Annotated in this window: 32 protein-coding genes; 11 read left to right on the plus strand and 21 right to left on the minus strand. The window is 63.4% G+C overall.

What is annotated here, in order from left to right; all coding sequences use genetic code 11:
• Positions 1 to 78: 78 nt before the first annotated feature.
• On the minus strand, positions 79 to 867 hold the full coding sequence (locus FFS21_RS23110) for an enoyl-CoA hydratase/isomerase family protein (protein WP_137927066.1): 789 nt from the start codon (positions 865 to 867) through the stop codon (positions 79 to 81).
• A 173-nt stretch (positions 868 to 1,040) separates the two neighbouring features.
• On the opposite strand from FFS21_RS23110, the gene FFS21_RS23115 reads away from it, so the two are divergent.
• Positions 1,041 to 1,940 carry a LysR family transcriptional regulator gene (locus FFS21_RS23115; protein ID WP_137927067.1) on the plus strand — a complete coding sequence of 300 codons (900 nt, stop codon included), beginning with the start codon at positions 1,041 to 1,043 and terminating at the stop codon, positions 1,938 to 1,940.
• Position 1,941: 1 nt separating this feature from the next.
• Here the strand turns inward: FFS21_RS23115 and FFS21_RS23120 are convergent, their stop codons facing one another.
• The 4 genes from FFS21_RS23120 to FFS21_RS23135 form a co-directional block, all read right to left on the minus strand.
• Positions 1,942 to 3,480, minus strand: coding sequence for a class I adenylate-forming enzyme family protein (locus FFS21_RS23120; protein ID WP_137927068.1), 1,539 nt, complete (start codon positions 3,478 to 3,480; stop codon positions 1,942 to 1,944).
• Between the two features lie 151 nt (positions 3,481 to 3,631).
• The gene (locus FFS21_RS23125) at positions 3,632 to 4,594 is read right to left on the minus strand and encodes a Bug family tripartite tricarboxylate transporter substrate binding protein (RefSeq protein ID WP_137927069.1); all 963 of its coding nucleotides are present in this window, start codon (positions 4,592 to 4,594) and stop codon (positions 3,632 to 3,634) included.
• Between the two features lie 141 nt (positions 4,595 to 4,735).
• Positions 4,736 to 5,722, minus strand: a complete 987-nt coding sequence (locus FFS21_RS23130; protein ID WP_137927070.1) for a Bug family tripartite tricarboxylate transporter substrate binding protein — start codon at positions 5,720 to 5,722, stop codon at positions 4,736 to 4,738.
• A 22-nt stretch (positions 5,723 to 5,744) separates the two neighbouring features.
• On the minus strand, positions 5,745 to 6,923 hold the full coding sequence (locus FFS21_RS23135) for a CaiB/BaiF CoA transferase family protein (RefSeq protein WP_137927071.1): 1,179 nt from the start codon (positions 6,921 to 6,923) through the stop codon (positions 5,745 to 5,747).
• A gap of 217 nt (positions 6,924 to 7,140) precedes the next feature.
• Between FFS21_RS23135 and FFS21_RS23140 the strand changes: the two genes are divergently transcribed.
• Genes FFS21_RS23140 through FFS21_RS23165 form a run of 6 tightly spaced genes read left to right on the plus strand, consistent with a single transcriptional unit; the run spans position 7,141 to position 12,825 of the window.
• Complete coding sequence (locus FFS21_RS23140; protein WP_137927072.1) at positions 7,141 to 8,700, plus strand: long-chain-fatty-acid--CoA ligase; 1,560 nt, start codon at positions 7,141 to 7,143, stop codon at positions 8,698 to 8,700.
• A 28-nt stretch (positions 8,701 to 8,728) separates the two neighbouring features.
• Positions 8,729 to 9,913, plus strand: a complete 1,185-nt coding sequence (locus FFS21_RS23145; RefSeq protein ID WP_137927073.1) for a lipid-transfer protein — start codon at positions 8,729 to 8,731, stop codon at positions 9,911 to 9,913.
• A gap of 12 nt (positions 9,914 to 9,925) precedes the next feature.
• Positions 9,926 to 10,384: a MaoC family dehydratase N-terminal domain-containing protein gene (locus tag FFS21_RS23150; protein WP_137927074.1), complete on the plus strand. Its 459-nt coding sequence runs from the start codon at positions 9,926 to 9,928 to the stop codon at positions 10,382 to 10,384.
• Positions 10,381 to 10,797, plus strand: coding sequence for a MaoC family dehydratase (locus tag FFS21_RS23155; RefSeq protein WP_137927075.1), 417 nt, complete (start codon positions 10,381 to 10,383; stop codon positions 10,795 to 10,797). The genes FFS21_RS23150 and FFS21_RS23155 overlap by 4 nt, the downstream gene beginning before the upstream one ends.
• A 35-nt stretch (positions 10,798 to 10,832) precedes the next feature.
• Positions 10,833 to 11,657 carry an SDR family NAD(P)-dependent oxidoreductase gene (locus FFS21_RS23160; RefSeq protein WP_137927076.1) on the plus strand — a complete coding sequence of 275 codons (825 nt, stop codon included), beginning with the start codon at positions 10,833 to 10,835 and terminating at the stop codon, positions 11,655 to 11,657.
• 22 nt (positions 11,658 to 11,679) lie between these two features.
• On the plus strand, positions 11,680 to 12,825 hold the full coding sequence (locus tag FFS21_RS23165) for an acyl-CoA dehydrogenase family protein (RefSeq protein ID WP_137927077.1): 1,146 nt from the start codon (positions 11,680 to 11,682) through the stop codon (positions 12,823 to 12,825).
• Between the two features lie 24 nt (positions 12,826 to 12,849).
• Here FFS21_RS23165 and FFS21_RS23170 read toward each other — a convergent pair whose 3' ends face one another.
• From FFS21_RS23170 to FFS21_RS23200, 7 genes are all read right to left on the minus strand, one after another.
• On the minus strand, positions 12,850 to 15,603 hold the full coding sequence (locus FFS21_RS23170; protein WP_137927078.1) for a helix-turn-helix transcriptional regulator: 2,754 nt from the start codon (positions 15,601 to 15,603) through the stop codon (positions 12,850 to 12,852).
• 124 nt (positions 15,604 to 15,727) lie between these two features.
• On the minus strand, positions 15,728 to 18,667 hold the full coding sequence (locus FFS21_RS23175) for an HD domain-containing phosphohydrolase (protein ID WP_137927079.1): 2,940 nt from the start codon (positions 18,665 to 18,667) through the stop codon (positions 15,728 to 15,730).
• Between the two features lie 151 nt (positions 18,668 to 18,818).
• Entirely contained in the window at positions 18,819 to 19,748 is a 930-nt protein-coding gene (locus tag FFS21_RS23180) for an SMP-30/gluconolactonase/LRE family protein (RefSeq protein ID WP_137927080.1), read from the minus strand.
• Positions 19,749 to 19,791: 43 nt separating this feature from the next.
• Positions 19,792 to 20,784 (minus strand): Bug family tripartite tricarboxylate transporter substrate binding protein, encoded by a 993-nt coding sequence (locus FFS21_RS23185; RefSeq protein ID WP_137927081.1) that lies wholly within the window; start codon positions 20,782 to 20,784, stop codon positions 19,792 to 19,794.
• Between the two features lie 79 nt (positions 20,785 to 20,863).
• On the minus strand, positions 20,864 to 21,805 hold the full coding sequence (locus FFS21_RS23190) for an NAD(P)-dependent oxidoreductase (RefSeq protein ID WP_137927082.1): 942 nt from the start codon (positions 21,803 to 21,805) through the stop codon (positions 20,864 to 20,866).
• Positions 21,802 to 22,485: an RraA family protein gene (locus FFS21_RS23195; protein ID WP_137927083.1), complete on the minus strand. Its 684-nt coding sequence runs from the start codon at positions 22,483 to 22,485 to the stop codon at positions 21,802 to 21,804. The genes FFS21_RS23190 and FFS21_RS23195 overlap by 4 nt, the downstream gene beginning before the upstream one ends.
• Positions 22,486 to 22,566: 81 nt before the next feature.
• Positions 22,567 to 23,577 carry a Bug family tripartite tricarboxylate transporter substrate binding protein gene (locus FFS21_RS23200; RefSeq protein ID WP_137927084.1) on the minus strand — a complete coding sequence of 337 codons (1,011 nt, stop codon included), beginning with the start codon at positions 23,575 to 23,577 and terminating at the stop codon, positions 22,567 to 22,569.
• A 109-nt stretch (positions 23,578 to 23,686) separates the two neighbouring features.
• Here FFS21_RS23200 and FFS21_RS23205 point away from each other — a divergent pair, with 109 nt between their 5' ends.
• A complete protein-coding gene (locus FFS21_RS23205; RefSeq protein ID WP_137927085.1) occupies positions 23,687 to 24,454 on the plus strand; it encodes an IclR family transcriptional regulator in 768 nt (255 codons plus the stop codon).
• Between the two features lie 16 nt (positions 24,455 to 24,470).
• On the opposite strand, the gene FFS21_RS23210 is transcribed toward FFS21_RS23205, so the two are convergent.
• The gene (locus FFS21_RS23210) at positions 24,471 to 29,441 is read right to left on the minus strand and encodes a trifunctional serine/threonine-protein kinase/ATP-binding protein/sensor histidine kinase (protein ID WP_137927086.1); all 4,971 of its coding nucleotides are present in this window, start codon (positions 29,439 to 29,441) and stop codon (positions 24,471 to 24,473) included.
• 149 nt (positions 29,442 to 29,590) lie between these two features.
• Here FFS21_RS23210 and FFS21_RS23215 point away from each other — a divergent pair, with 149 nt between their 5' ends.
• The gene (locus FFS21_RS23215; RefSeq protein ID WP_160473682.1) at positions 29,591 to 30,496 is read left to right on the plus strand and encodes a helix-turn-helix transcriptional regulator; all 906 of its coding nucleotides are present in this window, start codon (positions 29,591 to 29,593) and stop codon (positions 30,494 to 30,496) included.
• Positions 30,497 to 30,735: 239 nt separating this feature from the next.
• Entirely contained in the window at positions 30,736 to 31,635 is a 900-nt protein-coding gene (locus tag FFS21_RS23220) for a LysR family transcriptional regulator (RefSeq protein WP_249359587.1), read from the plus strand.
• Between the two features lie 101 nt (positions 31,636 to 31,736).
• Here the strand turns inward: FFS21_RS23220 and FFS21_RS23225 are convergent, their stop codons facing one another.
• The 4 genes from FFS21_RS23225 to FFS21_RS23240 form a co-directional block, all read right to left on the minus strand.
• The gene (locus tag FFS21_RS23225) at positions 31,737 to 32,474 is read right to left on the minus strand and encodes a DUF4198 domain-containing protein (RefSeq protein WP_137927089.1); all 738 of its coding nucleotides are present in this window, start codon (positions 32,472 to 32,474) and stop codon (positions 31,737 to 31,739) included.
• A gap of 22 nt (positions 32,475 to 32,496) precedes the next feature.
• Entirely contained in the window at positions 32,497 to 34,923 is a 2,427-nt protein-coding gene (locus tag FFS21_RS23230) for a TonB-dependent receptor (RefSeq protein WP_137927090.1), read from the minus strand.
• A 105-nt stretch (positions 34,924 to 35,028) separates the two neighbouring features.
• Complete coding sequence (locus FFS21_RS23235) at positions 35,029 to 36,084, minus strand: FecR domain-containing protein (RefSeq protein ID WP_137927091.1); 1,056 nt, start codon at positions 36,082 to 36,084, stop codon at positions 35,029 to 35,031.
• 6 nt (positions 36,085 to 36,090) lie between these two features.
• Positions 36,091 to 36,621, minus strand: a complete 531-nt coding sequence (locus FFS21_RS23240; RefSeq protein ID WP_137927097.1) for a sigma-70 family RNA polymerase sigma factor — start codon at positions 36,619 to 36,621, stop codon at positions 36,091 to 36,093.
• A 922-nt stretch (positions 36,622 to 37,543) separates the two neighbouring features.
• Between FFS21_RS23240 and oxlT the strand changes: the two genes are divergently transcribed.
• Positions 37,544 to 38,863: an oxalate/formate MFS antiporter gene (gene oxlT, locus FFS21_RS23245; RefSeq protein WP_137927092.1), complete on the plus strand. Its 1,320-nt coding sequence runs from the start codon at positions 37,544 to 37,546 to the stop codon at positions 38,861 to 38,863.
• Between the two features lie 73 nt (positions 38,864 to 38,936).
• Here oxlT and shc read toward each other — a convergent pair whose 3' ends face one another.
• The 4 genes from shc to FFS21_RS23265 form a co-directional block, all read right to left on the minus strand.
• Complete coding sequence (gene shc / locus FFS21_RS23250; RefSeq protein ID WP_137927093.1) at positions 38,937 to 40,961, minus strand: squalene--hopene cyclase; 2,025 nt, start codon at positions 40,959 to 40,961, stop codon at positions 38,937 to 38,939.
• 153 nt (positions 40,962 to 41,114) lie between these two features.
• On the minus strand, positions 41,115 to 42,170 hold the full coding sequence (gene mnmH, locus FFS21_RS23255) for a tRNA 2-selenouridine(34) synthase MnmH (RefSeq protein ID WP_137927094.1): 1,056 nt from the start codon (positions 42,168 to 42,170) through the stop codon (positions 41,115 to 41,117).
• Positions 42,167 to 43,240: a selenide, water dikinase SelD gene (gene selD / locus FFS21_RS23260; RefSeq protein WP_137927095.1), complete on the minus strand. Its 1,074-nt coding sequence runs from the start codon at positions 43,238 to 43,240 to the stop codon at positions 42,167 to 42,169. The genes mnmH and selD overlap by 4 nt, the downstream gene beginning before the upstream one ends.
• 40 nt (positions 43,241 to 43,280) lie before the next feature.
• Complete coding sequence (locus tag FFS21_RS23265) at positions 43,281 to 43,505, minus strand: DUF1653 domain-containing protein (RefSeq protein WP_237380761.1); 225 nt, start codon at positions 43,503 to 43,505, stop codon at positions 43,281 to 43,283.
• Between the last annotated feature and the right edge of the window lie 343 nt (positions 43,506 to 43,848).

The raw sequence follows: 43,848 nt of genomic DNA on the forward strand, positions 1-43,848 counted from the left end.
TCTGCAAGCAGAACCTCCAGCCCTCTCCCCCAACCCCTCTCCCGCTCGCGGGAGAGGGGAGCAACACAATCGGAGAGATTACTCCGTCGCCCACTGAAACAACGGCGCTTCCTTCTCCTTGAACCGCCTCACCGCTTCCTTGTGATACGCGGTGGTAAACGCCACCCCTTGTCCCAGTGATTCCAGCTCCAGCATGGCGCGGAGGTCGCTGTCGAACGACTGGTTCAATGCGCGTTTGGTCAGCGCATACGCCGCAGGCGAAGCACTCGCCAGGCTGCGCGCCATCTGATCTGCACGAGCAAATAACCGCTCCTGTTCCACGATCTCGAATACCACGCCCATCTGTTTGGCTTCTTCCGCGCGAATTTCGCGGGCGCTGAAGACCAGCTCTCGCGCACGCGCCATGCCCACCACGCGCGGCAGCGTATACAACGCGCCGCAATCCGGCACCAGTCCCACCTTCATGAACGGCATGCAAAAGCGCGCACGCGGCGAGGCCACGATGAAATCCGCCAGCAGCGCCAGGCTGAAGCCCGCACCATAGGCCACGCCATCCACAGCGGCCACCACGGGGCGATCCAGGTCGGAAAGCATGGCGATCCAGCCGTGCAGGTCGTCCATGCGGTCGCGGCCTGCGTCGGCGTCGGTGACGTTCATGGCGCGGATATCGCCGCCCGAGCAGAAGTCGGTGCCGGCGCCGCGCAGTACCACCGCACGAATCGAACGGTCGGCGCGGATGGTCTGCACGGCTTCGCGCAGCCCGTCGCGCATCGATGTGTTCAGGGCGTTCTTCTGTTCGGGACGATTCAGCGTCAGCGTTGCCACGCCGTCCGCAATGTCCACGCGCAACGTCTCCTGCTCTGCCATGTCGGGTCTCCGGAGTTATGGGAATGGCACAGCTTGGCGCATGCACGGCGGTTCGCCTATTCGCGTGTCTGAAAGCCGGTATTCGCCCGCCATGAAGGCCCTCGGTGATTGCGAGGATGGCAAGAATGCGTGCAATCGGGGGATAATCGCCGACTATTCTGGAGACAACGACAATGCGCTTCGATCTGGTCGATCTGAACCTCTTCACGCATATCGCGGAAGCCAGCAGCCTGACCCGCGGTGCAGAACGTTGCCATCTGTCGCTACCCGCTGCCAGCACGCGCATCAAGAACCTGGAAGAACAGGTGGGCGTGAAGTTGCTGAGCCGCAGCAGCCAGGGCGTCAAGGTGACGCCGGCGGGGGAAACGCTTCTGGCGCATGCGCGCCGGGTACTTCGCCAGATCGAGCAGTTAAGTGGCGATCTTCAGGAATACGCTTCAGGCATCAAGGGGCACGTGCGTGTGTTCGCCAATACCACGGCGATGAGCGAGTTCCTGCCCGGCGTGCTGCGCACTTACCTTGTCAACCATCCCGATGTGACGGTCGATATCCGCGAACGGTTGAGTCCCGATATCGTCCGGGCCGTGCAGGAAGGCATGGTGGATATCGGCATTGCGGCCAGCGGCGTGAACATGGATGGGCTGGAGGTGATGCCCTACCGGCTGGACCGCCTGGTGCTGGCCACGGCTCTGAGCCATCCGCTGGCGCAGCGCAAGCGGGTGCGCTTTGTGGAGACGCTCGACTACGACTTCATCGGCCTGCCCGAGGAAAGCGCGATCCACAATTTCCTGAAACGCGCCGCCGCCGATCTGCAGCGCACGCTGCACTGGCGTATCCAGGTCAGCAACTTCGAGACGGCAGGGCGGATGATCGAGGCGAATGTGGGGATCGGCGTGCTGCCCGAGAGCACAGCCCGGCGTCACGCCAAGACCATGGCGCTCAACATCGTGCAGATCGAAGATGACTGGGCCGAGCGCAAGCTGCAGATCTGCGTGGCGGATCGCGAGGCGTTGCCCGTCTTCGCGCGCAAGCTGGTAGATCTGCTTGTGGAAGACGGCAACACGGGTACTTGAATCAGACCAGTTCCGCCATCATCCCGCGCAACTGGTGCTTGTGCAGCTTGCCGCTGGCCGTAGTCGGTATCGCCGCCACGCGCACGATGCGCGCCGGCCGCTTGTAGGGAGAAAGACGCTCGGCCAGGTAGCTGTGCAGTGTGTCCGCATCGAATGTCTCGCCTTCGCGAATCTCCACGAACGCCACGATTTCCTCGTTGCCGTCCTCTGCGGGATGCCCCACCACGGCGGAAATCCTCACCGTCGGATGGGTATTGATCACGGATTCGACTTCGATCGGATACACGCTGAAACCCGAGCGGATGATCAGGTCGCGCGTACGACCCACGATGAACAGCGCACCGTCGGGGCCGAGTCGTCCGATATCGCCGGTATTGAGCCAGCCATCGGGACGCAATGCCTCGGCAGTCTGCTCCGGCGCGCGGTAGTAACCACGCATCACGCCGGGGCCCTTTACCCATAGCTCGCCGGGCGTGCCGGGAGGAACGGGATTGCCGTCGGATGTCACCACGCGCAGTGCGGCGCCTTCGACAATCTCGCCTGCTGCACAGTCATCGCGCGGACGGTCGGGGCGTGTGATGAACAGCGATCCCGCGTATTCGGTCATGCCATAGCCATGATGCAGCGGTTGCCCGAACACGGCTTCCACGTTGCGCTTCAACGCAGGTTCCAGGGGACCGCCCCCCGTGTACAGGTAACGCAGGCGCGGCGCACGCAGCGTTGGCGTCCCTTGTCTGGCGAGATGTGCCAGGATGCGGCTGAACATCGCCGGCACGCCCTGCAGGATCGAGATGGCACCGCGCTGCAGTGCGGCACAGGCATCGTTGACGTTGAAGCGTGCAACCAGATACAGGCTGCCGCCGCCTTGCAACGTGGCGAGCAGCAGCGTGGCGAGGCCGAAGATATGGGACATCGGCATCACGGCATAGGCGCAGTCGCCGGGCCCGATGCCACGGCTTTCGACCGTCACACGGGCGTAGTGCAGCAGGCCGCGATGCGTGACCATGACGCCCTTGGGCTGTCCGGTGGTGCCGGAGGTATAGATCAGCGCGGCCACGTCGCGCGCGAGGGCTTCCGGCTCCGGTTCACTATGCTGGTCCACATCGGCCGCCATCAACGGGCCCAGGCCGGGCGGCGTGATCTCGCGGGCACGGTACAGCAGGCCGTGCCGCAGCGCGTCAGGTGATGCGGCCAGTGTGAACAGCATCAGCCGGGGCCGGCAATGTGTGCGGATTTCCTCGATCTCGCGCGGCGTGAGGCGTGCATTGGTGACCACGGGCCAGGCGCCGAGTTCGGATAGTGCAAAGACCAGCGTGATCAGCGCGAGGCAGTTTTCGCCGATGATCATCACGCGGTCGCCCGTGCCCACGCCTTGTGCAGCCAGGTATTCGCGAGCCAGGCCAATGCTTTCCCAGAGCTGTCCGAACGTGACGGTGCGCTCGCCCTCCTGCACGGCAATGGCGTCCGGCGCGCGGCTGGCCCAGTGACGGGGAATGTCGCTGATCCGGGTGTTGATGTCGGCGGCGGGTTCCTGCGGCATGTCGCTGAATTCCTTCATGGAAAAGGGGGCCGGACACTATCCGGCACGTCCGCAGTGTAGAGGCGGTGCTGGGGTGCGGCAATTCGTCATCGGGAAAGCACGCCTTCACCGCCGCCGAACTGCCAGGCAACGCCAGCCGCTCGTTTATCGCTTATTCCACTTCGATATTGGCCGTCTTGACCACGTTGCCCCAGAGCGCCAGTTCCTTCTTGATGCGGTTCTGTAGCGGCGCCGGGCCGGTCACGTTCAGGTCGTAGCCCACCTCGGTCATGCGGCTGCGGAAGGCGGGGTCTTCGCCCACGGTCTGCTGCGCCTTGACGAGCTGGTTGGTGATATCGGCAGGCATTCCCGGCGGCCCGACCAGGCCATACCAGCCGGTCAGGTCGTATTGCTTGAGGCCGGATTCCACAAGCGTGGGCACGCTGGGCAAGGCGGGGTTGCGTGTCTTCGACGTGACTGCCAGTGCACGGACCTTGCCGCCCTGGATGTGGCCAATGGCCGTGCCGGTAATGTCGAACATGAACGTCACCTTGCCGCTCATGACATCGGCCATGGCCGGCGAATTGCCCTTGTACGGCACGTGCAGCATCTTCACGCCCGTCATCTGTGCGAGCAATTCTGCGGACAGATGGTTGGAGGCCCCCACGCCTGCCGAGCCGAAGCTCACGTCGCCGGGATGCTTGCGCGCGTACGACACCAGTTCCTCGACGTTCTTTGCGGGGAAATCCTTGTTGATCAGCAGGACGTTGGTGTAGTCGGTGATGAGCCCGACGTAGGTGAAGTCCTTCTCGGGCTTGAAGCTGACCGATTTCTGGATCAGCGGCGTCATCGTCATCGTGGGGCTGGCCACGAAGTAGAGCGTGTATCCGTCAGGCTTGGCGCCGACCGTCATGCCTGCGGCAATCGCACCGCTAGCGCCCGCGCGGTTGTCCACAACCACCGGCTGCTTCAGCACGCGGCCCATTTCGGCGGCGTAGATGCGCGCGGCGGTGTCCACCGGGCCGCCCGGCGCGTAGCCCACCAGCAGCCGGATGGGCCGCGAGGGATAGGTTTCGGCTACGGCTGCACCGTGAGCCAGCGCCAGCAGCACGCCGGCGAGCATGATTCGCACCATGATTGTCTCCTCCTGTTCTTGTCAGGTTTTTGTCGGAGACCACTGTGCGTCACGTCCGCCAGTCAGGCAATTTGCATTTGTTTAAGGTGGGCTTCGAGGATGCAATACCTGCTGCATCCTCCCCCCCTTCAATCCAGCTGCTCAGTCCAGTTGAATACGCGCCGTGCGGACGATTTTCGCCCATTTCGGCGTGTCGTTGCTGACCACGCTGGCCAGTTCGGTTGGCGTCGATGCCACAGGCTGCAGTCCCATGGCGCTCAGGCGCTGCGAGATTTCCGGACGTTTGGCAATGCGTGCCACTTCGGCGGCCAGGCGGTCCGCAACGTCGCGCGGCGTGCCAGCGGGCAGGAAAAACCCGAACCAGCCGTTGGGCTCGAAACCAGTCAATCCGGCTTCCGCAAAGGTCGGCACGGCTGGCAACGCGGTATGGCGCTGCGTACCCGTGATGCCGAGCACGCGGAACTTTCCGCTTTGGAGGTACGCATTGGCCGAGGTGACGTCGACAAATGCGGAATCGACCTGTCCGCCCAATACATCGCTGACCAGTGGCGCGGCGCCCTTGTACGGCACATGGACGAGATCGATCCCCGCGCGAATCTTGAACTGCTCGCCATGCAGGTGCGACGAGGTGCCATTGCCATACGAGCCGTAGCTCAACTTGCCGGGGCTGGCCTTGGCCAGTGCGATGAATTCCGCGAGCGTGCGCGCCGGCACACGATTCGGCACGACGAAAAGATCCGACGACCGCGCGACCAGCGAGACCGGCATGAAGTCGCGTTCCACGTTGTACGGCATCTTTCGGTAGAGGCTGGGCGACTGGATCATTGCGGTGATGGCCAGCAGCATCGTGTACCCATCGGGCGTGGCCTTCGCCACGATGTCGTTGCCGAGAATGCCACTGGCGCCGGGCTTGTTGTCCACTACGACCGGTTGCTGCCACGCCTGCGACAACTGCTGGCCGATCAACCGCGCGATGGTGTCTGCGCCGCCGCCTGCCGGATAGGGCACGACGAGCCGCAGTGGCTTGTTCGGATAGGCAGTGTCGGCGCTTGCATGCCAACTTGCGAACGCCATGCCGCCGCCGATGGCTGCTGCCTGGCCGAGCCAGCGTCTCCGTTCATGATCCATGTCTGTCTCCTTGTGATAGGTGTCAGGCTTCCGTCAGCGTTGTGACGCCTGCGTCGGCAAGTTTCTGCACCTGCGTATCGTCGTAGCCAAGCGAAGCGAGGATGTCGCGGCTCTGCTGGCCGAGTGCTTCCCCTGTGTGCCGGTACTGGGGTGGTGTGGCGGAATAGCGCACCGGATGGGCGATCTGCGGCAACGAGCCCGCCATGCCAGCCACCGGTACATCAACCACCAGTCCGCGCGCGCGCATGTGCGGATGCGTGGCCGCTTCTTCCAGCGTCAGCACGGGTTCCACGCAGCAATCCACCTTGGCGAAGACGTCGCACCACTCCGCGAATGTGCGCGTCACAAAGGCCGCGCCGATCTGCTGCTTCAGTGCGGTCATATCCGTGACGGCCAGCGTTACCCACTCGGGATGGCCCATCGCGCTGCAGAACGCTTGCAGGAACTGCGGCTCCAGGCTGCCGACCGAAAAGTGCCTGCCGTCGGATGTCGCGTAGTAGTCATAGAAGCTGCCGCCATTGAGCCGCTCCGATTCCGGACGTGGCGCGCGCGCACCAGCGAGATAGGCCGCACCGGACAGCGCATTCAGGCTGAATGCGGCATCGGTCATGCTGACGTCGATGGACTGGCCTGCGCCAGTGCGATAGCGATGTGCGACGGCCGCAAGAATGGCCAGCGCGGCATGCAGGCTGCCACCCGCGATATCGGCCACCTGGATGCTCGACGGTGCCGGCGCGCCACGTCCGCAGTAGCTGGCTGTGCCGGCAATCGACAGATAGTTGATGTCGTGCCCGGCGCGGTCGCGATAGGGGCCGTCCTGACCGTAGCCCGTGATCGAGCAATAGATCAGGGCGGGGTGGATCTCGCGAAGCTGTTCATAGCCAAGGCCGAGCCGTGCCATGACGCCGGGGCGGAACTGTTCCACCACGATGTCGTGCGTCGCAATCAGCTTCCTGACGATGTCGATCGATTCGGGTTGCTTGAGGTCCAGCGCCAGCGACCGCTTGTTGCGGTTGATCCACGCATGCGCCGCCGAGACCCCATGGCGTTGCGGTGACAGGCGCCTGACCGGATCTGGCCGGTTCGGCGCTTCGATGCGAATTACGTCCGCGCCCAGGTCGGCCAGCGCCAGGGTGGCGAAGGGCCCTGGCAGCAACGTGGAAAAGTCGAGGATCTTCAGTCCAGCCAGCGGTCCGCTCATGCTCGTAGGGGAAGAGTGGGGATGCCGCCGATTCTTCCATCGCGTCCGGGCACTGTCGTGGTCCGTTCGGACCAATCGCACTGCAACATGCAAATTGGTTCCTTTGGCGCACGACACGGCGCGCGCGGCTCCGTAGAGTCTGGTTCCAGAAGGCGGCCCAACATGGCGGCCCCCATATGCAAGGGCTGACGCTTGCATCACATGAAGGAGACGAGGAATGTATCTGACGCAAGGGCTGCATCGTTGCATGCAGCAGACGCCGGACAGCCGCGCCACCGTGTTTCGCGGCCGGACCCGCACGTTCCGGGAACTGCATGGACGCGTGGCGCGACTCGCTGGCGCGCTGCAGGCAATCGGTATGGCGCCGGGCGACCGGGTCAGCATGCTGGCGCTGAATTCGGATCGCTATATCGAATACATGCTAGGGGTCTGGTGGGGCGGCGGCGTGCTGAATCCGGTGAACATTCGCTGGAGCGTGCCCGAAATCGTCTATTCGCTCGACGACTGCGACACCGGCATCCTGATCGTGGACGATCAGTTCCTGCCGATGGTGCCCGGCATCCTTGCGGCCGCAAAGCGGTTGCCGCATGTGATCTATGCGGGTGAAGGGCGTGCACCCGATGGCATGCTCGATTACGAGGCCATGATCGATGCGGCCACGCCAGTGGCGGACATGTTCCGTGGCGGTCAGGATCTGGCATCGATCATGTACACGGGTGGCACCACGGGCAAGCCCAAGGGCGTGATGCAGACGCATCTGAACCTGTGGGCATCGGCGGTCTCGCGCATGGCCGAGTATCGCGAAGGACAGCGCACGTTCGTATCGCTGCATGTGGCGCCGCTATTCCATACCGCTGCGATGGCGCGCGCCGTCGGCCATATCGTGGCAGGCGACACGCAGGTGATCGAACCGGGCTTCGTGCCCGCCGATGTGCTCAAGACCGTGGCGCGCGAGCAGATCGAAGAACTGCTGCTGGTGCCGACGATGCTGCAGGCACTGCTGGCGGACCCCACGTTTGGCCAGCATGACCTGTCGAGCCTGCAGCGCATCTACTACGGCGCGTCACCCATTTCCGCGGGCCTGCTGGATCGCGCGCTGGCAGCGCTGCCCGACATCGACTTCTTCCATGCGTATGGCATGACGGAAGCCTCGCCGCTTATCACGGTCAATCCGCCGGCGAATCACAGCCACGAGGCACGTGCCAGCGGTCTGTACCGCTCGGCAGGCCGCGCGAGCCTGGGCGTGACCATGCGCATCGTCGATCCGGATGGCAATGAAGTGCCGCGCAACACTGTGGGCGAGATCGTGGTGCTAGGCGCCAATATCACCAGCGGCTACTGGAACCGGCCCAAGGAAACCGCCGAAGCCTTGCGCAACGGCTGGCTGCATACCGGCGATGGTGGCTACATGGACGACGACGGCTATCTGTTCATCGTCGACCGGCTCAAGGACATGATTGTCACGGGAGGCGAGAACGTCTACTCGGCCGAAGTCGAGAGCGTGCTGTCGCTGCATCCCGAGGTGGCGACGTGCGCGGTCATCGGTATCCCCGATACCAACTGGGGCGAGGCGGTGCATGCCGTGGTGGTGCCGCATGCAGGCAAGACGCCATCCGAGACTTCGCTGCGCGAGCACTGCCGTGCGGCACTCGCCAACTACAAGTGCCCCAAGAGCTTTGAATTCCGCACGGAAATGCCGCTGTCGGCGGCGGGCAAGATCCTGAAACGCGACCTGCGCGACCAACACTGGCAGGGCCAGGCGCGCCAGGTGAGCTGATTCCCTTCCATTGATCGAGGACACGAACATGAGCAGAAGCGTATTGGTTGCCGGTGTCGGCATGATTCCGTTCACCAAGGCCGGAGCCAGCGAGGATTATCCGGTCATGGGCGCCAACGCCGCGCGGGCTGCACTGGCCGACGCCGGTGTGGACTACGCGCTGGTGGAGCAGGCGTATGTGGGTTACGTCTACGGCGACTCCACGGCAGGGCAAGCGGCCATCTATGGCGTGGGCCTGACCGGCATTCCCGTCATCAACGTCAACAACAACTGCGCCACGGGATCGACGGCGTTGTTCCTGGCACGACAGGCGGTAGCCAGCGGCGCGGTGGAGTGTGCCATTGCAGTGGGCTTCGAACAGATGGTGCCCGGCGCGCTGAAAGGTGCGTACACGGATCGCCCTGCACCGATGGCGCGTTTTGTCGACGTGATGCGCGACATCCAGGGCATCGACGAAGCCGCGCCGCGTGCCGCGCAATTCTTCGGCGGAGCCGCACGCGATTATCTGAAGGAATACGACATCCGTCCGGATACGTTTGGCCGCATCTCGGTCAAGGCACGACAACACGCGGCGCGCAATCCGTTTGCGGTGTTCCGCAATACGGTGTCGCTGGAGGAAGTCATGGCATCGCCCACGGTGTTCGATCCGCTGACGCGCTTGCAGTGCTGCCCGCCCACCTGCGGTGCGGCGGCTGCGATCCTGTGCTCCGAAGCGTTCGCGAAGAAATATGGACTCGATACGCGCGTTGCCATCCGTGCGCAATCGATGACCACGGACCGCAACAGCACGTTCGACGAAGGCGATATGCGCAAGGTGGTGGGCTATGACATGAGCCATGCCGCCGCGCAGGCCGTGTACGAAGCCGCAGGCGTGGGCCCGGAGGATATCGGCGTGGTGGAGCTGCACGACTGCTTCACCGCCAACGAGTTGATTACGTACGAAGCATTGGGTCTCACGCCGGAAGGCACTGCCGAGAAGTTCATCATCGACGGCGACAACACCTACGGCGGACGCGTGGTGACGAATCCGTCTGGCGGCCTGCTGTCGAAGGGCCATCCGTTGGGTGCCACCGGGCTCGCGCAATGTGCGGAGCTGGTGTGGCAACTGCGCGGACAGGCACAGGACCGTCAGGTGCCGGGTGTGCGCATGGCGCTGCAACACAACCTCGGACTCGGCGGCGCCTGCGTGGTGACGCTGTACGAGCGCCAGTAAGCGGAGGTGCCCATGCTCGATACCCGACACATCGGCACGGTGCTGTCCCGGCATAGCGCGGAAGTGGAGGCAGGCCGCCTGCGCTTCTTCGCCAAGGCCACGGGACAGACCGATGCGCGCTATACCGACAAGGCTGCCGCCACGGCTGCGGGTTATCCCGCGCTGCCCGTGCCGCCGACTTTCCTGTTCTGCCTGGAGATGGAAGCGCCGAACCCGCGCGCCACGATCGACCTGCTGGGCATCGATATCGGCAGCATCCTGCACGGCGAGCAGAGCTTTCAATATCACCGCATGGCGTTCGCTGGGGAGCGCCTGCATTTCGAGGTGCGCATTGCGGACATCTACGAGAAGAAGGGCGGCGCGCTGGGCTTTGTGGTGCGCGAGACCAGGGTGACCGATGGCGACGGCGGTGCAGTAGCCGATCTGCGCAGCGTAATCGTGGTACGTGGCAAGGCCAGGGAGAGCAAATGAGCGCAGTTCGATTCGATCAATTGGAAGTTGGCAGCAAGCTGCCCGCCTTCGATGCCGAGCCGTTGAGCCGGCTCACGCTGGCGCTCTATGCGGGTGCCTCCGGTGACCACAATCCGATTCACGTCGATCTGGATTTTGCGAAACGTGCGGGCATGCCCGACGTGTTCGCGCACGGCATGTTGTCGATGGCCTACCTGGGGCGCTTGCTGACCAACTGGGTGCCGCAGGAAGCGATTCGCGAGTTCTCGGTGCGCTTTGCAGCCATCACGCATGTGGGCGATGTGGTGTCGTGCAGCGGCGTGGTGACGGAGAAAGATGCAGCGGCGGGGACGGTGCGCATTGCGCTGTCCACGTGCAATCAGCAGGGCGAAATCAAACTGGCTGGCGAGGCGCTGATCGCGCCCGCCGCCTGAACCACACACTCGAACAAGACAGAGGGAGACACGCAATGAGCAAGCTGAATGGCAAGGTAGCGATCGTATCGGGTTCGGGCCGCGGCATTGGCCGTGAAATCGCACTGAAGCTGGCGAGCGAGGGCGCCGCCGTGGTGGTCAACGACCTCGACGCGGAACCGGCGAATGCCGTGGTCAAGGAGATTCAGGCAGCGGGTGGCCGTGCCGTAGCCTGTACGGGTAGCGTGACCGATGCCGATTTCGGCCAGCGCTTTGTGCACACCGCGCTGCAGGAGTTCGGCGGACTCGACATCATCATCAACAACGCGGGCTACACCTGGGACAACGTGATCCAGAAGATGTCCGATGAACAATGGTCGACGATCATGGACGTGCACGTGACCGCGCCGTTCCGCATCCTGCGTGCCGCTGCCGATCATTTCCGTGAAACCGCCAAGGCAGATGCCGCTGCGGGACAGGAAATTTTCCGCAAGGTGGTCAATATCTCGTCGGTATCGGGTGTGATGGGCAATGCGGGCCAAGCCAACTACTCGGCCGCCAAGGCGGCGATCAACGGCCTGACGCGTGCGCTGGCCAAGGAGTGGGGTCGCTACAAGGTCAACGTCAACAGCGTGGCATTCGGGCTGATCAAGACGCGCCTGACCGAAGCCGTAGCTGGGGACAGTGCCACCATCGACATCGCGGGCCGCGAGATCAAGGTGGGGGTCAACGCGCAGTTGATGAAGAACGTGGAAGCCATGATTCCGGTGGGTCGTGGTGGTACGCCGACAGAAGCGGCTGGCGCGGTGTACCTGATGTGCATTCCCGAGTCGAACTACATCAGCGGGCAAGTGCTGGTGGTAGGCGGCGGCCGTCCCTGATTGACCACTTCACAGGACAGCCATGTCGAACCAGAGCCCATGGATTACCGAGGATCTTTCGATCTTCCAGGACGCCATCCGCAAGTTCATCGAGCGCGAGCTCGTGCCGAACGAGGAGCGGTGGTGGAAGCAGCAGCATGTGGATCGCGAAACGTGGCGCAAGGCCGGCGAGATGGGTATGCTCTGCGCGAGCATCCCCGAAGCGTACGGCGGCGGCGGTGGCAGCTTCGCGCATGAAGCGATCATCGCCTACGAGCAGGCGCGTGCGATGGCGACGAGCCTCGGCACCGGCGTTCACAGTGCCATCGTGGCGCACTACATCCTGCGCTACGGCACCGAGGCACAGAAGCGGCACTGGCTGCCGAAGATGGCATCCGGCGAAATGGTCGCAGCTATCGCGATGTCGGAGCCGGGTGCAGGCTCCGATCTCAAGAGCGTGAAGACGCGTGCGGTGCGTGACGGTGACCACTACGTGATCAACGGCTCCAAGACGTTCATCTCGAATGGACTGCTGGCCGATCTGATCTGCGTAGTGGTCAAGACGGACCCGGACAAGGGCGTGAAGGGTGTCTCGATTGTCGTCGTGGAAACGGCGGGCCTGGAGGGCTTCCGCCGGGGCCGCGTGCTGGAGAAGATCGGCCAGAAGGGGCAGGACACGGCCGAACTGTTCTTCGACAACGTGCGCGTGCCGTGCAGCAATCTGCTGGGCGACGAGGAAGGGCGCGGCTTCTACCAGTTGATGCAGCAGTTGCCGCAGGAACGTATGACGATTGCGGTAGGCGCGCTCGGCTCGATGGAGCGCGCGATGGCCGAAACCGTTGCCTACGTGCGTGACCGGCAGGTCTTCGGCACGTCGCTGCTGGAACTGCAGAACACGCGCTTCAAGCTGGCCGAGTGCAAGACCAACGTCACCATCGCCCGCGCCTTTGTGGACGATTGCATGGCAAAGGTGCTGCGTGGCGAACTGGACGGCGAGACGGCAGCGATGGCCAAATGGTGGTGCACGCAGAAGAGCTGCGAGATCATCGACGAATGCCTGCAACTGCACGGCGGCTACGGCTATATGGCCGAGTATCCGATTGCGCGGCTGTACGTCAACGCACGGGTTGGCAAGATCTACGGCGGATCGAACGAGATCATGAAGGAACTGATCGCGCGCACGCTGTAGGAGAACGAGGACAGCGGGGCCTTCTCAGTCGAGCAGGCCCCGCTGTCTTGCGATGGCCACCACCTCCGTGCGGCTCTGCGCGCCGAGCTTGGCGCTGATGCGGCGCAGATGGGATTTCACGGTCAGCTCGGAGACAAACAGCTTCTCCGCGATGGCGCGATTGCGGTGGCCGTGCGAGAGCATGTGCAGCACATCGAGTTCTCGCGTGGTCAGGGCATCGAGGCCCATGTCGCGCGTGGGTGTCGAGATGTCTGGCGCAGCGGTAGCTTCGGCAGGTTCCGCATCGGATACGCCCATGCGCGCGAGCAAATCAGGCACGAACCCAGCGGCTACGCCAGGCATCGTGCCTTGCATACGATGAGCAGCGTTCCAGCGCTGCAGCAATGCCACCAGTGGCGCGCCTTCATCGATAAAGCTGCGGCGCAAGCCTTCATGGCTGGCTATCCGCAGCGCTTCGGTCAGCGCATCGAACGCATGTTCGTGTTCTCCTGCGCTTTCCAGTGCCATCGCGTGCAGCAGGCGGAGTTTCAGGAGTCGCCAGTGGCGCTGCTGTGCGGCGGCCGTGGCAACGGCGTGAGCCAGCGCATCGCATAGCGACGCATCCGCCCCGCGCGCAATCTGCAGGCGCCAACGCGCTACGGCGGGCACATCGACTTCATTGGCATACCCTGCGTCATCGAGTGTCTCCCACGCACCGTGTTGTCCCGCGGCATGCAAGGCCTGCGCGGCGGCATCGAGTGCACCGTCGAGTGTGGCCACGCGTGTGCGCTCCAGCCACGTGGAGCAGATTGCGCGCTCCGACGGCACCCGGCCACCGAGTTCTTCCAGTTCCAGCAGCCTGCGCTGCCACAGGTCACGGTCGCCGCGCGCCAACGCGATGCGCGCACTCAGGATATGGCAGGTGATCATCGAATCTACCGGGCCAGTCATCTTGGCGAAGGGCAGCGTGTCATTGACGAGCCGCGCGGCTTCGTCGATCTGGTCCGCTTCATAGCAGAGCAGGGCGAGGATCACGCCGGCTGCGGCGCGGCCTCCCGTGACTTCATCGGTGCGGTCATGCCACGTTTGCTGGGCACCGCGCAGGCGCGCCATCGAACGCCCCAGCCTGCCGTGGAACAGATCGATGATGCTCTCCAGGCAATCCGCCACGCTGCGCAGTAACGGCATCTGCTGGTGCCGTCCGCCTGCGCAGGCATTGGCCAGCACTTGCCGCGCCTCGTCGTGGCGTCGCACGGAAACCAGCCCATATGCCACGGAATTCGCAAGCAGCCAGTACTGGAAGGAATCGTCCGGCGGCACATGCTGGAGCAGCGGCAGGCCGATCTCGCGGCAGGCTTCGGTGCGGTCGGTCATCGCGAACAACACGCAGCGCAACGTCTCGGCCTGGCGTTGCACGGATTCGTGTGCGGCGCTAGTGCGGGTATCGTCAACGATGCATTGCACGGCCTGCAACGCTTCCGCAAAGCGGCGATTGAGCAGCAGCACCCATGCCGCAGTAATGCGCACCCGTGGATCGGCTTCGGAAAGGCGGTCGCGCACGAGATCGAACCAGCGCGACAGCAGCCTGACGCGGCCGTTGTTGAGCAGCGTGTCGGCGTGAAGCGCCATCTCGGCGGTGGCGGCTTCAAGCAGGCCGGCGCGCAGCAGATGGTCGATGGCAGGAATCGGTCGCCGCGCCTGCAGATACCATCGCGCGGCGGCAGCATGCAATGCGGTCTCCCGTTCGGGATTCAGGCTGCGCAGCCGATGCTGCAGGAAACTGGCGAACAGGCTGTGGTAGCGATACTCGTCCTGTTCGCCATTGAGCGGAAAGAGAAAGAGATTGTCATGCTCCAGCGCGGCCAGCATCGCGTGACTGTCGTTGCGATCGAGGATGGCATCGCAAAGCGGTGCGGAAAGATGGCTCAGTACACTGGTTTCGAGCAGGAAGCGGCGCACGGGCTCGGACTGCCGCCCGAGGATGTCCTGCGCGAGATACTCGGCCAGATCCGTATTCGTGCCCGAGAAGGACGCGACAAAGCGGCTGTGGTCGGGATGCTGCCGCAGTGAGAGCGTGGCCAGGTAGATGGCCGTGGCCCAGCCTTCGGTACAGCGATGGAGCCGGGCGACATCCACATCGGACAGGGTTATCCCGCACTTCTCGCGAATAAACGCGGCGGCTTCAGGCAGCGTGAACCGCAAGGCGCCAGGCTGGAGTTCCAGCAGATGACCACGTGCCCTGACGCGGCCCAGCCCGAGCGATGGCGTGGTGCGCGATGCCACCACGAGCGTACCGTTGGGGGGGAGAGATTCCAGCAGCAACTGCACGAAGTTCAGCACCGCCTCGCTCTGGATGACTTCGAAATCGTCGAGCAGGATGGCGAACGGCTGGCTGACGGCCGCAACGGTAGCGATGACGCCCGCGCCCATGCGCTCTGCGGAGGCGGGCAGCGTTTGCCGCGAGGGGTGCAATACCTGCAATCCTGCGGCGAGGTGGCCCAGGAAACGCGGCAAGTCGTTATCGGCCGCATCGAGCCGCACCCACGCGATGGCGTCGCCTTTTGCCTGACACGCCGCTGCGTACTGCTGCATCAGCGTGGTCTTGCCGAATCCGGCTGGCGCGCGTATCAGCAGCAGCCGTGCGCTGTGCGCCGCCAGCATGGCCGCGACCAGATGCGACCGTGCCAGATGCGACGCGGCACAGGCCGGCGGCACAAGCTTGGACGCAATGATCGTCGGCATGTCCTCCGAAACGCCGGGAATCGGCGTTCCGTTCGGACCGTGCGGGCTGGGCTGCATGGGCCGATGTCTCCTGGTTGGAATGTTTTGTGAAGACGATTGTTACACGGCTTGCGCGTTCGGGGAAACCGGATTCTACGGCTTCGGCGGGGCCAAAGGCGGGGTTCGGGAATCGCAAATGCCGCTATGCCACGGCACTGCCTGCGCGCATTTGCTTTCGGTATCGCTCCACGTCTATCTTGTCGATCTGGGCGGGCTGCATATATTGCTGGGCATAGGCCAGGTAGGCGCCCGATGTCAGGAACAGTTCGAAGATCTCGGGGTCGATATGCCCATCCGTAGCGGCCCGGTACATGATGTCGATGGATTCGGACAGGGTCTTGGCGTTCTTGTAGGGGCGGTCCGCCGCAGTCAGCGCCTCGAAGATATCGGCAACCGCCATCATCCGGGAGAGTGTGCTCATGTCCTCGCGCCGCAGGCGTCGCGGATAGCCTGTGCCGTCCATCTTCTCGTGATGGTTGCCAGCCACTTCGGGCACTTGCCGAAGATGACGGGGGAACGGTAGCCGCGAGAGCATGATTTGCGTCTGCACGATGTGATCTTCGATCTTGTAGCGCTCTTCCGCGGTCAGTGTGCCCCGGCCAATCAGCAGGTTGTGCAGTTCGCCGCGATCATGGAGATACGGCGGGGCGTCGCGCCGGAAGCCCCACGGATTGTCGGAGGCGATGGTGTCATGCGGGCCACGCGGCACCCGGTGTTCCGGCTTGTCCGCGAGCAACGGCTCGCGCACGGGCAATGACGGTGCGGGGCTTGCGGACAGATGCGCCGTGGCTTCGCGGGACAGGCCGATGCGGTCGTCGAGCGTCCGGGTCCACGGGCGCGAAGCAATCTGCAGCAGCCGTGCCTTGCGGTGCGCGTCCATGGCTTCGGCCCCCTGGTTGCATGCGGCGACGAATGCGAAATCGTCGTCCAGTTCTCGCAAGGTCTGCTGGAGCCGCGTCCGCGCGTCAGCAGGATCGTCGCCCGCAGCGATGCCTTCGAGGCAGCCGATCTCGGCCTCGCGCTTCATGACCTCGAATCGCATGCGAACCTCGTGCAGGCGATCGTGGAGAGTTTCGAGCTTGGTCGCCTTGTCGATGATGTATTCAGGCGTGGTGATCTTGCCGCAGTCGTGCAGCCATGCGGCCACATGTAGCGTTTCCCACTCGGTGCCTGTCATCTGGAATGACCGGAAGGGGCCATCGGTGGCATCGCACGCGGCTTGTGCCAGCAGCTTGGCCAGCGCCGGCACGCGAGAGCAATGGCCGCCGGTGTGCGGGCTCTTGGCGTCGATTGCATCGGCCAGCAGACGGATGAATGCGTCGAACAGCTTGCGCTGGGCGTCGGCCAACTCGCGGACTTCAATGGAGCCGGCATACAGCGCGGATAGCGTTTCCACATAGGCGAGCTGTGCCGCGTTCATCGGCGTGTCGCGGATCACAAGGATCACGCCACGTGCCTCCGACTTTCGATTCACCACCGGGATGGCTACCGCGCACATGGCACCGCCATGCGTCATATCGCCCGCTGTGATCGCGGCGAGAGCCGTGCGGTCCAGGCCAGCGCTTTGCGAACGATGTTGCCGGACGGCGTCGCGCACCAGTGATGGCGCTTCATCGAGCGCATAGGATGGCTTCGTCGCTGCGGCATCGTTGCCATGACGGTCCAGGATCGCAGCGGCGCGGATGTCGTTCTCGTCGACCAGAAAGAAAATGCCGGCCGTGCCGCCAGCTTCGGCAAGTGTTTTCTCCAGCAGCACTGGCAACAAGCGCTCCAGACGATCTTCGGCGGCAACCGCCTGCACGATGGCAAGAAAACGCCGTATGGTCTGGCGCATCTGTTCGGCGGCGGCGCCGAGCGCGCCCACTTCGCGGATGGTCGATTGCACGGGCAGTGCCTTGTCGAAATCGAAGCTGCGGATGGCTTGCATGCCATCGGCCAACTGGCTGAGCGGCTTGGCGAGGCGATGGGCCACCAGCCATGTCAGCGGAATGGACAGCAGCACGATGGCGAGCGTGAACAGGATGCCCGTCCATGCCTGTTGTTTGGCGTTCGCCAACAGTTCGTATTGAGGCACGGCCATCAGCAGGTAGAGCGGCTTGCCGGTGGTGGCAGGAATCACGTCGGTGGTGGTGTACCACGTCATGCCGTCTACCGTTATCGACTTGCGCCCCGTCTGCCGGGCGCCGCCCTGGAATGCGGTGGCCATGGCCGTGAGCACCGGAATGTTGTAGTCGGCGGGCGCGGCGAGCAAGTCCGCCTGGATAGCGTCTGGCGCGGCGGACGATTCGGGCAGGCGGCTGTCGATGCCAAGCACCTTGCCGTTGCTGTCGAGCAGCGCCAGCATGGTGCCGGGCGTCGCCTTCTTCTTCGCGAGCATCGTGCCCAGCCAGTCGAGACGAAAGTCGCCGCCTACCACGGCATTGCGATGCGGTGTGCGGAATGCAAACGTGGTGCCGACTTCCTGGTCGGAGAAAAACAGATAGGGGTCCGTGCGCACGGGCGCATCGGAGCCAATTGCGGCCTGATACCAGACCCGTTTGCGCGGATCGAAGCGCTCCGCGTATTCCTGATCCCGGAGGGTGGCCACCGTGCGCAGGTCGCGATCGAGGAAATCGACTTGTCCGATCAGCGCGGGCGCCGTGCCGAGGACACTGCGCAGCACGAAGTACGCCGTGTCGGGCGCCTTGAAGATCGCGCGGTCCGCATCGGACCTCAGCGGCCTGAGATAGAGGAAGGTTCCGTCTGCGTAGCCGATGTAGACCGCCTGCAGCACTGGCGCGCTCTCCAGCGCTTCGCGCGCCAGCGATAGCCACGCATCGCGCTGGTGCGGCGTGCCATCGTTGGCGATGGCGCTGTATCGAATCAGCGTGATGGCCGTCTGTGCCGGTGCCAGCAAGTCCTCCACCTCGTCGCGCATCGTGCCGGCCATTTGCTGGCTGGCATCCGCAGTGGCGGCCTGCAGCGCGGCGCGGGTCACCCAGTAGTTGAGGCCGCTCGCCAGCAGGCCAACGAGCAGGATGATCGCGCCGAACAGCATCCACAGATGCGCGTGCAGCGGCATTCCCTTGCGTGACGACGGCATATGACCTCTCCCTTGTTCTTCTTCGACGATGCTTGCGATGGATGGCAGCGTGCAGCCTTCCAAGCTTCGGTGGGAGTGCGGGATCGGTCAAGCAAAGTATTGGGTACACGCGGGTACCCGCCGGACCGTCCGTGCGGCACGGCGTGCACTTTCAGCGGCGGGCGTCGTGCTTCCCGCTCAGGGTGGCACCGGGCTCATCCATCTGCACAGTCAGAATCTCACCTGTCGTGGAGTTGGTGATGTAGAGCGTCTTGCGATCGGAGCCGCCGAAAGCGAGGTTGGTCAGCGAGTGCCCCGGCGTGCCGCGAATCACCTCCACGGGTTCGGCGCGATGGTTGAGCACCCAGACGTAGGCCAGCCCGGGGTTGGCGACGAGCAGGCGGCCGGTCTGATCCATCGCCAATCCATCGGGACCGCTGGGCCCGTAGGACGTGAAGAATTGCCCCGTCTTGGAGACGCTGCCATCGGCCTGCAATGGCATCCGCCATACGCAATTGCCCCGCGTGACGGCCACGAACAGGAAGCGTTCGTCCGGCGAGAGCACGACGCCGTTGGGACTCGGCACATTCGATAGCAGCAGGTCGAGCCGGCCCTCCGGCGAGAGTCGATACACGCGCCCCGTCGGATCGTGCAGGCCAGTCTGGCCCTGATCCGTGAAATACACATTGCCGCGCGCATCGAGCGTCAGGTCGTTCACGCCCTTGAAGCTCTCGGTGTTGCGCCGGCCCAGGTGCGGACGCACGTTGCCTGTCTTGATATCGACGAGAACCAGTCCGTTGCGATAGTCCGTGACCAGCAGTTCATCGGCAGTGAAGAACTTCATGCCGTTGGGCTCGCCGTCCCATTCGGCGATTGTCTCCCAAGCCCCATGGGTATCGATCCGGAAGATGCGACCGTTAGGGATATCCGTCACATAGAGGTTGCCTGCATCGTCCACGGCCGGGCCTTCGAGGAAGGAGTCGATGGCGCGTCCGCCCTGATTGGCATCGGACCATGCGGTGTGGCGCTGTTGGCGATAGCGCTCCGGCAGGCTGCTGAACAGCGTGGCTTCGCGGACGACTGGCGGATTCAAGAGAAACATGTGGTGTCCTGACGGAGCGTGACAGATAGGGGTTGGCTACGAATTACTGCTTTTCAAAGCCAGTGCCACTGGCGACCTTACCCCAGAATGCCGTGCGCTCGCCCATTTCCTTGCGGAATGCGTTGGTGTCCCAGTAGCCGGCATCGGCGCCGATACCCTGCGCGTAGGTGCGCATATCGGGCGTGGCCATGGCTGCGGACACTTCCTTCTGCAGGCGGGCCAGCACGTCCGGCGGCGTGCCCTTGGGTGCCCAGAGACCGGTGAAGTTCGTGACGCCGAAACCGCGCACGCCCGCTTCTGCAAAAGTCGGTACGCCCGGCAACGCGGGCAGGCGCTTGTCGCCACTCACGGCCAGCACGCGCAGCTTGTTGCCTTGCACCTGGCCGATCACGCCCGAGATGGACGCCATCTGGAAATCCACGGTGCCGCCGAGCAGCGCGACGGTTGCCTCGCCCGCGCCCTTGAAGGGCACATGCATGAAGTGCGCACCGGCCGCCATCCCCAGCGCTTCGCTGGCGAAGTGGGGTGTCGATCCCGGACCGCCCGAGCCATACGAGACCTTGTTGTCTCCGGCCTTGGCGGCGGTGAGCAGTTCGGCCAGCGTCTTGTACTTGCCGTCGGCCTTGACGACCAGTCCCATCGGCGCGAACACATACGCGCAAACCGGCTGCAAATCCTGCGCATAGTCGAACGGCAGTTTGCGGAAGATATGCGGCAGCAACGCGTAGGTGGTGTCGTTGGCCAGCAGCGTGTAGCCATCTGGCGCCGAGCGGGCAACCTGTACGGCGCCGATGGTGCCCGTGGCACCGGGCTTGTTCTCGACGAAGAAACTCTGGCCGGTCTGCTCGGTCAGGCGCTGCGCCATCTTGCGTGTGACCGCATCGACGGCGCCGCCCGGCGGATAGGGCACCACGATCTTGACGGGACGGGCGGGCCAGGTCTCCGCGTGAACGCCGATCGAGAGGAACGAGAGGGCGGCCAGGGCCCCCAATGCGAATCGCGGAAGCCACGGGGCGCTGTGTTTTGTTGCGTGCATGTCTGTCTCCAACTTATTGCTTCTTGTCGGGTCCGGCTCTTTCTTTTTCCGGACGCCGTGTTGCCTGATCTCGTATCGCTCAGTCTTTCGTGAGTGCGGGTTCGCGGCTCACGACGCCGAGTACATTGCGCGCTGCGGCAACGCCCATGTTCACGTAGGCCGCGCTGGTCACGCCGCCAATATGCGGACTCAGGATAATCCCGGGCTGGCCGTGAAAGATATGGGGCACAGCCATCGGTTCGACGGCAAAGCTGTCGAGGCCCGCACCGGCAACGTGTCCGGAGCGGATCGCGTTCAACAGCGCGGGTTCGTCGATCAGGCCGCCGCGCGCCGTGTTGACGAGGATGACGCCCGGTTTGCAGCGTGCCAGCACATCGGCATCGAGCATGTTGCGGTTGTCGTCGGTGAGCGGGCAATGCAGCGAGATCACATCGGCCTCGGACCAGATCGTTTCCAGCGGCACGGCTTGCACGTAGTCGGGCAGGTTGCGGGCGTAGGGATCGAAGCCGATCACGAGCATGTCCATGGCGTGGCACATGCGGGCGAGGCGCAGGCCAATCGTGCCGAGGCCCACCAGCCCCACGGTACGGCCGCTCAGTTCGATGCTCTTGTGCGTGGCCTTGTCCCAGTGGCCGGCGTGCATGCGCGCATCGAGCGGCACGATGGATTTCGCGCAAGCCAGCATCAGTGCCAACGCGTGCTCGGCAACGGCTGCGGCATTGGCGCCCACTGCGGCCAGTACTTCGATGCCTCGCGCCGCTGCGGCGGTCTTGTCGATGGTGTCGGTGCCACTGCCATGCTTGGCGATGACGCGCAGCGATGGCGCGGCATCCATGACTTCGGCGCCTACGCTGCCATAGCGGACGATGATGCCGACCGGGTCGTGTTGTCTGGCGAGCGACACGAGGTCTGCGGTTTGCGGGGTCTTTCCCGCGAATACGATGGAGAAATCAGCGAGGACCGCGAGGGCTTCTGGCGCGAGGTCCGCACCGGTCACGATGATGGCAGGGCGCGTCGTCACAGCGTTTCTCCCTGCTTCAGCACGCCAGCGGTGACCAGCGAGGCCAGCAGCCACGGGGCAGCGGTGTTGCCTTCCTTGATCTGTGCGATGCGTTTGGCTTCGGCGGCTTCCTTGTGTTCGGCGGCAGCAAGCAGCGATTCGATCTTCTCGCGTTCCACCACCACGACGCCATCGGCATCACCGCAGACGTAGTCGCCGGGGTAGACCGTCACGCCGCCGACGCAGACCGGATGGCCGATGCGGCCGGCCACTTCCTTGGTGGGTCCGTTTGGATTGGTGCCGACGGAGAAGACAGGGAACTTCATCTCTTCCAATTCGAGGCTGTCGCGCACGGCGCCGTCGATGACGACACCGGCCAGCCCGCGCTGGCGCGCTGCACTCATCATGATCGTTCCCATCAGCGCGGAGGTCTGGTCACCCTTGCCGTCGATGACGAGCACGTCGCCGGGTTGCGCCAGTGCCAGTGCGGCATGGATCATCAGGTTGTCGCCGGGGCGGACTTCCACGGTGAAGGCCGGGCCAGCCAGCTTCATGCTGGGGCGCAGTGCCTTGATACGGCCATGCAGCGCACCGCGACGACCTGCCACATCGGCAAGGATGGCCGGCTGGAACTTTGCGGCCTGGGCGACCACGGTGGCCGATACACGTTCGAAGGTTTGATTGAGGTTGGGCAGCGACATGACTTGACTCCGGAAAGGACGGATACAGGCGGAAATAGCGGGAAGGTTCGGGGAATTCGGGAAACGTTCAGGAACAGGCGGTCAATCCAGCCGGGTGCCGGATGCCTTGATGATCGAAGCCCAGCGCGTGATGTCCTGGCGGATCTGCGTGCCAAATGCCTCGGGCGTGCCGCCCAGGACCAGCGCACCCTGATCGCTCAGCGTCTTCACCAGATCGGGCGATTGCAGCGCCTTGTTGAATGCGGCGTTGAGCTTGACGACGATGTCCTTCGGCGTGGCCGCCGGGGCGGCGAAGCCGAACCATGTGGAGGCTTCGAAGTTCGGATAGCCCGACTCGGCAATGGTGGGAACCTGCGGCAGGTCGGTCACGCGCTTGAGCGATGTCACGGCCAGCGGACGCAGCTTGCCGTTACGGATATGGGACAGCAGCGTGGGAACCGACGAGAGATAGAGATCGACTTGTCCGCCGATCAGGTCGTTGACTGCCTGCGCCACGCCTTTGTACGGCACGTGGGTCAGCTTGATGCCTGCGGTCTTCTGCAGCAGTTCGCCCGAGAGATGGGCGACAGTGCCATTGCCGGGCGAGGCGATGTTCAACGTGCCGGGCTTGGCCTTGCTGGCCTGGATGACATCGTTCAGTGTCTTGTAGGGCGAGCCGACCGGCGTCACCAGTACCAGCGGTGCGCTGGCCACGAGGCTGATCGGCGCCAGATCCTTGAGCGGGTCATAGGGCAGGTGGCTGAACAGCGTGGGGTTGATCGCGAGGTTGCTGGTCTGGCCGAGAACGATCGTATAGCCATCGGCGGGCGCCTTCGCGGCGGCGTCCACCCCCAGGTTGCCGCCCGAGCCCGGCTTGTTGTCCACGACGAAGGTCCAACCGGTTGACTTCGCCACGTTGCTGGTGACTTCGCGCGCAATGATGTCGGTGCCGCCGCCTGCCGGGAAGGGCACGATCACGCGGATCGGCTTGGAAGGATAGGCCGGGGCCGCGTTGGCGGATGGGGTGAACTGGGCGAGGCCAGCGGCGGCAAGGCCGAGGCCAAGGGTAACGGCAGTGACTGCGGTGATGGTGAGCGTGCGTGTGACGCGCATTGTCTGTCTCCGGATCTCGTTTTATATGTGGCGGTGCTGTGAGATGGATTGTTGTCGACCGTTTCATTGCCTACAATGCCGTTTCGCACGACGAAACATGTTGCACGCCATGAACCAGAAAAGTAGCGAATCAGGCGCCCCCGAGGATCACGGGGCGAGCGGCGTGACTGCCGTGACGCGGGCGCTGCGGGTGCTGGAGGCATTTGGCGTCAACGATCCGCAGCTTTCGCTGGCGGAGTTGAGCCGTCGCACAGGCATCCACAAGACCACGGTGCTGCGTCTGGCGCGCACGCTGGCGGCGGACAACTACCTCGTGCAGAAAGAGGATGGAACCTGGCGGCTGGGCCGCGCCGCTGGCTGGCTGGGCGCGTGCTATCAGGCGACGTTCAACGTGCAGGAGGTGGTGGAGCCGGTGCTGCGCGAGTTGACGATCAAGACCGGGGAGAGCGCGTCGTTCTATATCCGCGAAGGGCAGCAGCGGACCTGCGTGGTGCGCGTGGAAGGGCCGCAGGCGATTCGGCACCACGTGCGGATCGGCGCGGCCCTGCCGCTCGACAGCGGTTCTCCGGGACGCGTGATCCTCGCGTTCTCAGGGGAATCGGGCGAACTCTATGAAACGATCCGGCGGCGCGGGTTTCACCTGTCACTGGGCGAGCGCGAAGCGGAGGTGTCCAGCGTGTCAGCGCCCGTGTTCGGCCTGCACTGGCGATTGCTGGGCTCGATGTGCATTTCGGGGCCGACCGCGCGTCTCGGGGAAGAACGCCTCCTGGAACTGGCGCAGACGGTGGTGGATGCCGCGAACAAACTCTCTTACGCGATGGCGGGCAGCCAGCGGCCCGCGATGCAGGTGGAAAGGCCCTCGACGTGGCACCCGTGAGGCGTGTGGACGATGGTCAGCGGGCAGTGTCCGCCGGAGGACGGCTGGGGATGGAAAAGCAGAATACGGCGCCGGTGGACGTGTCATTGCACACCTCGATTTCGCCGCCGTGGGCTTCCAGGATCGATTTGCAGATGGATAGCCCCATGCCCATGCCGTAGCCCTTGGTGGTGGCAAGCGAGTCGAAAAGCTGCCCCGCGATGTCCGCGGCGATACCGGGTCCGGTATCGCTGACCGACACCCAGACCATGCCGTGCTCGTCGATTTGTGTCTGGACCGAAATGGATTTTTCGCGGACCTCCACGTCGTTCATTGCTTCGAGCGCATTGGTGACAAGGTTCATGATCACCTGTTGCAGCAGCACGCGATCACCGAACACGATCTCGACGTCCGGCGCAAAGCTTGTGGAGATCCCCACGTTTCCGGCGGCGATGCGTTCCTCCAGCACGCTGAATACTTCGAGAATCGCTTCGTGGATGTCCACGGGCAGTACTTTCGGGCGAGACTCGCGCACCATGGCCCGCAGGCTTTCCATGATCTGTCTCGCCCGCTCGCCGCTGGCCGAGATTTTCTCGATGGCTGCCACGGCTTCCTTGATGTTCGGCGTATCCCGATTCAGCCACCGCACGGCGGCACGGGCGCTTGTACCCAGCGCGGTAATGGGCTGGCCGATCTCATGCACGATGAATCCCGCGAATTCCCCCAGTTCGGTCAGCCGCGCCGCGCGGGCCAGCTTGCCCTGCGTTTCCCGGACGCGGCGTTCGGCGTCCGCGCGGCGCTGGTGTTCGGCTTCCACGCTCTCGTAGAGCTTGGCGTTTTCCAGCGACACGGCCGCCTGCGACGCTAGCACCTCCAGCGTTCTCACCCGTGTGGGATTGAACACCCCGGCGATCAGCGCGTTCTCCAGGTACAGCAACCCGGTGAGTGCACCCTGCTTGACCAATGGCACGCACATGATGGACCGCGAACGGTGGGCGCGGATATAGCTGTCGAGCCCATGCTGGGGATCGTCGCGTGCATCCTCGATGACGACGGACTGCTTGCTGCGCAGCGTCAGGTAGGCAATCGATGTGGAAACCAGCTCCGGCGAAATGGGCTTGCGATCCAGGTTGATGTCCAGTTGCCCCTGTACCAGCCGTGCGTGCGCGGCGCCATGCAGCGCGCCATCCTCCAGCAGGCAAAGCACGGCGCGCTCCGCGCCCGCATATTGCAGGGCATTCTGGAGGATGACCGTCATGACTTGCTGCAGCGATATTTCGCCGGACAAGGCACGGACTGCCCGCAGTACCACTTCGGTTTCAAAGCCTTGCTCGTTCCACGACAGGGGATCTTCGAGTGCGGAAAACCCAGCCTGTTTTGCCATCCGCAACGCAGGGAATGCGGTCTCCAGATGCCGCACCTTGGCGTCGGCACCCCAGTTCGCATAGGCGGTCCTGGCCTGCTCCAGATAGCCACGCTGCGCGGATCGCAATCCGCACCGGCCAGCAAACTGCGCGGCCAGTTCCGTGGCGACGCCCAGCACATGCATGTCACAGGCACGCTCGGCCAGGGAGATGGCCGTTTCGTAGAGGGGGAGGCACTGCGCGTCGTCGCCCGTCAGCGATGCATATTCCGCGCAGAGCAATCGTTCGCGGGACAGGAAATTTTCGGGGTTCGCCTGCGCCCAGCGCTGCATCTGGAGAATCCGGTCTGCGGCGTGACGAGTGTGGGTGTCGCGCGCTTCGTCCGTTGCGGATTTGGCCAGCGCGATACGCAGCAGCCCACTGTAGAAGACGAAATCGGCATTCTCCAGAAACGCGGTAGACGCCCACTCGGTATCGATGGCCCGTGCCTCGGCCTGCAACCCTTCGCGCATGTTTCCCCACAGGAATGCGGCCTGCAGGCGGTAGGCCCAGAACGCGAACGCTGCAATGTCGCGGTCGAAGTTGCCGCTGATGCAGTCAGCGAGCAATTCGACGTAATCCACGGCGCCGAGGTTGGGGTCGCGTAGCCCGATATCGAGCGGCACGCCCCTGAGTTCACGGATGAGCCACGCCTGCGCCATGAACGCATCGACCACCAGCGCGAACTCGGCGTCCCGCGCCAGCCTGAGCCCGTCCTCGGCAATGCGTTGCGCGTCGGACAGTGGCCCGCCGGTAAAAATCAGGTTGGTGACAATATGCCGGCGTGAATACACCGCGAACGTCGCGTCGCCCTGACGGTCGGTCAGTACCGTCGCTTCCTCAAGGTGCCGCCGTGCCTCGGATGCCGGCCCTGTCCACGGCAGACTGAGCGCGCCGTAGCACATCTGCACGCGGCCCGCGTACAACCTGAGCCCGCGCTCGTGCGGCAGCCGCATCGCGAGTTCGCTGAAGACGGCGGTGGTTGCATAGTCTCCGTATCGTGCGCCCGCAATAAAGCTCAGACAGACGTATGCATAGCACGAGGCATCGCAATGCCCATATTCGAGACCGAAATTGATCATCCGCAGCATGAGCACTTCCACCAGATCGGGGCTGGTGAACTGCACGGCCGGAATCAGGTCCGTCATGACATCCATCGCGTTGCGGATGCGCGCGTCAACCATCAGATCCAGCTGGATGAGTTCGTCGACGCTACGGTTGCCGTAGAGCGTCAGCAGCCGTCGATACTCCAGTTCGATGTCCCGGATGGGGTTATCCCTGGGGATTTCGATACCGGTTTCTTCCGCGAGGTAGCGGAAGCCGATTTCCACGCCTTTGTCCGGTTGATCCAGTGCCACGTACATGGCCAGGCGCAGCCGGATCCATTCCGCGCGGTCCCGGGCATCGAGGCGGTGCGCCGGCATGGCGGCCAGTCGTTCCGAAGCCGCCGCGATTCGCATCGAGGCGAATTCACACTCCCCGATTCTCAATTCGATCAGCGAGAGCAGGTCTGCGTTTTCCCCGCCATGCCTGTCGGCACCGTTTCGCAACAGCTTCCCGGCGTTGACGAGATACGATATCGCCGACTCGTAAGCCGTGGCATCCCTGGCCTTGATGGCGGCCTCCAGCATGATGAGAGCAAACTGACGCCGGCGATTTTCCTCGCCAGGATGTTTTAGTGTCTCTTCACAGTAAAGCAGCCCCTTGTCCAGATGGTTGGCCACGACGAAGACGCTGACCTTGAGCGCGTCTCGTGGCCCATCGTTCCACAGGTTGCAGCCCACTTCCAGATGTTTTTCGTGCTGTTCGGATTCACTCAACGTCTGATAAACCGCTTCCCTGAACCGGTCGTGCGCGAAGGCATATTGCTCGTCTTTCCATTCCACCAGTTGCTCTGCAACGGCTACCCGCAGTGAACGCTCCACGAGGTCTGCGGGCTGCTGCATGGCCGCCGCCAGCATCCCGATCGAAGATGGCTCTGCCAGGACCGCCAGATACTGCAACGCCAGGCGCGCGTCGTCGGACAGTAGTGCCAATCGCGTTGACAGGAGTTCCACCACGCTGGAGGTGTTCGACCGTGCCTCGATTTCCGGCAGCGAGGCGGCCCATTCTCCATCGGCCTCGTTGAACACCATGAGGTTGTCGTCGATCAGCGACCGGACAAACTGAATGGTGTGAAGCGGATTGCCGCCCGCACCGCGAAACACCGCGCGCTCCACCACATCGATATTGCCGACCTGATACGCGAGCACCGCGCGGAGCAGTCCGCCCACTTCCGTTTCGGAAAGCGGGCCGATCGACATGCGTTGCACCCGGTTGGCCAGGATAAACGGACGCACGTGAACGCCCTGGTTTTCGGATTGGCCGTCGCGCATGGCGGCAACGAACAGCACTCGCGCGCAGAGCGGATGCCGCATGACATGGGCAACCACCTCCAGCGTCGCTTCGTCCACCCAATGCAAGTCGTCCAGACATAGCATGAGCCGCCGGTCTTGCGCGGTGAATGCACTCAAGAGTCGGGCAACGGCTTCAAGGAACCGCCGCCTTTCGGCATGCGCCGAGACCGCCGGTGTATGCGTGTGTTCGCCCAGCAGCAAGCTGAACTCCGGGAAAATCGTCGTGATCATCGACGACTCCTCGGCAAGCGCTTCCAGAAGGATTGTCTGCAAGCCGTCGAACCGCTTCGGAGAATATCCGAGTACCGTTCTCAGCAAGGCATACAGGGCGCGGGAGAGGCTGGCATAGGGGGTGGCACCATCGCCCTGTTCGCATTTGCCTTGGGCGAACTCGCAGGATTCCGGATCGATGCCCAGTCGGAAATGATCGATCAACGCAGTTTTGCCAATGCCCGCCGGACCTTCGACCAGCCACAACCTGTGTGCGTCGTCTTCGCCCTGCATTGCGCGACGAAGGCTGGCCAGTTCCACATGACGGCCAATCAGTCTGTTGGTGCGAAATGATGCCAGCGCGGATCGCGGTGCCTGCCGCAGATTCGATGATTGCGGAGCACTGGCGAATTGCCATGCCAGCAGATCGTCAACAACATCGGCCGCCCGTTGGTAACGCTCATCGGGCTCCTTTGCAAGCAGACGGTTGAGAATGCCGACCAGATGCCCACCGACATCGCGTCCGAGATTGGCGATGACGGCTTCATCGGGCGGGCGGGCGATATGGGCATGGATCTGTTCCGAGGTGGAGAGTCCGGGGAACAGCACGTGGCCGGTCAGCATGTGAAAAAACACGCAGCCCAGCGAATACAGGTCGGAGCGTGCATCGAATGCGCGATTGACCCGGCCGGTGGCTTCCGGCGCCATGTAATGCAGGAATTCCCGGTCGATCTCCCATTCCGTTCCGCTGGAAAAATCCGAGAGCGCGACGTTGGGATGTTGTCCCCGGAATCCTTTCAGCCGTGCGCTGGGATCGTCGCGGTAGATCAGAATATTCGAAGGCGTCAGCCCGCCATGGATGAGGCCAGCGTCGTGTACCAGTGCCAATGCCCGTGCCACGCGTAGCGCGTTGGGCACGAAAATTTCGGGTGGCATGCCGCCGTCGATGAGCGCCATCAGCGCTTCACTGCCACCGGACAGGTCTTTTGTTTCATCCATGGAATTCTTCGGCGCGCTTATTCGAAACGAATGCCCGCGATTATTGCGGATAATCCGGAAAACACCTAGAAATGTGCTTCCGAAGGAACGCTGTCGGAAGCCACGGGGTAATCAGGTTAAACTTCCGGAGCCCTCCCGATACGCGTCCGATGCACAATCCATCCCCGTTCCAGTTCCGCGAAAAATATAACGAAGCGACGCTCGTACTGTCATCGGCGGAGCGCGCCTGGTCCGGACTCCTGGCCGAAGTCCGCGACCATAGCGGGGGCATCATCACACGCAATGCCGGATTGCCGATCAACGAACTGGTGATCGATCCGCACGGCAGTACATCGGCGGTGGTAACGCGCACCGGCTACGGCATCGTGGATCGTACGCTCGCCAAGCGAGGCACGGTGTGGCTTTGCCCGGAAGGCGTGCAGGAAGACGAGGTGTCGATTTCTACGTTGTTGCCCGGCATGCTCCATCTGTACCTCGACCCTGCCTTGTTTACGGCGGAAGCCCTGGGGGACAGCGTTGCCGGCGGCGAAGCCAATACGTTCTATTTCGATCGGGGATTCGAAGACCCGCTGATTGCGCAGATCGGACTGGTCATCCTGGCCGAACTGCGCGAGGCAACACCCGGCGGCGACTTGTTGATCGAAAGCCTGGCGGGCAGTCTGGCCGTGCGGATGCTGCACCGGCGCGCGAATGTCGCCGCATTGCGCATGCGGGGACTGGAGATGGGCGTCGATCTGGCGCAACACCGCATGCGGCGTGTCGTGGACTATATCCGGGCAAATCTGGAAGGCGATATTCGACTGGAGGATCTGGCGGGTATTGCCTGCCTGAGCCGTTTCCATTTTGTCCGCGCTTTCAAGGCGGCTACGGGTAAATCGCCTTACCGGTATGTCACCGATCTTCGCATCGAACGCGCCAAGGCGCTGCTGCGGCTGGGCCAGTTATCGCTGCTGGAAATTGCGGTGGAGCTGAATTTCTCCTCGCAGGCCACGTTCACGCGCGCCTTCCGCAAGGCCACGGGCTACACGCCCGGCCAATATCCCGGCCGGGAGTAGCGTGAGCGTTCGGCTGCCACATCGACAGCAAGATCGGCATACGGATGCGCAAGGATGGCACATCCCGCCCATTTCCATCGTGGAAGAATGTCACGCGCAGAGCGTACTGGCGCGTGGAGAAGAAAACGATGGGTATGGCAACGGAATCCTCGCTGATATTGGCGCATAGCAATAGCAGGGTGCCTTTGCGTCGCGCCGACGCACTGTCCGCGAGCTTTGGCGCGAGCTACACCGGCATCATGGCGTTCATGGCCGTGGCGACGGAAGGTAGTTTTGCCAAGGCAGGCGAACGACTCGGCATCAGCCGCTCGGCCATCAGCCGCAACGTGCAGAAGCTGGAAACCCAACTGTGTACCCGGCTGCTGATTCGCACCACGCGCAACACGCATCTGACCCACGAGGGACGCCGCTTCTTCGATAACTGCCATCAAGGCATTGCACAAATGGCGGAGGCGATGAACGAAATGCTGGAACTGCGCCAGGGGCCGCCCACCGGCCTGATCAAGATCGGGACACCGGCATGTTTTGGGCGAAAGGTATTGGCACCGTTGCTGGAAAAGTTCTCGCACGAATATCCCGATATCTCCATTCATCTGGTGCTGGACGACGGACCCATGGACCACTCGGTGGACGATATCGATGTGGGCTTCCGCAGCGGACGCATCGAGGATTCCAGCATCATCGCCAGACGGCTCGGGCCGATGCGCAGGGCAGTCTGCGCGGCACCATCCTACGTAGACAGGCATGGTTTGCCACGGACGCTGGAGGAGCTGGCCCGGCATCAGTGCATCAGCCATCGCGTGAACAATGGCCGTCCCGCCGAATGGGAATTCCAGATCGATGGCCGCATCCGCAAACATGCACCGAAATCCCGATTCACCGTCAACAACTCGGATATGGTGCTGCACACGGTGCTGCAGGGATGGGGCGTTGCCCAACTCGCCGATTTCCAGATTGCCGACCATCTTGCGGCCAACGAACTGGTGGTGACGCTGGCTGACGGACTACCCAACGACCTCGGTCATTACATCTGCTACCAGAGCCGCCGCCATCTTCCAGTTCGCACGCGGGTCTTCGTCGACTTCATGGTCGCGGAGTTTCCGCGATTCTCGTTTGGTGGGGTGGGGCTGGATGCTTGAGAGAACGAAGCAATAAAAAAGGCCGCTCAACAACGAGCGGCCCCAGTTCTACCAATTCCCTACTATGCCCGACGACGCATCCGCGCCGTCGTCCGTCCCGATTACTTGTTCGGCGTAGCGGCCGGACCTGCCGGCAGGGCTTCGATGCCATCGCGCTTTACGTACGTGGCCGAGGTCACGTAGCTGACGGTCGTGAATGTCTCCACACCGTTGGCACCCTGGCGTTCGCCGGGCGTGGCGTCGGTGTGGCCGACTTCCGCCACGTAGACGCCTTTCCACGGCATGTCGAAAGTGACCAGGCCCTGTTCGTCGGCGTGCGCTTCCTTGGCCCAGCCGGATTGCGTCACCAGTGCCACCTTGGCCTTGTGCAGCGGCTTGCCCTGGTAGAACACCTTGAACTGGCCGGGCTGGCCGGCGGGCACGATGTCGAGCGCCAGTTTCGGCTGCTGCGGCGCGAAGTCCGAGATCCAGCGCGCGGCGGGGTAGTAGCGGCTGGTGACGTCCTGGTCGCCGCGCTTGAAGGTGCGCAGCGGGTAGCGAGCGTCTTCGGCCAACAGTACATCGCGTTGACCGGCCGTGAACGGCAGCGTGAAGCCCGTGGGGGTCTTCACGCCATTCCCCGTCTTCTCGCCACTGGAGGCGATCAGCGTGGCCGTGGGCGCACCGAACTTGTCGAGCAGGCCCGGCGACACTTCGCGCAGGTTCTCGCCAAACTCGCCGAAGCGGAGCACGGCGCCCTGGCCGGCAGGCTGTTCGATCCAGACTTGGTGGGCTTGCGCAGCGGAGGCCAGGCAGAGCAGGGCGCCGGTGAGCGCGGCGAACTTGACGGAAGTTTTCATGACGGTCTCAGGTTGAGTGGAATCAGAAGTCGAACTGCGCGGACAGCAGCACCGTGCGCGGTGCCGCAACGGTAGCGTACGTTCCGCTCACGAGCCAGTAGTTCGAGTTGAAAAGATTCTCGATATTCGCACGGAATACGACCGATTTCCCCATAACCTTGGTGCGATAACGGGCACCGATGTCGTAGCGCGTCCAGCTCGGCATGCTCAGCGTGTTCGCGGCATTGAAGAACAGTGACGACGTATGAATGATCCGGCCGTTCAGGCTCAGGCCCGGCACCCACGGCATATCCCAGTCCGCGCCCAGGTTGAACGTATAGTCGGGCACGCCGTTGGCATCCTTGCCATCGTTCACGCCACCGGCCGTCTTCTTGAGCTTGGCGTCGTAGAACGTGGCGCTGGCCATCAGGCGCAGGCCGCGCACGGCTTCGCCATAAGCGGACAGTTCCACGCCGCGATTGCGCTGCTCGCCGTCGAAGCTGTAGTAGTTGTTCAGCGGATTCGTCACGGCGCTCGGGCGGTCGATCTGGAACACCGACACCGTGGTGGTCATCTTGCCCCAGTCGGCCTTGACGCCGGCCTCGTACTGGTTCGATTTGTACGGCGGGAACACTTGGCCGGCATTGGACGCCGTGACCGGCGCCACGCCGCCGCGCGACAGGCCTGACGTAAAGTTGCCATACACCGACACGTTCTGCAGCGGCTTGACGACGATGCCGGCAACCGGCGACACGGCGCTCTGGTCGTAGCTGGCCGTCTGCGCGCCCGTGGTGGTGCTGTAGTTGTCCAGCACCACGCGCTGGTGGCGGAAGCCGCCGGTCAGCAGCAGGCGATCGTCGAGCATCGACAGCGTATCGGTCAGCGTGAAGCTGGTCAGCGCCGTCTCCGATGCCTTGGTCGCGTCGATACGCGTGCCGACGACCGGCGGCAGTGGCACCGGATTGTAGATGCTGGACGTGATGGCGCCGGTGGATGACGGCACGTAGGCGTTGCCCAGTTCCTGATCCAGGCGCGCGAAGCTGGCCGTCACCAGGTGGCGAACACCGAACGTGTTGAATTTCGCACGGGCGCCCACGTCCACGGTCGACGTCTTGCTGTACGAGTCGTAGTACGAATTGGTCGCGTTGAACACGCCCTGCGCATTGGCCGGGCCAGACGGGAACGTCTGGTAGGCGGTGCCGTCGCGATAGCCGCCAGCGGCGTAGACCGTCAGGTTGTCCGAAATGTCGTACTCGAGGCGCGACATCACGGCGGTGTCATGCAGCCAGAGTTCGGTGCCGGGATAGAAGTTGCGGTGCGCGGAAGGTGCCTTGGGCAGCGAGGTCACGCTGGGCAGGAAGCCGATCTGCGAGCGGAAATTGTCGGTGCCTTCGTGCTGGGTGTACGTGTCCAGCGTCCAGCGCAGCTTCTTGCCGCGATAGTCGAGCGCCAGCGCGCCCACGCCCAGCTTCTGGCGGCCATCGTCGAGGGTGGTATCGCCGCCCTTGAACACGCCATTCACGCGCACGCCCCATTCCTTGTTCTCGCCAAAGCGGCGGCCTACGTCGGCCTGCACGCCGAACAGGGACTTGCTTTCGTAGGTGGTGGTCAGTCGCGTCAGTGGTTCGTCCTCGGCGCGCTTGGTGACCACGTTGATTGCGCCGCCGATGCTGCCGCTCGGGCCGATGCCGTACATCAGCGTGCCCGGTCCCTTGAGCACTTCCACGCGCTCCATGATCGCGGCGGGCATGCGGCTCGACGATGCCATGCCGTACAGGCCGTTGAGGCCCACGTCGCCACTGGCCACCGTATAGCCACGGATCTGGAAATCCTCGCCAAAGCCGCCGCGCGAGGTCAGCACCCGTACCGATGAATCGTTGATGACTACATCGGCCAGCGTCTTGGCCTGCGTGTTGTCGAGGAACTCGGCCGTGTAGTTGGTGGTGCTGAACGGCTGGTCCAGCACATTGGCCGAACCCAGCACACCCAGGCCGCCGCCGCGCGCCACCTGGCCGCCGGCGTAGGCGGACGGCAGGCCGTCGGCTGCGGCAACGACGGTCACTGCCGGCAGCATGGTGCCGTCCGCAGACCCGCTGCTGACCGGGCCATTGATCAGATAGCTGCCATTCGATTGCTGGGATAACTCCAGGCCGGTGCCGGCCAGCAGCGTATCGAGTCCGCTGCGCGGCGTGTAGGTGCCGCTCAGGCCGGCGCTCTGCTTGCCGGTGGTGATTTCGGGCTTGAAGGACAGCATGATGCCGGCATCGCGGCCAAAGCGGCTCAGCGTGTCTTCGAGCGTGCCGGCGGGAATGCTGTAGTTACGCGCTGCCTGGGCATGCGCGGGCAGCGGCATCGCCACCATTGGAGCGCCAACCATGGCGCCCAGCGCAATGCGGCCCACCAGGGAGGTCAGCAGTTTGCGACGAAAAACAGGAATTGACTCACGCTTGCGCGCCTGGACCGGACCCATGGACAGACCTTTTGAATGGAAGGGATAGAAGTGCTTACCCTCCATGACCCGCGAGATCTGAAAACGGATCAGCTTTCCCGGAATTATTTTTGCAGTATCGGATTGTCAGCTTCGGCGTCCCGGCATCAGGCGGATTTCGTCCTGGCCCCAGAGCCGGGTCACGGTTTCCTTCTGCAGGAACAACGTGGAACTCAGCGTCTGCAATACCTTGTCGAGGTTGTCCAGCGGGAACGAGCCGGATACGCGTACGCCCGCAATGGACGGGTCGCACGACAGGTTCGCGCGGCTGTAGCGCCGCAGCTCGGCAATGAAATCGTCCAGTCGCATGCTGCGGGCCACGATGAACCCTTCGGCCCAGGCGATGCGCGCGGTATCGGCCGGCCCAGCCTGCTCCACGGCTTCGCGGTTGAAGACCGAGCACAGGCCGGCCTGCATGACATGCGGATGCGCGGTGTTATCGCGCGGGCGAATTTCCACGGCGCCCTGGAAGACGCAGACCTCGGTGTCGTTCTCGCGCTGGCGCACCGAGTAGCGTGTGCCGAGCGCGCGGGCCGTGCCCTGCGCGGTTTCGATGAGGAAGGGGCGCGGCGTCGGGAGCGGGTCCTTGGCCGTGGTGACGAGGATTTCCCCGGACACGAGGCGTACGCGACGTTCGACGTCAGTGAAAGCAAGATCGACCGCGGTATCGGTATTCAGCATCAACTGCGTACCGTCGGTCAGCATCACGGTGCGCCGCTCGCCTACGCCGGTGCGATAGTCGGCGGACCATTGGCGCCACGGCGTGTATTCGCGCGCCGCGGCCGTCAACCCCGTGGCGAAGGCCAGCGTGGCGAGTGTCTTCAATGCATGCCGGCGTGCCGTGCGACGCTGGGCTTCCGAACGCGGTGACGGCACGGTCGGCCCGTGCGTTAGCGCACTGCGGGCGATATCCGCTGTGCCGGGCGATGCCAGGGGCTGCAGCCGGCTACGGACGGATTCGATACGCTGCCAGGCCCGCTCATGGTCAGGATGTTCGGCACGCCAGCGACGCCATGCGTCGGTGACGTGCGATGCGCCATCCGCATCCTGCAACGCCACCACCCATTCGACCGCACGCTCGGCCACGCTTGCGGGAATCGTGGCCGCATCGGCCGTGGCGCGATACCAGGAAGATGTAGGCATGGCGCGTCAGCCTACGAAGGACAGGTCGGCGAAGTAGCACTGCTGCAGTCCCTTGACCACATAGCGCTTGACCGTGGGAATCGAAATGCCAAGGGTCTCCGCTACCTGCGCGTGCGTTTGTCCGTCGAGTTGCGTCAGCAGGAAGGCCTCTCGCACGGCGGGGGCCAGACCATCGAGCAACTGGTCCAGTTCGAACAGCGTTTCCAGCAGGATCGCGCGATCTTCCGGAGAGAGTTCGACTTGATAGGGCGCCTGCGCCAGTGCATCGAGGTAAGCCCGTTCGAGTTGCTCGCGCCGCCATTGATTCGACATCAGGTTCCTGGCCACGGTGGTCAGGTAGGCGCGCGGTTCGTCGAGCTGGGCTGGCACCCGCTCGCTATTGAGCAGGCGCACGAACGTGTCCTGTGCGAGATCCGCAGCTTGATCGGCGCTGCCCACGCGGCGGTGCAGCCAACCCTTGAGCCATGCGTGGTGGTCGCAATACAGGGATTCGATCGTGGAAGGCAAGGAAGGCAGCGTAGCGCCCGGCGTACTCATGGTCTGACCCGTCATCGGTTACTACATGCTGTCCCGTGAGCGGATGCCCGGCTAGCCTTGCAGTGACACGCAATACAAATGCGAATGGTTATTAATAACAGGGCAGGTGCCGACTGTCAATTTCTCGAAATCCGACTAAAGGCAGGACGTTGTAGCGGGAACACAGTTTTTCCTTCGTTTTCAATGTGATCCATTGCGCATTCCATGATGAGTATCGAATAGTTATCTTCCTTAATTCGTGGTTTTCCCGTATCTCCATTTTGATTCTGACAAACTTGTAATCAAATTAATCTAGAGAAAACCCTGAAGGGGGTTATTTTCGACAAAACTTCCGCTATAAATACGGCACGTGTTGCGAACTGGTGTCACGCTCCACGCCTCTGCCCGCTTGTGCTAGCCTGCGGGCTTTTTTTTGTCCTGGATTTGTGAATTCATAATCCATTATTTCAAAATGGAATCGACGTGCTGTCATTGATTCATCTTCCGAATCAATCCTAATGGGGTGGATGGTGAAAACCCTGCTGTGCATTTATCTTGACTCTTCTGGTATATCACATACCTTATATCCATCCCGGCGCAGCATTACGCGAACATTACGGGACGTGACACGTTGAAGATTACAAATCTGTCATTCATTCAGCGGATTTAATAATAGGAGGATTTTCAGATGGATTCAGAATAAGACAAGTTCCCCCCGTTTGACGGCAGGTCCCATGCCTGCTTGTTCCTGGCCAGGTCGTCCGCATGCCATCATGGCTGCGGCGCATGGATATCACGTGAAGTCAGAATCCACAAAACATAATAAGAAAGACACAGGAGACACGAGAATGCTTGCGACCATTTTCAGGAGTGGATGCCGGTTACCAATGCGTCGACGCACACCCCACCAAAATCCCCATCAATCGAACAAAGGGAGCGTGCAATGACGTACGCATCGACGGGGGCTGCGAGCCCCAAGCCGCAAATTTCCGAGAGCACCCGCTGGAAACAGCTGCTGGTTGGCGTGATCTGCATGATCGCCACGGCGAATATCCAGTACGCGTGGACGCTCTTCGTACCGGAAATCCAGGACGAATTTGGATGGTCGCGAGCCAATATCCAGATTGCCTTTACAATTTTCGTGCTGGTGCAAACCTGGCTGGCGCCTATCGAGGGCTACTTCATCGATAAATTCGGGCCACGGCTGATGGTGGCGTTCGGCGCGTTGTTCATCGGTGCCGCCTGGGTCATCAATTCGCAGGCGACGACGCTGATGGGCTTCTACTTCGGCGCAGTTGTCGGCGGGCTGGGCGTAGGGTCGATTTATGCCACCTGTATCAACAATGCGATCAAGTGGTTCCCGGACCGGCGCGGCCTGGCAGTGGGCCTGACGGCTGGCGGCTACGGCGCGGGTTCGGCGGCCACCATCCTGCCGATCGCGGCGATGATCGAGTCGCAAGGCTTCCAGCACACGTTCCTGTTCTTCGGCCTGCTGCAAGGTTCGCTGGCATTCGTGGCAGCCTGGTTCCTGCGCGCACCGCAGAATGTGGAGGTCAAGCTGTCGACCAAGATCTATCAGTCGACGCGCGACTTCACGCTCAAGGAAGCGCTTTGCACCCGCCTGTTCTGGCTGATGCTGGTGATGTTCGTGCTGGTGGTGACCGGCGGCATGATGGCCGTGGCACAGCTGGGCGTGATCGCCAAGGACCTCGGCGTCAAGGACTTCAAGGTTGACCTGCACTTCTTCGTGATGGCTGCGCTGCCGCTGGCGCTGATGCTCGACCGCGTCATGAACGGCATCTCGCGACCGCTGTTCGGCTGGATCTCGGACCACATCGGCCGCGAGAAGACCATGGTGATCGCGTTCTCGCTGGAAGGGATCGGGATTATCGCGCTCGGCTACTTCGGCAGTAACCCCTACGCGTTCCTGCTGCTGTCCGGGCTGGTGTTCCTGGCATGGGGCGAGGTCTACTCGCTGTTCTCCGCACTGGCCGGCGACGCGTTCGGTACCAAGCACATCGGCAAGATCTACGGCGTGCTGTACACGGCAAAGGGGATTGGCGCGCTGTTCGTACCGATCGGCAACCTGATCATGGAAGCGACCGGCACGTGGTCCACGGTGCTCTACACGGTGGCCACCATGGACCTGATTGCGGCCTTCCTGGCATTCACGGTGCTCAGGCCAGTATTTGCCGGACACGTGGCGGCGTCCAAACGGCAGTTCGTGGAAGAGCAGGGAGGGCGAACGCAGGTGCCGGCTTAACCTCGAATCCGCTTGAAGCAGGCCCCCCTCTCCCGCTGCGCGGGAGAGGGGGAAGGGGGAGAGGGTTGGCGGTTCAAACAGCCGCTGTCACATCTTGAGCGGCTTGCCCTCTCCCCCGCCCCTCTCCCGCTTGCGGGAGAGGGGAGCAAACCGGCTGGGAGACAACAGATTTCCCTACCACCAGCCTTCGATATCGCCCCAGCGCCCACAGCGGAAAATACGCTGTATAACCGTGATACTTCAAATGGAAGATTCGCGGGAAACCCGGCGCATTATGGAAGGGGTGCATCCAGAACCCGTCGGCCTGCTGCGTGCGAATCAGATATTCGACGCCACGGCGTACCGAATCCGATTTTTGCTCGCCCAGCGCCAGTTGCCCCAGTAATCCCCACGCGGTCTGGTCGGCCATGCTGCCGAAGACATGCGTGCCGGCGAGCGCGGGATCGATATAGCTGTCGTTGGTTTCGCCCCAGCCGCCATCATGATGCTGCTTGGCGCGCAGCCACTCCACGGCGCGGCGCACCATCGGTTGCTGGCGGTCCACGCCGGACAGCGCCAGGCCGGCCAACACGCTCCACGTCCCATAGATATAGTTGGTACCCCAGCGGCCCCACCAGCTGCCGTCGCGTTGTTGCGTCTGGCGCAGATAGTCGATGCAGCGTTCGCGCACCGATTTGTCTTGCGGACGATTGGTGACGCCCAGCGCCAGCAGCACGCGGCCCGAGACATCCTCGGTCGGCGGATCGAGCAGCGCGCCATGATCGGCAAACGGAATCGCATTGAGATAGCTGCGGTCGCAATTGGCGTCGAACGCGCCGAAGCCGCCGTTTTTCGACTGCAACCCAATCGACCAATCCATCGCGCGGTCCACGTGCGGCTTGAAGCGGGCTTCCTGATTCGTGCGCCGTGCGTGGGCGTGGATCATGGCGAGCACTACGGCAGTGTCGTCCACGTCGGGGTAGTACGGATTGGCGTACTGGAATGCCCAGCCACCCGGCCTGGTGCCCGGCGTGGCGTTCTGGTCCCAGTCGCCGGACTGGTCGAGCACCTGACGTTCCGTGAGCCAGTCGTAGGCCCGGGTAATGGCCGCGGCACTTCGCTCGCTGGCGGGTGCCTGTTCCAGCGCCATCAGGCTCCATGCCGTATCCCACACGGGCGAGAGGCAAGGCTGGCAGTAGGCGCTGCCATCGTCGCGATGCACGATCAGCTTCTTCAAGGCGTCGCGGCAATCGCGGCGCATCGGATGGTCTTCGGGATAGTCCATCAGCACCATCATCTCGTAGCTGTAGACCATCGGCGGGAAGATGCCGCCGAAGCCGTCCTCGCCGTTCATCCGCTCCTCGCTCCACTTCACCGCGCGGGCGATGGCGCGGCGGCGCACGACGCGCGGGATCAGCGGTTCGAGGGGACGCACCACGCGGTCGAGCTTCAGGAACGCGCCCTGCAGCCCGCGCTTGCGCGGGAAATACTCGCGCTCCAGCTCAGGGGGTGTGACGAACAGTTCCTGGATATGGATGCCGAGGGGATTGCGAGCCTGTGCGCGCATGGCGCAGAGCACCAGCAGCGGCACCATCGTCGTGCGGGCCCAGTAAGCCACCTTGTCCAGATGGATCGGTGCCCAGCGCGGAAACAGCATGAACTCCACAGGCATGAACGGCGTGGCGCGCCAGGGCACCTCACCGAACGTGGCCAGCAGAATCCGCGTGAAGACGTTCGATTTCGCCGCGCCGCCGCGTGCCAGGATGACTTCGCGGGCGCGCACCATGTGCGGAGCGTCGGGCGAATCGCCAGCCGCCTTCAGCGCAAAGTACGCCTTGACGCTGCATGAGATGTCCACGTCGCCGCCGAGGTAGAGATCCCAGGCGCCATGGCCTTCCAGGCGCTGCGTGGCGCGCAGGTAGCGGGCCATGCGCGCCTGCAGATCGGTGTCGATCTCGTCGACGAAATGCATCATCAGGACGTATTCGGCCGTGATGGTGGCATCGGATTCGAGTTCGAAACACCAGTGGCCGTCGGGGTGTTGCTGCGCCAGCAGCGCATCGCGCGCGCGGACGAGGGCGGCGTCAAGATCGGCCGCCGGAATGGCTTGTGAGGTCATGCTTGCTCTGGACGTGCGCCTGCGGGTCGGCATCGCCATTGCATCTTCAACTGCGGCTGCTCGGGACGTCGCTGGCCTTCACTCATGGCGGCGCACGATACCATCCAGACCAATTGTTTGCAACGCGTGTGGCGGAACAGACTGTTCTTGAAGTTACGCGCGGGGCACTCTCAGTCCGGCAATCACGTTCGCGAGCCGTGCGATGCCGGCCTCGGAGAGATCGTCGGCAGGCACCGTCACTCGCTCGCCCCACGCGTGGAAATGCGTGCGCTGGGAGCGCACATACGACGGGTCATAGTGTTTGAGCGCCAGTTCGGTGAACAGCGCGGGCAGGTTGTGCGCATGCGCCAGCGCCTGCCACTCGGCAATGGTCTTGCGCCCATGCAGCGGCGCCAGGCGCTCCACCTGTGCGGCGAGCCAGTCGGGCCGGTCGCCGAGGTAGGCGTAGTCCTGCAGCAGGTAATCGAGCCGTGCCGGCCATGCCGCCTGGATTTCGATGCAAGGACTGGCGCGCATCCGGCTCACAAGCGGCACAGGCAGGTTCAGTTGCCCGATCCGCGCGCCTTCGCCTTCCACATAGACCGCACGCGTGAAGTCGATCTGTTCGATCACGTTGCCCAGCGCCGTCTCGAAACCGGTCTGCGAAGGTTGCGCGATATCGGGCAGGGCGCCCAGCAGCGATCCCTTGTGCCGCGCCATGCCTTCGAGGTCGAGCACCTGCTCGCCGCGTGCGGCCAGGGCGTGCAGCAGCCGGGTCTTGGCGCTGCCCGTGGCGCCGCAGATCACTACCAGCGGCAGAAGCGGCGCCTGGGCATCGATCATGCCGATCACATGGCGTCGCCAGGACTTGTATCCACCCGCCATTTGCTGGGCATCCCATCCGACCATGCGCAACCACGTGGTCATCGATCCGCTGCGCAGCCCGCCACGCCAGCAATAGATCAGTGGTTTCCAGTTGGCGGGACGATCCGCAAAGGCGCCGCGCAAATGCCGCGCGAGGTTGGCCGCCACCATCGCACCGCCCACGCGTCGGGCCTCGAACGGGCCTGCCTGCTTGTAGAGCGTGCCGACGATGTGGCGTTCCTCGTTATCGAGCACGGGGCAGTTGATGGCACCCGGAATATGGTCGATCTCGAACTCGGCGGGCGTCCGTGCATCAACGATCGTGTCAAAGGCGTGGCGATCTTCCACGCGTGCAAACGGCTTCATGCAGTAACGGTCAGTCCCGGTTCGCCAGCTTCCATGCGGCCCACCACGGCAGCCTGCGCAAAGCCTTCCTTGTGGAAGATCGACAGCACCTGCTCCACGGCATGTGGTGCGCAACTGACCAGCAGCCCGCCGCTGGTCTGCGGATCGGTGACGATGGCCTGCGCGATATCGGGCAGGCCGGTTTCTATCGTGGCATCCGCGCCGTAGCCTTCCCAATTGCGGCGTGACGCACCGGTGATATGGCCCTGTGCGGCCAGTGTGGCAATGCCGTCGAGCAGTGGCAGGCGAGACCATTCGAGCACGGCGCGCAGCCCGGCGCCGCGCGCCAGTTCCAGCGTATGGCCGGCCACGCCAAAGCCGGTGACATCGGTCAGCGCGTGCACGCCGTCGAGTTCGGCCAGCGCAATGCCTGGCGTATTGAGCCGCGTGGTGGTGTCGATCAATTGCGCGTAACCGGCATCGCCAAGCGCGCCCTTCTTGAGCGCGGCGGACATGACGCCCACACCAAGCGGCTTGCCGAGCACGAGAACGTCGCCAGCGCGTGCATCGCGGTTACGACGGATGCGCGACGGATGCGCGAGGCCCATCACCACCAGCCCGTAGATCGGTTCGACGGAATCGATCGTATGGCCACCCGCAATCGGGATGCCTGCGGCGCGGCACACGGCCTGGCCGCCTTCGAGCACGCGGCCGATCACGTCGATGGGCAACTGGTTCACGGGCATGGCCACGAGCGCCAGCGCCATGATCGGACGTCCGCCCATGGCATAGACATCGCTGATGGCATTGGTGGCGGCAATGCGGCCGAAGTCAAACGGATCGTCGACGATCGGCATGAAGAAATCGGTCGTCGCGATCAGGGCCTGCTCGTCGTTGAGCTGGTAGACCGCCGCATCGTCGGACGTCTCGATACCGACCAGCAGTTCCTTCGGTATCGGCATGCCAGTGCTGCCACGCAGGATTTCCGACAACACACCGGGCGCGATCTTGCAGCCGCAGCCGCCACCATGGGAAAAACTGGTGAGTCGCACGGGCAATGCCGTGTCTGCGTTCGGAGTCAGGTTGCTCATGATCTTGGGAGGCCCGGTCGGGCTGTCAGCGAATAGGCGCCTACTTTACCTCGTTCGCCGCTGACTCTGCTTCCAACGGCACAAAGCGCACGCGTTCGTCCGCCAGCTTGCCGTGAAACATCTCGGCAGGACGCACCCAGCCGCCCGTCTCGTGCGGCCAGAGGTGAACGTAGACCGTCAGCACGTCGCCGGTCTCGCTGTGCTTCGATTCGAAGAGCCGCCGGTAGAGACCGCCCTTGTAGTGGCGGTGCGTGGCGAGTTGCAGGGCTTCGGCTTCGGAGGTGACCTTGTATTGCGGGTCGGTTTGCTGGGTGAAGGTGGAGACGAGGTCGAAGGCGTCGCGGAGGGTGGTGAGGGTGGGGTTTTGCATGGGGTGTCCTTGGCGGAATACGAAGGACGGGATTCTACTGCCGGTTTGCTCTCCTCTCCCGCGAGCGGGAGAGGGGCGGGGGAGAGGGCAAGCGGTGCAAATTGCGATGAGGTCGGCAAGCAGAGCCGGGCCTGTCAGGAATTTTGTGTGTAGGGCATAACATGTCGTTAAGGAGCATGTATGCCACGCAAACCGAAAGCCCCATTGCGGGAATTGCCCGCCATCCCGAAGGAATTGA

The sequence above is a fragment of the Cupriavidus sp. 2SB genome (genome assembly GCF_005503625.1).
Classification (GTDB): domain Bacteria; phylum Pseudomonadota; class Gammaproteobacteria; order Burkholderiales; family Burkholderiaceae; genus Cupriavidus.

Coding starts and splice junctions, on each gene's coding strand:
- FFS21_RS23110 (WP_137927066.1), bottom strand. CDS start 867: ATGGCAGAGCAGGAGACGTTGCGCGTGGACATTGCGGACGGCGTGGCA.
- FFS21_RS23115 (WP_137927067.1), top strand. CDS start 1,041: ATGCGCTTCGATCTGGTCGATCTGAACCTCTTCACGCATATCGCGGAA.
- FFS21_RS23120 (WP_137927068.1), bottom strand. CDS start 3,480: ATGCCGCAGGAACCCGCCGCCGACATCAACACCCGGATCAGCGACATT.
- FFS21_RS23125 (WP_137927069.1), bottom strand. CDS start 4,594: ATGGTGCGAATCATGCTCGCCGGCGTGCTGCTGGCGCTGGCTCACGGT.
- FFS21_RS23130 (WP_137927070.1), bottom strand. CDS start 5,722: ATGGATCATGAACGGAGACGCTGGCTCGGCCAGGCAGCAGCCATCGGC.
- FFS21_RS23135 (WP_137927071.1), bottom strand. CDS start 6,923: ATGAGCGGACCGCTGGCTGGACTGAAGATCCTCGACTTTTCCACGTTG.
- FFS21_RS23140 (WP_137927072.1), top strand. CDS start 7,141: ATGTATCTGACGCAAGGGCTGCATCGTTGCATGCAGCAGACGCCGGAC.
- FFS21_RS23145 (WP_137927073.1), top strand. CDS start 8,729: ATGAGCAGAAGCGTATTGGTTGCCGGTGTCGGCATGATTCCGTTCACC.
- FFS21_RS23150 (WP_137927074.1), top strand. CDS start 9,926: ATGCTCGATACCCGACACATCGGCACGGTGCTGTCCCGGCATAGCGCG.
- FFS21_RS23155 (WP_137927075.1), top strand. CDS start 10,381: ATGAGCGCAGTTCGATTCGATCAATTGGAAGTTGGCAGCAAGCTGCCC.
- FFS21_RS23160 (WP_137927076.1), top strand. CDS start 10,833: ATGAGCAAGCTGAATGGCAAGGTAGCGATCGTATCGGGTTCGGGCCGC.
- FFS21_RS23165 (WP_137927077.1), top strand. CDS start 11,680: ATGTCGAACCAGAGCCCATGGATTACCGAGGATCTTTCGATCTTCCAG.
- FFS21_RS23170 (WP_137927078.1), bottom strand. CDS start 15,603: ATGCAGCCCAGCCCGCACGGTCCGAACGGAACGCCGATTCCCGGCGTT.
- FFS21_RS23175 (WP_137927079.1), bottom strand. CDS start 18,667: ATGCCGTCGTCACGCAAGGGAATGCCGCTGCACGCGCATCTGTGGATG.
- FFS21_RS23180 (WP_137927080.1), bottom strand. CDS start 19,748: ATGTTTCTCTTGAATCCGCCAGTCGTCCGCGAAGCCACGCTGTTCAGC.
- FFS21_RS23185 (WP_137927081.1), bottom strand. CDS start 20,784: ATGCACGCAACAAAACACAGCGCCCCGTGGCTTCCGCGATTCGCATTG.
- FFS21_RS23195 (WP_137927083.1), bottom strand. CDS start 22,485: ATGTCGCTGCCCAACCTCAATCAAACCTTCGAACGTGTATCGGCCACC.
- FFS21_RS23200 (WP_137927084.1), bottom strand. CDS start 23,577: ATGCGCGTCACACGCACGCTCACCATCACCGCAGTCACTGCCGTTACC.
- FFS21_RS23205 (WP_137927085.1), top strand. CDS start 23,687: ATGAACCAGAAAAGTAGCGAATCAGGCGCCCCCGAGGATCACGGGGCG.
- FFS21_RS23210 (WP_137927086.1), bottom strand. CDS start 29,441: ATGGATGAAACAAAAGACCTGTCCGGTGGCAGTGAAGCGCTGATGGCG.
- FFS21_RS23215 (WP_160473682.1), top strand. CDS start 29,591: ATGCACAATCCATCCCCGTTCCAGTTCCGCGAAAAATATAACGAAGCG.
- FFS21_RS23220 (WP_249359587.1), top strand. CDS start 30,736: ATGGCGTTCATGGCCGTGGCGACGGAAGGTAGTTTTGCCAAGGCAGGC.
- FFS21_RS23225 (WP_137927089.1), bottom strand. CDS start 32,474: ATGAAAACTTCCGTCAAGTTCGCCGCGCTCACCGGCGCCCTGCTCTGC.
- FFS21_RS23230 (WP_137927090.1), bottom strand. CDS start 34,923: ATGGGTCCGGTCCAGGCGCGCAAGCGTGAGTCAATTCCTGTTTTTCGT.
- FFS21_RS23235 (WP_137927091.1), bottom strand. CDS start 36,084: ATGCCTACATCTTCCTGGTATCGCGCCACGGCCGATGCGGCCACGATT.
- FFS21_RS23240 (WP_137927097.1), bottom strand. CDS start 36,621: ATGAGTACGCCGGGCGCTACGCTGCCTTCCTTGCCTTCCACGATCGAA.
- oxlT (WP_137927092.1), top strand. CDS start 37,544: ATGACGTACGCATCGACGGGGGCTGCGAGCCCCAAGCCGCAAATTTCC.
- shc (WP_137927093.1), bottom strand. CDS start 40,961: ATGACCTCACAAGCCATTCCGGCGGCCGATCTTGACGCCGCCCTCGTC.
- mnmH (WP_137927094.1), bottom strand. CDS start 42,170: ATGAAGCCGTTTGCACGCGTGGAAGATCGCCACGCCTTTGACACGATC.
- selD (WP_137927095.1), bottom strand. CDS start 43,240: ATGAGCAACCTGACTCCGAACGCAGACACGGCATTGCCCGTGCGACTC.